The sequence below is a fragment of the Gammaproteobacteria bacterium genome, from assembly GCA_019911805.1.
Taxonomy (GTDB): Bacteria; Pseudomonadota; Gammaproteobacteria; order Thiohalobacterales; family Thiohalobacteraceae; genus JAHJQQ01.
In genome coordinates this window covers 115,344-173,014 of record JAIOJV010000052.1, presented here as the reverse complement: position 1 = coordinate 173,014, position 57,671 = coordinate 115,344, and the positions used below count along the sequence as shown (strand labels likewise).

Genomic DNA, 57,671 nt, shown 5'->3' with positions numbered 1-57,671 from the left:
AAACGCCTTTGGCAACAGGGGGCCGACATACGTCTTGCCTGCCGAGACCAGGAACCGAAGCTCCACTCCACCATAAAATGCCAGCATGAACATGGCCATTTCCAGGAGCCCGAGAATGACGAAGCCCGTGGGGATGTGGTGCTGGGCAAACTGGACCGTGCGGCCGAGGCGGTGCGATGAATACACCGTCGTTGGCTCTTCGCCGCTCATATGTGCGATATTATTGATTTTACTCATGATTATATTCCAGATCGTTCTTGTCTGCCTGACAACCGGTGCAGGTAGTATTTCGACTTACTGTAGTACCTTTTAGCGTGAAATTGATATGGCTTGGATCAGCAATGCACTGTAAGCATCGGCTTACATTTAAGTATATCAAAAACAATATGTTAGGGAATCAGCCGGAGCGCTTGCCGGTTAATCTCCTGAATATGGGTCACCGCCGCGCTGAACTGTTCTTTCTCACCGACTGCAAGGTCGAATTCAACGATTTCCGCCAGGCCTCTCCGGCCAAGGACAACCGGAACCCCCGCAATGACGTCCTTCACGCCGTACTCTCCCTGAAGATAGACTGAGCAAGGCATAGCGGCCTGTTCATTGTCGCCAATCGCCTTCGCCATTCTGCAGATGGCCGCGCCGGGTGCGAAATAGGCACTGCCTTCCTGTAAATGGGTCAGTATTTCTGTCCCGGCATTCCGTGTCCGTGTGCATACCCGATCGAGTTGCGGCATCGATATCCGTTCCGCCAGAGGCACTCCCCCTACCCGCGTCTGGCTTACCACAGGCACGAGATAATCGCCGTGATCACCAATCACCCAGGATGTCACGTCCCTCACCGGGATGGCGAGCTCGCTGGCGATGAAATAGGCGAAACGCGCATTGTCCAGCATCCCTGCCATCCCGATGATACGCTCTCGTGGCAGGCCACTTGCCTTGTACGCAAGGTATGTCATCGTATTGATCGGATTAGTTACGATGATGACAATGGCATCCGGCGACCACCGCAACGCCTCTGGGACGACGGCCATCACGACCTTCCCATTCGCCGCAAGCAGATCATGGCGGGTCATGCCGGGCCGGCGCGCCAGACCCGCTGTAACCACGATCACATCCGAGTTCGCGCTTTGCGCCAGGTCCTCGGTCCCCAGAATCGTGGCATCCCCAGCGGTGATTGCGAGAGATTGCCCGATGTCCAGCGCCTTTCCTCGGGCGAGTCCTGGTTTAGTATCTGCCAGCACAACATCGCCGAGGCCCGCGGCCGCCGCCAGGAAAGCAGCCTGGCCACCGACTTGGCCGGCACCTATTATCGAGATTTTCATACCTCCCCGCCCCTACGGTCGACATTCGCTTACTTTAGCGCTATTGCCATACTGATAGCGTTCGCGACCGTCATTAAATGACACCTGCGACAATTTCCCACCATACACATCATTATCCGAAATGGTGTCGCTCTCGACATATCGTTTTAAGCGATATGCCACTTCCCCCAACCCTCCATCCGGCATTCAGAGCCCCCTGAGGCGACAGTCATTCTGGGATTGCGGGGTTTGTCGAAGTGGTGTATGTTCCGCCGTGACAGGGAAGGTTGGTTGCGCAAGACAGGAAGTCCGCGTGTTTTCTGCAAACCATCTGACAAGATGTCTTTGGGGTTTGCAGAATGTTTTGACCGCATCCCGTAAGACCTCGTACGCAGGATCGCGTGCGAGGTCTTGTCACCCTTCTGCTCCTGCGTTTTGACTACCTTCCAGGCTTGTACCTCGTCATGCTGATCGTGACGCACCGTGGCTTTTCATGAATCACAGATAAGATCCGTTTCCCGATCTTAGCCGCCATGGATCACGGAGGGACGGGTTATGCCTAATTCCAGAGTTGCTGTTGTCGTCGTCAGTCGTATGGCCCAAGGATGTGTCGAAAGGCCAAGAGCACTGATCAGATAGAGCGAAAATTCTTAAACGCCAGCGCCCCGACCTGCCCGTACGGTCACCTGCAACTCATGGTACCGCAGATCAATGAAAGTCTGGGTCATGCCAATCTTTCGCGTGTTTGCTCTGCAGATTGTCCACCATGCCGCGCAATGACGTATGCGGCAACCAAAACCGTTTCCGGACCAAATCCAGCAATCGACCAATGAAGGAATTCATGCGGGAAGTATGATTCTGCAAGGCGACGGCAAGTGCGATCCGCTCCGGTTCGGGTATTGCGCGAACTGCCGGATGCGACTGAGTCAACAAATAGGCCACGAAATCATCTTGCTGGTAGATCGAAAGCAAGATGCAGAGTCTGATCAGATCGGCACTGGATAAAATGCGCCTGCGATCATTGAGCAATTTTTCATTATAGTAGATGGCATCGCCATGCATAATCTGACCCCCGAAGGGCGTCTTGAGGCTCTCTTGACTGACCTTTCTGCGCCAATAGGTGCGCCTCAGCCCCAGTAGTGCGAAACCACGACTGCGCATATACAGATCGATATCGGAAAATAACGGCTGACCTTGGTACTGCTCATTGAATTCCACTTCCAGTTCGACGAGCTTCACGTCCTCCAGTGACGCACCCGCCCCTTTCAGGATATTCAGTTCATACCCTTGGGTGTCTATTTTTATAACATCGGGGCGGAGTTTATATTGCTCACAAACATCTTGCAGGCGGTTGATGGAGACTTGGAGGGTACTTTCAACCTCCATGCTCTCCCCGAAATGGAATTGGCGGACCAACTCCATATTCGGCTGATATAGGCTGGAGCAGCCGGGGTCCTTACAAACATATAGCGGTACAGCGTTCTGAGTGTCATCACCCAAGGCGTAAGGTAGACATTCCAGCTGATAGGGCAGAGATTGCGCACTTGCATTGATGCGCGCGCATTCCTTTGGATCGGGTTCGAAGGCATACACCCTCAGAATTGATGCGATACCACCCCATCTTGGGTGAATCCCGTAACGTGCACCAATATCAAACAGGGTGATTTTTTCACCATCAAGATATGACGTTATTTTTTCGAGGCTATTATTGTTCACACAAACCTTAAGTATATGGTTGAGGAAAAGGGTGGACAAGGAAATCCAGGCCCTCGGTATTCTCGCGAATTGGCTGGGCAAATACTATTCTTTTCTCTTATCTCCACTAGCTCGCCGCGTCTGGCGGTACTACTACGGAGGGGCCAGGCGTTATCAATCAAAAGTGCATTGAGCGCTAGTATGACGAAGCAGGCTTTTGCAATTCCCACGCCGAACCAAACGTCGTCGCCAGGCCGAGGTGCGTTCGCTGCCGACGCAGGCCCCGACTGTACTAGGACAACGCAGCTCAATGGACTTCGTGCATAATGTTCCGCCCGACGGTCACCACATCCACCTGCTCACGACAGTAGACGACTACAACCACGAGAGCCTGACGATCGAGATAGCGACGTCGTCGAGGCCGGCCGGCAGGGTTACAGCACGTGCGACCGCAACGGTCGCTGGGACAACGCACCCTCGCCGAAGTACTCGAACAGCATGACAACTACCCCCGACTCTGATTGGGAGTACGCTAGTTGGCGGGAGAAAGGTCTGGGGTAAGGTCTGGCTGAATTGGCTGGCACACAACGGCCGTGCCCGAGACAATCAGCTACGCTTGGTTGAAGTGACAGGGTGCCGGACACCGTTTGGTGATCGCAATCATGAGAGGCTGAGTAGCGAGGTTGGCTCTTCCCCCCTTCTGCTGAAAGTTGATCAGAGCACTGCAGAAGGGTATGGAATGGTGCGATCAGCTTTATAAGTTCTGCGCCGCAACAGTGGTGTGGTCCTCCGGGGCACCACGTGTATCAGGAGGTATGGCGCCTGCTACGTCCCACCCCCCAAAGAGCCACTAGGCCAGAACCCAGCAGCCATGCGGCAGCTGGAACGGGAACGGCCGCGACATCGCCGTCAAGGACCGCCCAGACGAATTTATACCCATTCGTAGCCCCCGTACCCATCTGCCCGAAAGTGGCGTCAAGATCGAATGCGCGCTGCTGGTCAGGACGGGTATCGTGCACACTGGTCCAGTAGCGGCCCGCGATCAGGTTATCGAAGGGGCCGGTGTTCTGCAGGCCCCAAGTATCACCGACACTCTGATTGCAGGAATCACTGTCAGAACCGACAGGGTTATCGGTCGAACATAGCCCGAGATTGCCCAAACCCACGTAGTACAGGTGCGACAGTTCATTGCTGGTCGAGGTATTGTTGAAGCCCTTGTCCGTACTGCCGTCGTAGGAAACATCGTATTGAAAATATGAACCGTTAACCGGCGTCACCGTCGGCATGCGCCAGTTATTGAAGCCCTTGTAACCTGCATGATTCATAGCCTCAATCCACTTGAAGGCCGTATCCCAGGTCATCGCGCCCGGATTGCCTGCATCATCCACTCGGATACCTGGAGTGCCGAAAGTGGCGGAGGCAGCCAACCGGGCGTCCTGGAGCCAGGTGATGTCCAGCACATCGTCGTAGATAAGTCCGTTACCGCGATCGATCAGAGATGCCTCAGCCACCGTGACCCCACACGCGAGCACCACGGCCGTCGCGCAGCCAATCAACTTATCCATGCATCACCTCCCAAACCTGAACCATCTGTGCTGCCGACGACCGGCAATGCGTGCCAGGCAAATATCGACATACCCTATGAGCTATATTAGCAATTACCGTGCCACCATAATTATGTAAGGGGCATTTACTGTGAAAAATCAAAATGTAAGATGTGGATTCCCCACCATAAAATTAGCCTAATTGAGGATGGAAGTGTAAATTTATCCAACACATCCTGTGTTGGAGGCTACGGAGAACCGGTAATTTATACTTATCAATCAACATGATAATCTAGCCAATTAGCTTGTAAGGCATTCTTACACGTGTTCAATTTGTCGACAAACAGGACTTATCTCGTCTATTCCTACCGGTATTTACTAGAGATGGAGCGCTTGTGTGCGGTTCATCATAGCATCTGGATGGGCTCTGCTTAATCATTGTGCAAATCAATTCAACCAGGATTCGACCAAGCAGTTCGGGGCCCGGTAAATTATGCGTAATAACGGGATCATGAGAGCCCGTCCACACTTCGAGCGAAAACAATTCGTATTTGGGCAATCGATCACAGCCTATTGCTCAGCCTGAGGCAACACTGCACGCTAACCCGATGGGCATGCCACGATAACGGACCGGAGCAGCTATATCGGGTCGAATTCATTAGTTTTATAGCAAATGGGAAGTGAGCGGGGTCTATGATGCGTAACTATTCAGTACTGTTTGCCGTGGCAATCGGAATTCTTGCCTTCAACGTCCAAGCCAAGGAATTGTATGTGAACGGCGCAACAGGTAATGATAGCGTTAGCTATTCCAACAATAGCGCAGCGTCGCCCTGGAGAACACTGGGTCGTGCGATGTGGGGGAGTACTTCTATTGCCTCCCAAAACGCATCAGAAGCTGCCCGTGCCGGTGATAACGTGAATGTTGCTGCAGGTACTTATGGTACTAGCGCGGCGACGAATTCCCGCTTGAATCCAATCTATAACCCCACGAACAACGGCACAGCAAATGCACCAATCACGATCCGCGCAAACGGCGACGTGTATCTGACCGCCTCGACCGGTGCTCAGCCGATCATCGGCGCGCTCAGCCGCTCATATATTGTCTGGGATGGGTTCATTCTGAACGAGACAAGCATCTCCACCACCGCGGATACGGGGCCCGTGACCGTGTGGGATTCACATCATATCACCATTAAGAATGCCCGCATCATCGGCCGCGTCATTAACTGGAATGACAATCACGTTGGTATCCGCGTCGAACGGGCGAGCAACATCATACTGGCGAACAACGTCATATCCGGCTTCACCGATACCGGTATGAATGCTGCTTGCATCATGACCTATGACGTCGCGAACTCAATATTCGAGCACAATGAGTGTTTCAATGCGATAACCGGTATTTTCATCAAGGGTGACCACCCGGGTGACAATCTCCCTCAGCATGGGATCACTTTGCGCAACAACTATATCCATAATGTCTCTAACGCGATCCAGTTCGGTGGCATCGGCAGCGCTGCTAACCTGTCGATGTCGTATGTCTACCGAAACCTGATCGTCGATGCAACATTCGGCGGCGTGATCTTCATCGGCTATGATAGCGTTTCACCCGCCAAGGTGACCGTTGCCAACAATACATTCCATCGGGTCGGCCTCTCGGGGGGTAATGAAGGTGCCGCCATTCTTTTGCGGCCAGGATACAATGGCTATCGCGACTTGACCTTCCGGAACAATCTTGTGACCAATAGTTCTGCCGGCGTCGCAGCTTGGGATACCGCTTTCAATGCCAACATCAGCGCGACGACATTTTCACACAACAACTACTATTCAAATACTGCAGGTGCTTATATCGCATACCGCACGTATTCACTCAGCGGATGGCAAAGCACTTTCAATAAAGACACGGTGGCTACATCTGCTCTGAACCCTCAGTACGTCAGTTCCACAGATTTTCGCCTGTCCAGTGGCTCGCCACTCCGCAGCATGGGTATCGACATCCTGGATTTGAATGGTAATGGTTCCACTTCGGATGCCATCCCCATCGGGGCTTACGTCACAGGCAACGAAGTTATTGGCCCAACGTCGACGGTTACCAATGCCTTCGCCGCACCGAGTCCACCGACCGATATCGAGATTGTGCGTTGACAGACGTAGGATATTTGGTCAGAAACGGGTCGCATCCCATTGGGGTTCGGCCCGATTCATTAACTGGTTATGGGCTGTCTGACCGAAGCAGGCGTCCCGTATCTATCCCCTGCCCTCAAGCATCTCGAGATAAAGCTCCTGAGTCTTTCTCGCCATTGTCTCTTTTGAGAACAAATCGATAACTCGCTTACGTGCCGCATCGCCATGGCGTTCGATCAACTCGGGTGCCAACAGGTATTTCTCCATCTGGGCTGACAGATCGTCCGGATCGGATATTTTCGTGTGATATCCGGTTTCCCCTTCGTCGATGATCTCTAGCGGGCCGGCAACCCTGCAGCCGATCGCGGGGCGATGACAACTCATGGCTTCCACATAAACATAGCCGAAGGTCTCATATCGGCTGGCGAGTACAAAACAATCGATGGCCGAATAGAAACTCGGCATGTCACTAAGTGTACCGAGCATCCTGACTCGGTCACTGTATCGGCTTGAATTGATCTCGTTGACCACCTCATGATAGTAGGCGTCGTTATGGTTTGGTCCGCAGTAGAGAAGGTAGATGTTCGGATATTTATCCGCCAGCCTGCAAAATGCACTGAAGACGGTCAGATGCTCCTTCCATTCTATGAACTGTGCGGCACATCCGAACACGATGGCGTCATCTGGAATTTGATACCGGGCACGCATGTCGGAACGTGCTTGGTCAGAATGTTTGAAATGGCCCGTATCGATGCCTAAGTAGATTTTGGCCTTCTTGTCACCGAACCCTTTTTCATCGAGGAGTTTATCGGTTGCTGCAGAAATGCTCACAATGCGGTCCGATAGCCGGCATTTCCATTTCCAGTTTTCCGGGTGGTTCCCCCATTCCAGATTTGACTTGGTATAGACATACTTGGTTCTGGTCAGGAGCTTGAAAAAGAATGGCTCGGTAAAAGGCGCCTGATAGAGCAGTGAATGCACCAGGTGGTACTGCTTGAAAGCAATGATGAACGGGCTTTTCGCGAAATCGATCAAGTTCGAGAAATTAAATTTTCGTGTCGGCAGGAGCCTCAGACGGTAGATTTTCACACCAAGCTTGGCTACTTCATCATGAGCCTCGTCACCCGTCGCTAACGCACCGATCTCGATATCGAATCTGTTCTTATCGAGCATTGAAACCAAGTCACACAAGTTTCTAACCTGGGAGCTGTACATAAGCTCGCTGATCGTGATGAGGATCTTGTACTTTTTCACGTCGCCAGACATCCTATTGGTGGATATGCAGCAAGCATATGCGCCCTAGTGCCTCAATAAGGCCAAATACTCACGCTCGATTGCTGCTACATTTTTTTGTATGGTGTAGCGCTCATAATAACGGACACGCGCTCTTTCACCCATGCGCTTTGCTCCCACCGGATCGGCAAGGAGATCAGATACGGCGCGCGCGAGTGCCTCATGGTCTCCCGGGTTGACCAGCAACCCAGTTTCTCCATGCACAACGATTTCTCTCGGTCCTCCGATATTGGTGGCAATCAATGGTTTTCCGCAGCCCATCGCTTCCAGGAGGACAATACCGAAGGGCTCCGGTTCTACTGAGGCATGGATAACGATATCCATGACCCGCATCAGATCCGCCGGGTGTGGTACATAACCAGTAAAAATCAACGAAGAACTCGGGATACCTGCCGATTTGGCGCGAGAAAGCAATTCCTGATGATAGTCTGTATCAGCGACACTGCCGATGACCAGGCAACGCAACCGCGGATACTCTCGGATCAGGATACCAACAGCATCGACAACGATGTGCTGTCCTTTCCAGCTTTTGATGTTACCGACGATACCGATTGTTGGCGTATCAGCATCAATGCCATATCGAGCACGTATAACCGTTTCAGATTCGTGCTGGGTAAAGCGGCTTGCATCAATACCATCGTCAATCCTTACAATCCGTTCTGGATGGATTCCCTGGCTTATAAGATTATCGGCAACCGCATCCGAGATCGCCACTATACGGTCTACCCGATTTGCAAAATACCGTGTGCGATAACCGATATACGGCTGTATTCCGCGCTCGTGTACCAGACATGGCTTTCGGGTCAATCGAGCCGCCAACATCAGGTCATGGTCATAGCCACAGGCATTGTTTATATGGACGATATCTATCTTCAGACGCCGCAGCAACAGACTCCATGCCGCCGTCCGGACCAATAGAACGCGAGCAAGGTTGACAGAAAAACTGAGTACCCGAGCCACAAAATTCGGTATGAATTTCGGAGGAACCCAGTTAGCTGCTAGTTTCAGTATATGTACTTCAGCACCCGTCGCACGAAAATCATCGATAAGCGGGTTGGATTCGAAAAAGACCACGACTGCCTGAAATTTATTCGGATCAAGATTGTGACAAATTTCCAGAAGACAAAGATGTGACCCTCCGATGGTGCCATCGGTGCTGTGCTCGAGAAATAATATGCGCCGCTTCACCGTGCCTGCCTTACTGGAAGATATCGCTGCAGGCGTGCGCGGACCATGCCGCGTTCTTCGCCATTGAGGCAAAGCCTGTATCCGGTAATCACATATAGGAAACACAATACGGCAACAATTGAGAAGAAAGATACCAGGTTTGTCGGTACTACCTCCTCATGCACAAACCATGCGGCCAGCATGAATGGTATCGCGTTCAGTAGTGGCCCCACCAAGCTGCTTGTTATGTATTTCCACCAGGAAATACCCAGCAAGGAACAGGCATGTATCGGTAGGATCACACCGAAAATCACAGTATGAGGAATCGCTGTCCCTAGTGCGACACCCATCAATCCCATGGACTGGACCAAGATCATGCTCAATACTAAGTTGATGATGCCCTCGCCCATTCGTAGAAAAGCCAGCGTCCGGTGACGGCCTATCCCGTACAGAATGCTGGCGATTGAGTAATGAGGGAATGAAAGTATCTGTGTTAGGCCGAGAATCAGCAATACCATACTGGCCTGTTCGACGAATTGGTCCCCCATCCATAGACCAATAAAAATATCTCCCAGCATGACATAAGTGCAGGCGATAGGCAGGCCTATCATCAGGTTAAGTCGAGTGGATCTGAGCATGAGCATGCGTAGTCCCTCCTTATCCTTGCGCGCGGCATACTGGCTCGCAACTGGAGTGAAAACTGTGGCAGTCGCGGAGACCAGGGCATGTAAATAGCTGATCAGGTTGCCGGCGATCGCATAAAACGTTACTGCCGCAATTGGCATGAACAGGGAGATGACCAGGGCATCGGTGGCGAAAGCGAGCTTCTGGCCGATATTGTTGATAAAGACGTACACACTGTAGCCAGACACGAGGCGTAGCAGTGCGCGGAGCTTCCGTCCGGTCACACGAGCCGGTCGCAGGCTCAGCCCGGCTTGCTTCATGAAGATGTTAGCAGCGAAATAACAGGCAATCCCGGCCAGTACGGTAAAACCGAACTGTATCCAGGCCATCTCGACCACGCCTCCTCCAGCCTTCAGCACGATGACGATCGTTGTCGCCCTGAGCAAACCGATCACCACATAGATGCTATTGGTGACGTCGAAGCGTTGAAGACCCTGCAGCAGGCCAGTATAGATATTGAACAGAAATGTAGAGGCGATGCTGGCACCCACCAGGAACACGGTGATGCGTGCGGCATTGACGAGTTCACCCTCGATATTGGCCCATTTCGACAATCCGTAAGCGATGCCGGCCGCCGCCAACAAGGCAGCTAGAAAGACAGGCAGGTAAATCAATATTGCAACCGAGAGTATACGTCTCAACGCCAGCGCATTACCGGAGGCACGGTATTTTGCTGTGTAGCGGATCAATGAGTCCCTGACACCAAAATCCATCAGGTAGATGTACCCGGTGAACTGCATCGCGACAGCCCAGATACCGTACATCTCGGCACCGAGGTGGTTGACGACGAATGGCGCCAGAAAAAAAGAAATGACAATATTGATTAACAGCGCGAGCCAATTGGCGCTGATGTTCTTGAACACTCGCGAAGTGGTTGTCGACATGCGAAGCCTGATTACCTGTTATTGCATGTATATCCAACTTTCTTGCGTTCACAACCCTTTGTCACGGGCCTGGAGTCGCAATACAGGTGAGCCGGTACATCCTCTAAGACATGGGTCCGACTACCCGCCACGCGCCTTACGAATGACCATTGCCGCCAGACTGCCATCATACTTTTCGGATGCAAAAGCCGAATACAGGTCCAATGGCTTGTTGGCTGGCTTAAGGAGTTTGAGTACCAACTTGAGTGTGGCCGATATCACCCGCACGATGGGGAATGGTAACCATATGAGCCGTAATTCCGGCCTCGCGGCGCGCAATCTCCTGACAAGATCGCCACGCGTGGGCTGGGGCGATTCGACCAGATTGAGCATCGCCGGCGCCTGCTCGAAATTGGAGAGGTAATAGCGAATCACCTCGGCGGCGGTATGCACATCACAGACGCTCAACGGATTACCCGGCAGTCCCATGGCGACGAACAGGGGTCCTACTTCACGCCCCAGACGTCCTGGCGGCGTGAAATCCTTGAAGTCGACTAATGGCCCCAGGCGGATTTGGCGTTGTTCGATGTCATTGGCTGCAGAGAATTCTGTTACCAGACGCTCGGCCTCGGCCTTACCCCACACATACGGGCCGCGTGCGAGATTGCCGATGTCGACTGGGGAGTTTTCCGACAGGGGTCCACCAACCTCATGGCTCGACTTCAGTACGGCGATGCTGCTGGTATGCAGGAATTTTCTGATGCCGTGTCGGGCAGCGGCCTCGAGCAGCAGACGCGTCGCGCCGATGGTGTTCCGCTCATGTGCCTCCTTGCCACCGGCAGTTTCTGCCGCCAGATGGGCGATCGCATCCACACTCTCAAAGACGGAATCCGGCAGTTCCCCCCCTATGTCACCGTGGACATACTCGACACCGGGTATCCGATCGGCACTCGATGGTATGCGCCGGGCAACGACCCGGACCGCCCAGCCCTGACCCCGCAACAGCTGGACCAGGACACGGCCTAGGAAGCCCGTGCCTCCGGTTACAAGTACCCGGCCTTTTGTGTTGTCGACAGGTGACAAGCCCGCTTCCTCCGTGACCAGCCTGGTGGCTGCCTCCCGCTCGGCATGCTCGGCCTCGGCCTGCAGCTTGCTCCCGATGAGTTCACACAGGCGCACAGTTTCTCGAATGGCATACGGGGAAACCGGTGACGATATGCCGTCCGCGACACTGTGATGAAAGGCATCGATCAGTTCCGCCAGCCCTGCATAACTCTTGTGTTTGCGGGTGAGCATCCGATAGATATTCGCGATGGTACCGAACGATATCTGTTTGGCGCGGATGAACGGGTTGAGCACTGCGGAAAATACAGAAAAGCCCGGACCAAGTAATCTGGTGATGCCACTGATCACGAAATCGACCCATAGAGATCCATTGGTGCCGACAATACGCAAATAGGATTCGATCGGTCGGCCACGCAAGGTGACTGTGAGAATTGCCGGAACATCACCTTGTTTGATGAATGCACGCACTTCGCCACTGGCATGGACATCGACGGCGATTACCTCACACGGAGTATCTATCTGATCAGTCGATGCGGCTTCGAAGGCATCGAGCATCAGATAAACCGGATGGGGCAGGATATCGACCACTTGTTCGACCGGCCCCATCAGTCCTCCGTCGACACGACGCACCGTCTTGAAAGAAAAGTAGCTTTCGATGTGCACTGCCGTGCGCACGATCGGCATGTAACGCCGGTAGTTCTGCCCAGAGTGCTGGAAGAGCACCTGATGGCCAGCGCAGACCTTCAGATTACGTTCCTTGGCGAAATCGAGAATCGTTTGGGTATCGTCGACGGACAGTGCGAACGGCTTCTCAACATAGATATGCGCGCCATGCTCCAGTGCGAGCCGCGCCATCGCTACATGGGTATCTGGTGGGGTAACGATATGCACGATATCGGGCTTCATGGTTTCGAGCATCTGCACCGGATCTGCGAAGAAACGCACCGCCTCGGGTAAGGTCGAACGGACTTTAGATTCCTCGACATGCGTATCGGCAACCGCCACCAGTTGTGAAAAACCCAATACTTCGATTGCCTTCATATGATGCAGTCCCATCCGACCACATCCGATAACCGCGACTTTGATCTTGTTGTTCATATTTTTTACGACTCACTTCATCAGCTGTTGATTGACGTGCCCTAGGAATGAAACCGGGCATGGAGAACACTGCTCTTTACGTTGCGCTCAGCTGCCGCGCGTCCCTTCTGCCAAATTCGCGTGCAATGTTCCGGCTACGGATTTCAGCAACCGCTCTTCACCACCCAGTTGCCATGCATACTCATACCCGGCCTGCTCAAATCCCTGGCGGAAGTCCTCGTCATAGTACGCTTCGATCAACGCCTTTCGTAACGCGAGTGGATCTTTCGGGGGTACGATGACAGCCGTACTTGGCGGCAAAGTGTCGCTGGTTCCGGGAATGTCCGTTATCACAACACATTTGTTCAGTGCCATCGACACGATATAGACCCCGATCCCCGCACCACAGATTTCCGGGATGATAGGCATTACCACGAGCCGCGAGCCCGCCAAATGGGCAATGAACTCCTCCGCGCTGCCGTCCAGGATGACAACCTCCACATTGGGCGGAATGGATGTCATGTCCAGGTAAGACCCATGCTGCCGGATATCACTGTTATCCGTTGTGACGATCCTGACCGGGAGATCTGTGCCCCGAACGGCCTCGAACAAGGTGGCAAAATCACGGCGTGTCTTGCCACCACAGAAGATATAGCCGCCGTCACTCGGTATGGTTTTTTGGATCAGTTCAATCTGATTGATCTTGAATGGAACAAAACGGAATTTTTTGGCTGGGATGCCATATACCTTCTGCAGCCCACGAGTATCCTTGTAATACAAAAGCAACAGGTCGATCCTCTTCAACAGGACCTTGATAATGGAAGCCTTAACTCGGTCACGTGGCGTCGTAGGTGACGACAGCAGTATATCGAGTACCACGAGTCTGACCGGGTTAAATGGGATCAGCCATTTAAGCAGTGCCAGCTTGAAAATCAGGCTGCCAGACCCGTTGATCAGCACATAGTCATAGTGGAATGCCTTGAAGAACAAGCTGAGAACGGCGCCGAGGCTGTCATAGCCCTTAGAGCAGTCATGCATTTCGATCTCATAATCATTCGAGTCGACCGTAGCCAACCGGCTGAGGTTGGAGATTATTTTTATTTTCACGCCTTTAATTCATCCATGGCCGGTCGGAATCAGATCCCCAGCTCCACCTTGGAGATCACCCATTTGAATTTTCCGGCCTTAGTCCGTTCCAGCTCATCGGACTTTTCGACAATGATGTCGACTGTCTCGCCCAAGCGCTCCTTCATACCCCGTATCAATTCCTGCTCATCACCCTCCGTGTAGGCTGGCCCGGCGACCAGTCTGATCCGGATCGTATCGAGATCCTCCTGAACGATCTGGGATGCGGAGATCGAGGTCAGCGGCTTAAAGGGATGGGTAAGAACCGATGGTGATATCAGCCTCCCATCGCGCAGAGTAATCAGATCCTCGGCCTTGGTCGTGACATCATCCATCAATGACAGCCCTCTGCCGCATGAGCAATGGTGAGCCTTGAGAGCAGTCATGTCATCGGTCACGTAACGCAACATCGGCATTGCGTAGTTGTGCAGCGAAGTACCGACGAGTACACCGGTATTCCCAGCCTCCATACGGCGCCCGCTATCATCCAGTATCTCCGTGATACCGTACTCATCGGCAAGATGATGCCCTTCATGACGATCACACTCGCTGGAGAAGGCCACACGTTCAGCCGCCGCGAAATAATCAAACACCCGGCAATCGAAACTCTGTTCGATTACTTCACGCTGGAAATCGTACAGTGTCTCGGAAGAACTGATCACGGCATACAGTTTCAGTTTTTGCCCTGTGTTCTGCAGATGTTTGGCAATCACATATAACGTCGAAGGGTAACCATCGAGTACTTGCGGACGAAATCGGTGCAGCTCCGCCAAGTAGTGTGGCAGATTCTGTGGCGACATATGGAAGGAAGAGAATAAAGCCTGATTATGCAAGTGGTTGTAACGCCAGAAAGGGGGCCTCTTCTGCTGCAACGGTACGATCGGGTTGCCGCGCAGCACAGCGACACGGTCTCCGCGGACACACATGTGTACGCCTGCCCAAGTATAGTGCCGGTCCAACAGCGCATATGTGAGATGGATCAGGCCAGCGCTGTAGCAGACCTCCAGCGGTGAACCGGTGGTGCCGCTCGTATGTCCTTTCTTGACCTTGGCAAGGGTGTATTCATCCGAGAGCAGTTCTGTGAAGTTATCCTTTATATTCTGGCGTGTAAGCAGTGGCAGCTTGACCAGATCTCCCGTCGAGACGACATCCTGCGGCTTCAGCCCCCGCTCATCCATGACCCTGCGATAATACGGCACATGCCGATAGCTGTAGCCCACCAGTTTTGCCAACTGCTCGTCTTGGTAGGCCAGCAATTGTGCGGACGAATACCACTGACTTTCCTCGAGCAACCGCTGCCAGCGGTGGAAATCCCCACCATAGCGTTCACGATCCAATAATGCGCTGAATCCAGTGAGTATGGTGTTCTGGGCAAAGATGGGCAATCTGTCGTAAACATTCTTGAAGCTGGATTGCATAAAAATCTGTACTCAATGCTTTATTGGTATGCTACGCGGTTATAACGTGTCCATGGTGTGTGGCTAAAGTTTTATCGGACTGTGGACCAGTTGAGCCATGACACTCTGCCCCATCGCCGCCCCAATCCCCCGCGCGAACCGCTGCAGGAAATCCGGCCGCGACGTGAAATCGACGATCTCTTCGGCGCCGATCAGTTCCCGTGCGACATAACCAGCACTGCCGATCCCATCCACTAAGCCGAGTTCGACGCCCTGCTCACCCGTCCAGACCAGCCCGGAAAAAAGCTTGTCATTGGGCTTCAGACGTTCACCGCGGCCGGTCTTCACCGTGCGGATGAACTGTTCGTGGATATCGTTGAGCAATGTCTGTACATGGGTCACGTCGTCCGGGTTCTCGGGCAGGAAGGGGTCGAGGAAACCCTTGTGGTCGCCGGCGGTGAGCAGCCGGCGTTCGATGCCGAGTTTCTGCATCGCATCGACGAAGCCGAAGCTGTCCATGCGCACACCGATCGAGCCGACAATGCTGGCCTTGTCAGCGTAGATCTGATCGGCACCGACGGCGATGTAGTAGCCGCCCGAGGCGCAGACGTCGGTCACCACGGCATACAGCGGAATGTCCGGATGGGCCGCGCGCAGGCGGCGCATCTCGTCGTTGATGTAGCCGGCCTGTACCGGGCTGCCACCCGGACTGTTGATGCGCATGATCACGCCGGCCGTCTTCTTGTCCTCGAAGGCCTTGCGCAGGCTGACGATGATCTGGTCGGCGCTGGCATCGGCATCGGCCGCGATGATGCCGCTGACCTCCACCAGTGCGGTGTATTTCGCGCCCGCGACGTGGGGTGTGTCCCAGCCCGAGGGGCGGTAGAGGAACAGCAGGCCGAAGAGGTACACGAAGGTGAGTGTCTTGAACAGGATGCCCCAGCGGCGGGCACGGCGCTGCTCCTTGAGCGAGGCAAAGGCGAGTCGATTGAGCAGATCGCGCTCCCAGTTGGCATCTTTGCCGCTCGCCGCACTCCCAGCCGCCGGCACCTTCGCATCGCCGTAGCCTGCCTTGTCCGAGGTCCAGTCGTCACTCATCGTGGGTTGTCTCCGTCTTGGGTTTCGATCGGGCCGCACAATACCACTGCAGCGCCCGGGCTGAGCCGGCCGATCATCTTATGCCTGTCTGCCGGACGCAATATGGGACGATGCGGCCTCCCGCGCCTCCGCCAGCCAGTCGCCCAGTTCCGTGATGCGGTCCAGGCAGGTCACCGGCGCGTGCCGCTGCAGACGCTCCACCGCGTGCACCCCGTAGGATACCGCCACGGGGTGCGCACCGGCGTTGCGGGCCATTGCCATATCGTATTCCGTGTCGCCGATCATCAACGTCTGTGCAGGGTATACACCGGTGTGGTGCATGATCTGATTCAGCATCAGGGGGTGCGGCTTGGAGCGCGTCTCATCCGAACAGCGGGTTACGTCGAAAAGCCTGCCCAGGCCCGTTTCGCCGAGCACCTTGTCCAGCCCGCGGCGGCCCTTCCCGGTCGCTACGGCGAGCTGAAATCCCTCTTCCTTGAGCAGATGCAGGGTTTCTTCCACACCCGGAAACAGCCGCGAGCGTTGCGCCTCGCCGAACCAGTGAGCACGATAGCGCTCGGCAAGCGCTGCAACCAGTTCCGGTTCGGACCCGGGATACAGGGCCGCGACGGCCTCCTGCAAGCCCAAACCGATAATATTCTTTACCGCCTCCGTCCCGCGCGGCTCCAGACCGAGATCCGCGATGGCAGCCTGCATACCGGCAACGATCTGCACCTCAGAGTCCATCAGAGTCCCGTCCCAATCGAATACCAGCAATCTGATGTCGTGCATCATCGTTCCCTACTCTTCTGTTGCGAAAAGACACTATCAAACCAAAGTGTGGCGGCACGCTCGACCACCCCTACGGTTACCCTACACGGCACCCGCCTCCGCCAGGCGGTCCAGAACGGCACGCAGGTCACTGGGCAGCGGCGTGCTGACGTGAATCTCGCGCCCGCTCTCCGGGTCGGAGAAGCCGAGGCTGTGGGCGTGCAGGAACAGCCGCCGCAGGCCCAACCCGCGCATATATCGGTTGAAGTCAACGTCACCATATTTTTCGTCGCCGGCCAGCGGGTGGCCGCTGTGGGCGCCGTGCACGCGGATCTGATGGGTACGACCGGTGCCGAGTTCGACCTCCATGAGGCTCGCCTCCGGGTAGGTCTCCAGGGGCCGGAAGCGCGAATCCGCCGCCTTGCCCACCGCATCCACGGTGACGACACGCTCACCGCTGCGCAATTGGTTCTTGCGCAGTGGGGCCTCGATCAGCTGCTCCCCCTGCGTCCAGCGCCCGCGCACCAGGGCAAGATAGTGCTTGTCCATACCGTCATCGCGCAGCAGGGCGTGCAGCATGCGCAACTCGCTGCGGCGCTTGGCGATCAGCAGACAGCCGGAGGTCTCGCGATCGAGCCGGTGGACCAGCTCCAGAAATCTGGCCTCGGGCCGGGCCGCGCGCAGCGCCTCGATCACACCGAAGCTCAGCCCGCTGCCGCCATGGACTGCCATGCCGGCCGGTTTATCCACCACCAGCAGCCGGTCATCCTCGTAGATAATACGGTCCTCGAGCCGGCCCCCCGCCCCGCCGCTGCCGGGTCCCGGTGCCGGCTGGCCGGTCCGCACCGGTGGAATACGCACCTGGTCGCCCGCCCGCACCCGATATTCCGGTTTGATGCGGCCCTTGTTCACGCGCACCTCACCGCGGCGCAGGATCCGGTAGATCAGGCTGCGCGGCACGCCTTTGAGGTGGCGGAGCAGAAAATTGTCGATACGCTGACCGGCATCCTCCGTATCCACGGCGAGGATGCGGACCCTGGGGCTGGAAAAGCTGGGGGACAAAGGACTCTGGGCCGGTGCGGTCATGCGCGCATGATAGCAATAATCCAGGCGGGTTCCGGCCCTATGTCGCCCGTCGGCCATAAAAAAATCGCCTAAGCCATTGTTGACAAGAGGCATCGTTGATATATTGGCGCGAGCGTGAACGTCCCCGTAATCTGGACAGTTGGGGGGCCCGGCCGGATCGCGGTCGGAACACGCACGGGTTTCCACGTATTTCGTACGCCCGGGTCGGGGATTTTCCGCAGGTTTGGGATCCCACGATGACACCGGTGCACAGGTTGACAGACCCGCCCCAGGGTGACGATCACCCCGGGACGGACACGCCAGCAGGTCCGCCGGCGGACGAATGCGAATGGTTGTTTGGCGACAGGTTAATCCTGACATGAATTCAAGCGCTCCCATGTTGATGTCCGACGCCCGCTACGGCGAACAGGTGACTATCCTGTTGGCCTGCGTCGGCCTGGGCCCGTTGTTGAGCGTGCTGCTGTCCACGGCACGCTACGGGGTCCCGGCCGTTTGGCATGCGGCCATCGGCAGGTCCGAGCGCCTGCGAGAACCGACTTATGAAAAGAATGTTGATCAACGCAACTCAGCCCGAAGAGTTGCGCGTGGCCCTGGTAGATGGCCAAAAACTCTACGACCTCGATATCGAAGTACCCGCCCGGGAACAGAAAAAATCCAATATCTACAAGGGTAAGATCACCCGCGTAGAGCCCAGCCTGGAAGCCGCATTCATCGACTACGGCGCCGAGCGCCACGGCTTTCTGCCCCTCAAGGAAGTCGCCCGCAGCTACTTCAGCGATGAGGCACGCGAATCCGGTGGCCGCGCGAGCATCAAGGAGGCCTTGCGCGAAGGCCAGGAGATCGTCGTGCAGGTCGAGAAGGAGGAGCGCGGCACCAAGGGTGCAGCACTCACCACCTTCATCAGCCTGGCGGGCCGCTATCTGGTGCTGATGCCGAACAACCCCCGTGCCGGCGGCGTATCGCGGCGTATCGAGGGTGAGGATCGCAGCTCGATCCGTGACGCCATGGCGGCGCTGAACATCCCCGAGGACATGGGGCTGATCGTGCGCACCGCCGGCGTCGGCCGGGCCATCGAGGAACTGCAGTGGGACCTGGACTACCTGCTGCAGCTCTGGTCGTCCATCGAGGCCGCCTCCACGGAACGCCCGGCACCCTTCCTGATCTACCAGGAAAGCAACGTCATCATCCGGGCCCTGCGCGACTATCTGCGCTCCGACATCGGCGAGATCCTCATCGACGACGCGGACATCTGCGACAAGGCCCGCGACTTCATGCAACTGGTGATGCCGCACAACCTGAACAAGCTCAAGTTGTATCAGGATACCGTGCCGCTGTTCTCGCGCTTCCAGATCGAGAGCCAGATCGAGTCGGCCTTCCAGCGCGAGGTCACCCTGCCCTCCGGTGGTGCCATCGTCATCGACCACACCGAGGCGATGATCTCCATCGACATCAACTCGGCCCGCGCCACCAAGGGCGGCGACATCGAGGAGACGGCGCTCAACACCAACCTGGAGGCGGCCGACGAGATCGCCCGCCAGTTGCGCATCCGTGACCTGGGCGGCCTGATCGTCATCGATTTCATCGACATGCAGCCCACCAAGCACCAGCGCGAGGTGGAGAATCGCCTGCGCGAGGCACTCAAGATGGATCGTGCGCGGGTGCAGATCGGCCGCATCTCGCGCTTTGGCCTGTTGGAGATGTCGCGCCAGCGCCTGCGGCCGTCGCTCGGCGAATCCAGCCAGATCGTCTGTCCCCGCTGCAAGGGCCAGGGCACGGTGCGCGGGGTGGAATCGTTGGGGCTGTCGGTGCTGCGCATCATTGAAGAGAGCGCCATGAAGGACAAGACCGGCCGCATCGTCGCGCACCTGCCGGTCGAGGTCGCCACCTTCCTGCTGAACGAGAAGCGCCACATCCTGCACGCCACCGAACAGCGCCAGCACGTGGACATCCTGCTGATCCCCGTGCCGCACATGCACACGCCGGACTACGAGATCGAGCGTATCCGCAGCGATGAATTGCCCGAGGAGCCGACGGCGAGCTACACCCTGACGCCCGACGAGGCCGAAGCGGAGACGACGGCGGAATTCGGCAAGGCGGTCATCCGCAACGGCGACGAACCGGCGGTCAAGTTCCTCACACCGCCGACGCCGGTGCCCGCGGCCACGCCGGCCGCACCACCAGTCCAGGCAGCGGCACTACCGGCGGTTGCGGCGGCGGCTGGGCAGGCTGGCTTTATCAAACGCCTGTGGAGCAACCTGTTCGGCCACCGCGAGGAAGAACCCGCCACCGCACCCGTTACGACACCCCCAGCCGCACCCAAGGCCAGCGCGGCCCGTCCGCAACGGCCACGTCGCGACCGTGCGGAACGTGGCGAGCAACGTGAGCGCACATCAGGCGAGGATCGTAGCCGCCGCGGCAACGGCAGCCGCCGCCGCAGCCCCCAGGAGAATCGTTCCCAGGAGAATCGTTCCCAGGAGAGTCGTTCCCAGGAGAGTCGTTCCCAGAACGGTCGTGCCCAGCCGGGGGGGCGCTCCGATGATTCACGCCCTGGAGGCGACCCCCGTCGTGAGGCGGGACAGCGCGAAGATCAGGCCAGGCGCACGGCCGAGGAAGGCGTGTCGCAACGCCCCAAGGGGCCGTCCGAGGCACGTGAGAAGGGACGTCCGGTAACGGAGGCTTCACCACCGACCACACCAGGTACCGAGACCCCGGCGGCAGAAGACGGCGAACAGCCACGCACCAGCCGCAGCCGTCGTGGCCGTCGCGGCGGCCGGCGGCGTGGCGGTGCCGCGCGTCGGGAAGCCGGCGAGAACGCAGCCAGCGACAACGGCGGCGACGGCAGCGCGCAGACAGATGGCGGCGATCAGTCGACCCAGGCGCGCACCGCAGCCGTGGAGTCCCCGCGGCCACCGCGTACCGAGACGGCTGACCCGGTGGAGGTGCACCGCGAGGGTGGCGGGCCGCAACCACCGCAGAGCGAATCCGCTGCGACGGTTCAGGCCCCGCGACCGGCACCCACAGCCGTCGTCACCCCGGTGGCACCCCTGAGTTCCCCGGCACCGCAGGACAACGCGACCAAATCCACGGCGGCCTCACCCGCTGTTCCGCCGAGTGCACCGAATCCGCCGGTCGTGGCCAAGCCGGAGGTCTCGCACAGTGAGGGCAGCGGTGGCGATACTCAGACCCCGAAGCCGCCGGCAGTGACATCCGGCGAGTAGGGTCGATCCCCGGCTCATAGGGGGCGGATACGGAAAGGTCCGGGTGGCTACCAACCCGGGCCTTTTTCATTGGGTCGCCACCCGGCCAAGACATGTGACAGGTGGGGGATAGTCTCTGACAGCCGGTCAGCCGCCGTCAGAGGCCGTGACGCGTGCGGATATCTGCCAGCAGTCCCTCGGCGGCCTGCTCGATCAGATCCAGCACCCGCTCGAAACCCTGCAGGCCACCGTAATACGGGTCGGGCACCTCGCGCACCCCACTATGGGGCGCGAAGTCCAGGAACAACCGCAACCTGTCTTCATGATCTGGAGGACATAGTTCACGTAAGTTATCGTAATTGCTCTCGTCCATTGCCAGGATGTAGTCGAATTCCAGGAAGTCCTGCGGCCGGGCATGGCGGGCGCGCTGGCCGCTCAAATCGATGCCGCGGCGCTGTGCCGCCTCCTGAGCGCGCGTATCCGGCGGCTTGCCGACGTGGTAGTCATGGGTGCCCGCGGAATCGATCTCGATATGTCGCTCCAGGCCCTCCCGGCGCACCAGCGCCTCGAACACGCCCTGGGCAGTCGGCGACCGGCAGATATTCCCCAGACAAACAAACAGTACCTTCACCATCATTCTCCTACCTCGAACAGGTCCTCACCCGGGCCCCATCGGCCCGCGCCCATGGTAGCCGCTTGCGGCATCCGCTGAAATACATCATCCTCAGAGTCCGTATGCCAACACCCGTTGCGACGCCATGCCCCTATCCCCGCCAACCCTCGAACAACTCCGTGCCTGCATCGGCCGCGAACTGGATTTCGAAGGGTACGCATGCCGCGTGATCGAGGTCCTGGAGGACGGTCCGGCGCTGGTGCTGTCCTGCGAGACGGGCGCCTCCATCATCCAGCCAAACCAGCACGGCGACGCCACCCGCCGCGTGCCGCGGACCTGTACGGTACCGGTGATGGATAGCGAGGGCACCGCACTGAATCCGGATTTCGTCGCGCTGAACCTGCGCTGCTGCCGCCCCGACTGAGCCGCGCGGCTCAGCCCGCTCCATCCTCCAACGCCTGCAGCAAGGCCTCGACCCGCTGCGCATCCGCCTCCACATCGACCCCCGGGCCGGGCTGCGCCACGGCATCGGCGACATGGATGCGGTAGCCGTGCCACAGCGCGCGCAGTTGCTCCAGTCTCTCGCCGCCCTCGAACGGCGCCGGCTCCAGGTCGCGGTAGGCGCGTAGAAAGGCGGCGCGATAGGCGTACAGCCCGAGGTGGCGGCGGTACGGGATGCCCGGCGGCAGACGCTGCCGGTCGTGGGTGAAGCCGTCGCGGTCCCAGGGGATAGGGGCGCGGCTGAAGTACAGTGCCAGCCCCTGCCGGTCGGCCACCAGTTTCACCACGTTGGGATCGAACAATTCACCAGCATCATCGATAGGTGTGCCCAGCGTGGCGATGGCGGCCTCCGGATGCGCCGCGAGATTGTCCGCGACCTGGCGGATGAGCGCCGGAGGCATGAGCGGCTCGTCGCCCTGGACATTCACCACGATGCTGTCGTCCATCCAGCCCAGGCGGTCGATGACCTCGGCGATCCGATCGGTGCCGGACGGATGATCGGCCGAGGTCAGTACGACCTCGGCACCGAAGCCCCGCGCGACCGTCTCGATGCGCACATCGTCGGTGGCGATAATGACCTGCGCAGCACCGCTCTCGCAGGCGCGCCGGTACACGTGCTCGACCATCGGCCGGCCCGCCAGCGGGCGCAACGGCTTGCCGGGCAGCCGGGTCGCACCGTAGCGCACGGGAATGACTACCTTGAATCCGCTCATGGGTGCGGCTCAGGTGATCTCTTCGTCCGGGGCCAGTTCCCGCGCCTCCTCCTCGAGCATCACCGGGATGTCGTCGCGGATGGGATAGGCGAGCCGGTCGACCTTGCAGACCAGTTCCTTCTCGGCCTTGCGGTAGACCAATGGCCCCTTGCAGACCGGACAGGCCAGGATATCGAGCAGTTTCTTGTCCATGACGAACCTCGCGTGAATAGCAGACCATGGTAATAAAGACAGGGCCCCGGGGCCAGGGAACGCCCAGAGGTCGGTCACGGACCGTCAGGCCCTGATTCCGTCCCACGCAGCAACTCCAGCACGCGTGCGCCGAACGCGGGATCCAGTTCGATCCGCGTACCAACCACCCAGAACGACGGTTGTGCGAAGGCCTGGCATTTCACGGCGTCCTTCTCCGTCATCAGTACGCTGCCCGGGAAGGCGAGTTCCTCGGCGCGAAAGCGGTGATGATCGGGAAAGGCGTGTGCCTGGATATCCAGCCCCTGTTCCCGTAACGCCCCGAAGAAGCGTTCCGGCCGACCGATGCCGGCGACGGCATGCAGGTCGGTCCCACGGAACGCCACCAGTGGACGCTGCTCGCCACTCACCAGGTTGCGCGCCCCTGTAACCTGGACGAGCATCGCGAATTCGCCCGCTTGAGCGGGTCCGTTGCTGACCACGAGACCCACCTCGGCCAGGCGCCGCGCCGGTTCGCGCAAGGGTCCGGCGGGCAGGCAATGGCCGTTGCCAAAGCGCCGCACGCCGTCGATCACGACGATCTCGACGTCACGATCGAGCGCATGATGCTGCAGGCCGTCATCGCTGATGATCACATCGCAGTCGCTGTGCGCGAGCAGCGCACGCGCCGCGGCCACCCGATCGGGTGCCACCGCCATCGGGCAGCCGGTCGCCCGGGCGAGCAACACCGGCTCATCGCCGACAGTCGCGGGATCGCTGTCGGGCCGCACCTGCTGCGGCCAGTGCCGCGCCCGACCGCCGTAGCCGCGCGCGACCAGGCCGGGACGATAGCCGTGCGCGCGCAGGAACTGCGCCAGCCAGGTCACCAGCGGCGTCTTGCCGGTGCCACCCACGGTCAGGTTGCCGACGACGATCACCGGCACGGCCAGTCGCTGCGCCTTCCTGATCCCCACGCGGTAGGTAAGGCGGCGCGCCCCGACCACGGCGCGGTAGAGCCCGCTGAGCGGCAGCAGCGCCCAGGCCCAGGCACTGCGTCCGTACCAGATGTGATCGAGGATGCGATGGGGCTTGGGCATGGTAGGAGGATCCGTCAACTACAAAGGACACGCAGGCTCAATGAGCCACCGATCCGTTCATCAGGATCATCAGTATTTCTTCGTGTACTTCGTGTCCTTTGTGGTTAACGCTCCTGCTCAACATCAGCTAATGGCCGCATCCCGGAACTGCAGCCGATAGAGTGCGGCGTAACGGCCCTCGTTGGCGAGCAGTTCCGCATGCCGCCCCGCCTCGACGATACGGCCTGCCTCCATCACCAGGATCTGGTCGGCCTTCTCCACGGTCGACAGACGGTGCGCGATCACCAGGCTCGTGCGGCCCTGCATGAGCGTCTCCAGGGCATCCTGGATGGCACGTTCGGACTCGGTATCCAACGCCGAGGTGGCCTCGTCGAGGATCAGGATGGGCGCGTCCTTGAGTACGGCGCGGGCGATGGCCAGTCGCTGCCGCTGGCCGCCCGACAGCAGTACGCCCTTCTCGCCCACGACCGTATCGTAGCCCTGTGGCAGCGCGCGGATGAAGCCGTCGGCATGGGCGATGTGCGCGGCGCGCTCGATGTCGGCGCGCGCGGTGCCGGGGCGGCCGTACGCGATGTTGTGCGCTACGGTGTCGTTGAACAACACGACCTCCTGACTGACCAGCGCGATCTGCGCACGCAGATCGGCCAGGCGATAGGCGCGGATGTCCACACCGTCGAGCAGGATCGTGCCCTGCTCCGGGTCGCGAAAACGTGGCAGCAACCCGGCGAGCGTCGACTTACCGCTGCCGGAGCGCCCGACCAGCGCCACCATCTCACCTGGCGCCATGCGGAACGACAAGCCGTTCAGCACGGGGCCCTGCCCCGGTCCATAGCGAAAGGTAATGTCCTGGAACTCCACTTCGCCGCGCGCGCGTTCCAGGGCACGCTCGCCGGAGTCGGGTTCGGTGGGCATATCGATCAACGCGAAGATACCCTCGGCCGCGGCAATGCCGCGCTGCAGCGAGGAGTTCACGGTACTGAGGCGCTTGAGACAGGGCATCAGCAGCATCATGGCGGCGATGAAAGACACGAACCCGCCGGGGCTGATGTGCCCCAGCAAGGGATCGAGCGTCGCCAGATAGATCACGCCGGCCAGCACGCTGGCGGCCAGGAACTGGGTGAAGGGCACGCTGGCCGCGCTGGTGGCGATGTGCTTCATCTGCAGGCTGGCGTTCTTGCGATTGACCTTGTCGAACTGTGCCTGTTCGTACTCCTGTGCACCGAAGGCCTTGACCACCGTGTGCCCCTCGATCGCCTCGCTGGCGACTTCGGTGACATCGGCCATGGAGTCCTGGATGCGCCGACTGATCCGCCGGAAGCGGCGGCTCACATACCGCGTCAGTACCGCAAGTACCGGGCCGACCAGCAGGAACAGCAGTGCCAGCCAGCCGCTGATGTAGAACATCCAGGCCAGCAGAAACACCACCGTGAGACTGTCACGGATGAGGATCGTGATGGCGTTGGTACTCGCCTGCGAGACCTGCTCGACGTTGTAGATGAGCTTGGCGACCAGCTGCCCGGTGGTGTGGCTGGCGTAGTAGTCGGCCGGCAGGCGCAGCAGCCGGGCGAACATCTCGCCCCGCAGTACCTGGATCACCTGGCGACCCACCCAGCTCATACCATAGCTCGAGATGAAGCCGGTGACGCCGCGCACCAGGAACAGCCCGATCAGCAGCAGCGGGATGTTGCGGATGGCCTGTGGATCGCGGGCGACGAAACTGTCGTCCAGCATGGGTTTCATCAGCGCCGCGAAGCCGGTGTCGGTGGCCGCGTAGGCCGCCATGGCCAGCGCGCTGAAGACAAACAGCTTCCAATGCGGCCGCGCATAGCCGATCAGGCGGCGATAGGTCGCCCAACTACCGGGCGTGCCCGGGGTACCGGCCGGCTGCGCCGCCGTGGACATCTACTGGGTGGCTTCGCCGGGCTGACTGGTCGCCAGCGACAGCTGTGTCATACCCAGCTTGCCGGTGACATCCATCACCGTGACCACCGCCTGGAACGGCGTGCGCGCGTCGGACCGCACGATGACGGGCAGGTCACGGCGGTCGCCGATCGCCTGGATGATGGCGCGCCGCAAGGTCTCCGGCTCGGTGTTGATCACCTGCTGCTCATTGATGAAATATTCGCCCGCGGCATTGACCGTGATCTCCAGGACATCCTTCGCCACCTCGGTGGGCTCGCTCGATGCCTCCGGCAGGTCCACCTGCAGCTGCGATTCACGATTGAAGGTCGTCGAGACCATGAAAAAGATGAGCAGCAGAAAGACGACATCGATCAACGGGGTGAGATTGACCTCGACATCGTCCCGGCGGCGCGGGCGGAGATTCATGCGCTGTCCTCGGTACTACTATCCTGCTCACGCTCACCATGCATCACCTCGATCATCTTGGTCGCCTCCTGCTCCATGCGCACCACCAGCATATCGACCTTGCCGCGGAAGTAGCGGTAGACGATCAGGCTGGGAATGGCCACCGCGAGGCCGGCGGCCGTGGTGATCAGCGCCTTGGAGATACCGTCGGCCAGTGCCCCGGGGTTGCCGACGCCCTGGGTGATGATGGCGTTGAAGACGTCGATCATGCCGACCACGGTGCCGAGCAGGCCCAGCAGTGGCGTGATCGCGGCGATGGTGCCGAGGGTGTTGAGATAACGCTCGAGTTCCAGTACCACATGCCGGCCGGCGTCTTCGATCGCCTCCTTCATGACCGTGCGGTCGTGCTGCAGATTGACCAGGCCGGCGGCCAGGATGCGCCCCAGCGGTGAGCCCATACGCAGGGCGGCCAGTTTGGTGCCGTCGAGCTGGTGATTGCGTACCCAGTTCCACACCTGGGGCACCAGATGGCGCGGCAGCACACGCCGCAGCCGCAGCATCCACAGGCGTTCCACAGTGATCGCCATCGCGATGACGGAACTGGCGATGATCGGCAGCATCAACCAGCCACCCGCTTTGATCAGTTCGAACACAGTAGTTTCCTATTGAATATGATGAATCCGGGCCGCGCCATTCGGGCCCGGGCAGGTCCGGCACGGGCTCGCGTGAGCGCGCCTATCATACGGTTTTCATTGGCCTGGCGGAACCTCAGGCGGCGACTGCCAGTAGCGCCTGGCCAGGCGTCGGTGCAGCGTCGGGTGCAGATGCGCCCCGCCCTCGCCCAAACGCAGCTCCAGGGCGCCGCCCCCGGCCGTGGTCAGCAGTCCGCTGCCATGAACACGGTAACGGGCCACCACCTCGGCGCGCGGAAAGCCATAGCGGTTGCGATAGCCCACCGGGAACAGCACCCAGCGCGGATCGACCGTGGCGATGAACTCCGGCGTGGAGGAACTGCGGCTACCATGGTGCGGCGCGACCAGCACCGTGCTTGCCAGTGTGGCGCCATGGCGCCGCACCAGCGCGCGTTCCGTCGCGGCCTCGATATCACCGGGCAGCAACACGCTGTCCCCGTGGGCGGTCCGTACCTGCAATACACAGGACGCATCGTTGCCGTGGGCATATTCCCTGGCCTGCGGGTGCAGGACCTCGAACACGACGCCATCCCATTCCCAGCGTTGACCGGCATGGCAGCGGCGGCTGTAGCGCCACCCGATACGCTCGGGGACGCTGGTCAGCAGCCGGAAGGCCGGTAGGCGCCCATCCAGTGAACGGGCGCCGCCGCGGTGGTCATTGTCGCCGTGGCTGACGATCAGTACATCCACCCGCCGCAGCCCCTGGGCCTCCAGAAACGGTGCAACCACGGCGCGACCCGTGTCGAAGTCGGGACCAAACCGCGGGCCGGCGTCGTAGACCAGGGTGTGATGCCGGGTGCGCACCACGGCGGCCAGTCCCTGGCCGACATCCAGCAGCGTCAGCCAGGCGCTGCCCGGGGCCGGTTGCGGCGGCCGCCAGCTCAGCAACGGCAGGAGCACCAGCAGCCCCAGCAGTCGCCGCGGCACTCCCCTGGGAAGCAGTACGCAGACGATGCCGAATCCGGCCAGCAGCGATACCGCGAGCGGCGCCGTCGGCATCCCCAGCAGGCTGCCGGGCAGGCCCGCCAGCAGGGCCAGCCAGTGCTGCAGCAAGCCGGTTGCCCACCCGGCCAGAGCGAAGACCCAGCCGGCGAGCAGCGGTGCGGGAAACAGCAGTAACAAGCCAACGAACACCAGCGGCACGATGATCAGGCTGGTCCATGGTACGGCCAGGAGGTTCGCAACGGGCGCCGTCCAGCCGAACTGACCGAAGAAGGCCAGCGTGAACGGCAGCAGTCCCAGACTCAGCAGCAGCTGCAACTGCACCAGGCTGCGGATCTGCCCGCGCAGCCGGCTGATGCGGCTGTCGCCCGGTGGACCACCGGCCATCCGGGCGAGGCCGGCAAAGATGATGGTGACCGCCGTGAAGGACAGCCAGAAGCCGGGGCTGTTCACCGCCAGTGGATCGGCCAGCACCACCAGCAACAGCGCCAGCGCCAGCCCCTGCCAGGGGTCGCCGCGGCGGCACAGGGCCAGACCGAGCAGCAACACCCCGGCCATGATCCAGGCACGCCGTGCGGGGATGCCGAAGCCGGCGAGCAGCGCGTACAGCGTTGCCGCGACGAAGCCCGCCAGCGCCGCAGCGCGTGGCGCGGCCAGGTACAGCGTCAGGGTTGCACTGCGCGACCACAGCCAGCGGACGGTGGCGAAGGCCATGCCCGCGACCAGCCCGATGTGCAGGCCGGAGATCGCCACCAGGTGTCCGGTGCCTGTGGCGCGCAACACCTCCCAGTCGGTGGTGGCGATGCCGTCGCGCGCGCCGAGCGCCAGGGCGCGCAGCAGGCCGGCCTGATCGTTGCCGCTGAGGACGGCCGTCAGCCGGGTATCAAAGGCCGCGCGCAGCCGCAACGCCACCGGCAGCCTGGATTCCGGCAGCGGTGTCGCGGGTGGCCGGGCGCGCACGTAGCCGGTCGCGTCGATGCCATGCTGAAACAACCAGCCTTCGTAATCGAAGCCGCCGGGGTTGTGAAAGCCGTGGCGACGCTTCAGGCGAACCGTGAGCTGCCAGGCTGTGCCGGCCGCGATCGCGGGAGCGTCGCCAGCGCGTGCGTACCAGCTCAAGCGCAGACGGTGCTCGAACGCTATCCACTCAGTGCCGTCAGCGCGACTGTGGCTGTGAAAGAGGAACCGCGTGCTACGCCCATCGGCCTCTGGCAGCGAGACAACGGTGCCACGCAGGATCAGGTCGCGCCCCTCCAGCGCCGCAGACAGACTCCGGTCGAGCTGCAGCCCGGCCTGCCACCAGGCCCATAGGAACGCCCCGATGGCCCAGGCCAGCGGCCGGGTCGATCGCCGGCACAGGCACAGGGTGGCGCACAGGGCCAGGGGTATGGCGACCCAGGACAGCGGCAGATCGGACAGCAGTTGCAGGCCGACGGTGCCGGCGAGGACCGCGAGGGCAATCGGGATCATGTTCTTCCTTGAACACTTTGGCGATAATGGCGCAGCCAGCGATCCGGCCGGCTGCTCGACACCCGCAACGCGCTCGGAAATGCCCCTGATACGCTCCGGGAGCACTCCAGAAGCCCATCCATGCCAAGACACATTATAAGACGTTATCTACCCGATCACCGCAAACTGCGTGAGCACCCGCATCTGCGGCGTTTCGGGGCGCGCCTGCACGACGGCAATCTATGGCATCTCAATCGGCGCTCGGTGTCCGGCGGCGTCGCGATCGGCCTGTTCTGGGCCTTCGTGCCCATGCCCTTCCAGATGCTCCCGGCCGCGCTCTGTGCCATCGGGCTGCGCGTGAACCTGCCGATCGCGGCGGCGCTGGTGTGGATCACCAATCCCATCACCCTGCCGCCCGCGTGGTACGCCAGCTATCGCCTCGGTACCTGGATGCTGCGCCTGCCAGCGCGTGAACTGCATTTCGAGCTGTCGTTCCACACCCTGATCGCCGGCATGGGTGGACTGTGGAAGCCCGTGTTACTGGGCGGCGTGACCCTCGGCGCGGTGCTGGCGCTGATGGGGTTCGTGACGGTACGGCTGGCCTGGCGGCTGTATGTCGTACAGCAGCGCCGCCGCCGGCGCATTCTGCGCCACCTGCCCTAGCAGCCAGCCCCCTGTCTACGCTCAGCGCGGCTGCAGCCGGCCATCGCGCAATTCCAGCACACGGTCCATGCGCCCGGCGAGTTCCAGATCGTGGGTGACGATGACAAAACTCGTACCGAACACCTGGTTCAACTCCAGCATCAGCTCGTACACCGCCTGGGCCGTGTGCCGGTCGAGGTTGCCGGTGGGTTCATCCGCCAGCACGCACTGCGGCTCGGTGACCAGGGCGCGCGCCACTGCCGCCCGCTGACGCTCGCCACCCGACAGTTCCCCGGGTTTGTGGCGCAGGCGCTCACCCAGGCCGACGCGTTCGAGCATAGTGCAGGCGCGGTGACGGGCGGCCGCGACCCGGTCGCCGCGAATCAGCAACGGCATGGCGACATTTTCCAGCGCACTGAATTCCGGCAACAGGTGATGGAACTGATAGACGAAGCCGAGTGCCCGGTTGCGCAACCGTCCGCGGGCGGCGTCAGACAGCTGCGCCATGTGCTGGCCGCTGACCTGGATATTGCCGCTGGTGGGCCGATCCAACCCACCCAGTAAATGCAGGAAGGTACTCTTGCCACTGCCGGAGGCACCGACGATGGCGACGCGCTCACGCGCGGCGACCGCGAAATCCAACCCTCGGAGCACGTCCACGTTCAGCCGGCCTTCGGTGAAGGTCTTGCTCAGGCCCTGGCAGGCCAGCACCGGCACAGGGCTATTCATAACGCAGGGCCTCGGCCGGCTGGGTGCGGGAGGCGCGCCAGGCGGGATAGAGCGTCGCCAGCATACTGAGGAAGAACGACACGCCACCGATGCGCCACACATCCAACCACTCGAGCTGCGACGGCAGTTTGCTGATGTAGTACACATCCGGCGACAGGAACCTCACACCGAAGAGCTGCTCGATGAACGGCACGATGGTCTCGACGTTGAGTGCCAGGCCGATACCACCGAGCACCCCGAGCAGCGTGCCGAAGGCGCCGATGATGGTGCCCTGTACGATGAAGATCGTCATCACCGAAGCCGGGGTGGTGCCGAGCGTGCGCAGGATGGCGATATCCGCCTGTTTGTCGGTCACCACCATCACCAGGGTGGAGACGATGTTGAAGGCGGCGACCGCGACGATCAGCGTGAGGATGACGAACATCACGCGCTTCTCGGTCTGTACGGCGCGAAAGAAGTTCGCGTACTGGCGGGTCCAGTCGGTGAGACGCAAGTCCGCCGGCAGGCGCACGGCCAGCTCGTCGTTCACGCGTGCGACCTCGAACATATCACGCAGCTTGAGACGCACACCGCTCACCCTGTCGCCGAGCTCCAGCAGCTTGGCGGCATCGTCGAGATGCACCAGGGCGACGCCGCGGTCGTATTCGAACATGCCGACCTCGAAGATGCCGCTGACGGTGAAGCGTCGCAGCCGCGGTATGGCGCCCACGGGTGTGACACTGACCTGGGGGCTGACGACGATGATCTTGTCGCCGACCTGTGCACCCAGCAGCAGTGCCAGCTCGCTGCCGAGGATGATGTTGTATTTCCCTGCCTGCAGATCGGTCAGCTCACCGATCTTCATATGCTCGCCGACATCGGACACCGCTGGCTCCTCCTCCGGCAGGATGCCGCGCACGATTGCCCCGCTCACCTGATTGCCGTGCGTCAGCATGGTCTCGGCCTGGACATAGGGTGCCGTGCCGATCACCTCCGGATTCTCCGCGGCGATATGGGCGATCGCCTGCCAGTCGGCCAGGCCCTCACCGTAACCCATGATCTGGACATGCGCGGCCATGCCGAGGATACGGGTGCGCAGCTCCTGTTCGAAGCCGTTCATCACCGACAGTACGGTGATGAGCGCAGTCACGCCCAGGGCGATACCCAGCATGGAAATCAGTGAGATGAAGGAAATAAAATGGTTGCGCCGCTTGGCGCGGGTGTAGCGCAGACCGATGTAGAGTTCGTAGGGACGAAACATGGGGCGGCATTAAACCATGAAAGCCCGGCTTCCGGTAACGGTTTCCGGGGCGGACATCGGTGGATGGGTCGAAGCACTATACCCTGAAGCCCGGCGCGTAGGGTGCGTCGGCGCAGCGACGCACCATGACCGCCGCGGTGTGAAGCCCCCGGTGCGTCAGGCACGCCTCGACACAGTTGCAAGCGGTCGTCCCACCCGGCAGAGTTGGCACTGTATCGCAACCGGTCATCCGTGCTGGACCTATCAGGCCCCTGCAACCGCGCGAGCCCGCACCCATGAGCCACAAATACGAACGCCTGCTCGAATCCATCCTCAAGGAGCCCGTCAGCGGCAACATTCACTGGCGCGAGATCGAATCGCTGCTGCATCACCTCGGCAGCGCCGTCACCCCCGTCCATGGGGCGCGTATCCACGTCGTCCTGAATGGTATCGAGGGTACCCTGCACCGGCCGCACCACAGCGGTGTCTGCACCAAACAGGAGGTCCGGCATGTGCGCGAGTATCTCCTCGCGGCCGGTGTCACGCTCGTGGAGGATGGGCAGGGTCACGGCACCCGCTGAGGAGCCCACCCACTGTCCGGTCGCACCTCACCAGATCTGCGGCATCAGTGGAAAGGCAAGGCTGTTTCACGCGTTTCATCCCGGTGCTATAGTGCCCGCAACAGGGGAAGAGGATCTGAATATGCATCTCAAACGCGTTCTGGTGGCGGTGGTGTTGGGGGCCGCGCTGCAATCCATGGCCAGCGCGGATACCCTGGTGCTCGACGCCGTCCAGGCCAACGCCGATGCCGAACGGCCGGGCAAGGGCGAGACCATGGCCGCGGTCGAGGCCCGCTTCGGCAAACCGCAGTCGGTCATCGAGGCGGTCGGACAGCCACCCATCACCCGCTGGATCTACGACGGGTTTACGGTCTATTTCGAGGGCGACCGGACCCTGCACTCGGTCGTACACCGCTAGGCGGGGCCACACGTGCCTCTCTCCGTGCCCGCACTGCGCGGGCACGTCTACATTGCGACCCGCCATTCATGACAGCGACGCATTTTCCACCCGAGTGGGCCCCCCAGGACGCCGTCCAACTCACCTGGCCGAATGACCGCGGTGACTGGGCACCCCACCTCGAGCGGGTGGAGCCGGTGTTCCTCGCCATCGCCCGGGAGGTGGCGCGCCGCCAGCGGCTGCTGATCAGCTGTTACGATAGCGGGCATCTGCGGGCCGTTACGGACCGCCTGCGCACCGCCGGCGTGGACCTGGACCGGGTGCGCCTGTTCGTAGTCCCGTCCAACGACACCTGGGCCCGCGACCACGGCCCCATCACGGTCTACGGTGACGCCGGACCACGATTGCTGGATTTCGTCTTCAACGGCTGGGGCGGCAAGTATGACGCCACGCTCGACAACCAGATCACCGCGCGCCTGAGTGCGGCCGGCGCCTTCGGGGACTGCCCCCGGGTCGAGGTGGAGCTGGTGCTGGAGGGCGGCGGCATCGAGACCGACGGCGAGGGTACCCTGCTGACCACGGCCAGCTGCCTGCTCGCACCCACCCGCAACCCGCAACTGAACCAGGCCCAGCTCGAGGCGCGGTTACATGAACTGCTGGGGGTGGACCGCTTCCTGTGGCTGCACCACGGTGCGCTGGAAGGCGACGATACCGACGGCCATGTCGACACCGTCGCCCGCTTCTGCACGCCCGACACCATCGCCTATCAGGGCTGCAGCGACCCGCAGGATCCGCACTACCCCAGCTTGCAGGCGATGGCCGGGGAGCTGCACGGGTTTCGCCGGCGCGACGGCCGGCCCTATCGTCTCATCGAGCTGCCCTGGCCCGCGGCTAAGCGCAACGCCGCCGGCCAGCGCCTGCCGGCGACCTATGCGAATTTCCTCATCATCAACGGCGCCGTGCTGCTGCCGGTCTACGACGACCCCGCCGACGCGGCCGCGATCGCCGCATTGGCGCCCGTCTTCCCCGATCGCGAGATCGTGCCGATCGACTGCAGTGCGCTGATCCTGCAATACGGCAGCCTGCACTGTGTCACCATGCAGCTGCCGCAAGGCGTACTCGGCGCCACGTGAAACGACCGGCGCCGTCGGGTAGCATGATGGCCCTTGCGTGGGCCCATTCGAGAGCATGGCAGTCATGAGCAAAACCCTTAGAGTCGGTCTGGTGCAGGAGGCCTGCGGTGATGACCGCGACGCCAACCTCACCGTCATGATCGCCGGCATCCGTGCCGCCGCCGCGCGCGGCGCGCAGCTGGTGCTGCTGCAGGAGCTGCACAACAGCCACTACTTCTGCCAGTTGGAGGATCCCGCGCTGTTCGATCTCGCCGAGCCGATCCCGGGACCGACCACCGCGGCACTCGGTCCGCTCGCCAAGGAACTGGAGATCGTCATCGTCGCCTCGCTGTTCGAGCGGCGCGCGCCCGGCCTCTACCACAACACCGCCGTGGTGCTGGAGCGCGACGGCAGCATCGCCGGTATCTACCGCAAGATGCACATCCCCGACGATCCGGGCTACTACGAAAAGTTCTACTTCACGCCGGGCGATCTCGGTTTCGAACCGATTCAGACCTCGGTCGGCCGGCTCGGCGTGCTGGTGTGCTGGGATCAATGGTTCCCGGAAGGTGCGCGTCTGATGGCACTGGCCGGGGCCGAACTGCTGTTGTATCCGACCGCCATCGGCTGGGACCCGCAGGATGAGCAGGACGAACAGGCGCGCCAGCGCGACGCCTGGATCACCATCCAGCGCGCCCATGCGGTGGCCAACGGCCTGCCGGTACTGGCCTGCAACCGCACCGGCTTCGAACCTGACCCGAGCGGCCACGGTGCCGGCAGCCACTTCTGGGGCTCGAGCTTCGTGGCCGGTCCTCAGGGCGAGATCCTCGCCAGCGCCGGGACCGACACCGCCGAGGTCCTGGTGGTCGATATCGACCTGGCCCGCAGCGAACAGGTACGGCGCATCTGGCCTTATCTGCGCGACCGCCGCATCGACGCCTACGGCGACCTTACCCGGCGCTATCGCGACCGTTGATCAGCGCTGCCCGGCGGCCGCTACCACCTCGACCATCGCCTGTGTGAGCGCGGCGAGTTCGTCGGCGGAGATGACGTAGGGTGGCATCGCATAGACGAGGTTGCGAAACGGACGCAGCCACACGCCGCGGTCCACGAACTGCGCCGGCATCCAGCGCATGTCCACCGGCTGCCGTAGCTCGATCACTCCGATCGCGCCGCACACGCGCACCTCCCGCACATGGGGGAGATCCCGACAGGGGGCGAGCCCCGCCTCCAGTCCCCGTCCGATCGCCGCCACACGTGCCTGCCACGGACTCTCCAGCAGCAGCTCGATACTGGCATTGGCCACGGCACAGGCCAGCGGGTTGGCCATGAAGGTTGGGCCGTGCAGGAACACGCCGGGGTTCGCACTGCAGATCCCAGCCGCCACGCGTCCGGTCGTGAGCGTCGCCGCGAGCGTCATGTAGCCCCCGGTGAGGGCCTTGCCCACGCACAGGATGTCAGGCGCAATGTCCGCATGCTCGCAGGCGAACATCTGGCCGGTGCGCCCGAAGCCGGTGGCGATCTCGTCGGCGATCAACAGGATATCGTGCTCGTCGCACAGCATGCGCACCTGGCGCAGGTATTCCGGGCAGTAGAAACGCATACCGCCTGCGCCCTGCACGATCGGCTCGAGGATGACGGCAGCGATCTGGTGGGCGCCGCTGCGCAGCTGCTGGCGCATCTCGGCGAGTTCCGCCTCCTGCCAGTCGCTGTCGTCGCGGCACTGCGGTGCATGCACGAAACTGTGCTTCGGCAGCACGCCGGTAAATAGCGCGTGCATGCCGCCGACGGGATCGCAGACGCTCATCGCTCCGAAGGTATCGCCGTGATAGCCGCTGCGGATGGTCAGCAGCCGGTTGCGTTCCGGGTACCCCTGCGCATACCAGTACTGGATCGCCATCTTGATCGCGATCTCCACCGCGACCGAACCCGAGTCCGCGAAGAACACGTGTTGCAGCGGCGGTGGCGTGAGATCGATGAGATGCGCCGCCAGGCGCGCGGCCGGACGGTGCGTCAACCCCCCGAACATCACGTGCGCCATCTTCCCGAGTTGTTCCTGCAGCGCACGATTCAGCCGTGGGTGGTTGTAGCCGTGGATTGCCGCCCACCAGCTCGCCATGCCGTCGATGAGCTCGCGCCCGTCTTCCAGGCGCAGGTGTACACCGCGCGCCGATTGCACCGGGAACATGGGTAGCGGCGCGGTCATGGAGCTGTACGGATGCCAGATGTGGGCACGGTCGAAGGCGCGCCAGTCCTGTTCGACGGCCTGCAAGGCGGAATTCATAGCGGTGTTGTCCTGAGGAACGATGGTTGTCACTCGGTGGCGGTTGAGGCATTGTAACCTGGGAGTTTGTCAGACTTGGGCGATCGTAGCGCGCCGGGTGGGAGAGTGAGATCATTTTCCCAATCCTGCGAGGGAAATAACTGTTGCTATTTGCCGAGCAGGGGCAGAAAAACAGGCGGCTATCCCGCCGGTGCAGCAGCAAAGTCCCAAACCCGACCGACTCCTGGGCAGTGCCACCATAGCTGTTGCGTGCAGATCATTATCGGAAGGAAACAAGGCCGTATGATACTGATTCTCGAGCCGGACACCGACCAGCAGGGCGCACCCTACCGACAGTTGCTGGACCACCTCTCCCGCCTGCCCAACATCCAGGTGCGCGTGCGCCAGGAGGTCGGTGCCCAGCAGGTGCTCACCGAGATCTATCTGGTCGGCGATACCGCAGCGCTGTCCATCGACGACATGCGCAGCCTGCCGACGGTGGAGCGTGTGGTGCGGGTCTCCCAGGAATACCGCATTCTCGGGCGGCACCGTGACGAGACGCGACCGACCTCCTTCGACTACAACGGCGTGAACTTCAGTCAGGATACACTGCATGTGTTCGCCGGCTTGTGTGCCGTGGACACTCCCGATCATGTCGAGCAGATGCTGCGCGCCCTGCAGGAACATGGTCTGGTGTGCACGCGTATGGGTGCCTACAAGCCGCGTAGCAGTCCCTACGCCTTCCAGGGCCACGGCAAGGCATGTCTGCCCTACGTGTTCGAGCTCGCCGGTAAATACGGTATCAAGGTCGTCGCCATGGAGGTCACGCATGAGAACCATGTGGGCGAGATCCGCGCGGCCCTGGAGGCGACCGGCCATCCCACCGGCGTACTACTGCAGATCGGTACGCGCAACACCCAGAATTTCGAACTGCTCAAGGCCGTGGGCAGGCAGCAGGAGATGCCGGTGCTGCTCAAACGCGGCTTTGGCATCACCCTGGAAGAATCACTCAACGCCGCGGAATACCTCGCCAGCGAGGGCAACCGCAAGGTGATCTTCGGCCTGCGGGGCATGAAGACCAACATGGGTGACCCACACCGTAACTTCGTGGACTTCGCGCATGTACCCGTGGTCAAGCGCCTCACACGCATGCCGGTGTGCATCGACCCGTCGCATTCGGTCGGCACACGCGAGTGCGCCCCCGACGGTATTCTTGATATTTGGCATGCTACAGCGCAAGGCGTGATCGCCGGCGCGAACATGATCCTGGTAGATTTCCATCCAGCTCCCGAGATAGCCTTGGTCGACGGACCGCAGGCGCTGCGCCTCGAAGAGTTGGCACCGTTTCTGCAAGATGTCGCTATAGCGCGCGAGGCCTACGAGCGGCGGCGGGCACTGGCCCGCCAGACTCCGCCCGATCTGACCTGACGGCACGACGACAGCGCGTTGATATGTTGCTAAAGATGAGGAGAGATGTTATGCACTACGGGCCCTTATTGGCAGGTTGTTTGCTCTTGGCGTCACAGACCGTGATGGCCGCCGAAGGGGAAACGGCAGCACCTACGACCGAAGCCGACACTACGACGTCGACATCAGATGACGGGCAGAGCACACCCGCACCTGCACCCACTAGCGGTGGGGATTACGTCACACCGGATCCTGGCTGCGACTGACAGGCAAGCGCCGGACACCCGGCGAACACTCAAAACTACAACCCTGTGTTCTACCACCCGGAGGAAATAACGATGACACCCAGACCACTGATCGCCGCAATCGCACTGACCTTCGCAATCGCCACCCCGCTGCACGCGGCCAAGGATGTGAAGGTCAAGATCACGCCCGAGATCGCCTCGGTCGAGGTCATGCACGATGGCAAGAAGACCACCATCATGCGTAATCAGGACGAGAAGAACACCGTCAATCCGGCATTCGCCAAGACATCACGCGACTGCCCGCCCTTCTGCATCCAGCCAGGCACGCTCGCGCCCGGCGTCGAGACCATCGGCGAAGTCGAGGTGCTGGACTATCTCAAGCGCATGGCTGACGGCGACAGCAGCATTCTGGTGATTGATTCGCGCACCCCCGACTGGGTGGAGCGTGGCACGATCCCCGGTTCAGTGAACATCCCGTGGACCCAGCTCAACGCCTCGCAATCTGACCCGTTCACCATCGCCGACATCATGGAGAAGCGCTTTGGTGCGCGCCAGCAGGAAGGGCTGTGGGACTACAGTGGGGTCAAGACGCTGGTGATGTTCTGTAACGGCATGTGGTGCGGCCAGTCGCCGAATAACATCAAGACGTTGCTGAAGTTCGGCTACCCCGCAGACAAGATCAAATGGTACCGCGGTGGCATGCAGGACTGGGAGATCCTCGGCCTCAGCACCGTACCCGGCAAGAAGCCCTGACGGCTGTCCCCGTTCAATTTTGTACTTCGAGGCGGCTGCGGCCGCCTCTTTTTTGTGTCGCGAACGCTCAGTCGCCCGGACGCAGGCGGCGCAGATAACGGTACAGCGTACGCTCACTGACACCCAGCAGGTCGGCGGCGCGGCCACGATGGCCATGACCGGCCTGCAGGGCCTCCATCACGGCCTCGTCCGTGAGGCGCCCATTGCGGCGGTCCAGCAGCCGCGGGGCATACGGGTGCGTCTGGGCCGCGGTCGCCACGGGCTGGTGCGGCTCGTCGAAGACGACATGGCCGGGGCGCAGGGCGTCGTCGCAGGCCAGGATCGCGGCACGCTCGATGATGTTGCGCAGCTCGCGCACGTTGCCCGGGTAGTCGTACGTGAGCAGCACCTCGATCACCTCGGCACTCAGCGGCAGATGCCGATCGGCATCTTCCAGGCGTGCCAGGAAATACTCCGCCAGACGCGGGATGTCGTCCTTGCGTTCACGCAACGGTGGGATGGCGACCGGGAACGCCGACAGGCGGTAATAGAGGTCCTGGCGGAACCGGCCATTGGCGACCATCTCCTGCATGTTACGGTTGGTCGCGGCGACGATGCGCACATCGATCTTGACGTAGTCGGTCCCACCGATGCGGCGGATGGTGCCGGTCTCCAGCACGCGCAGCAGCTTGGTCTGCAACGGCAGCGGCAGTTCGCCGATCTCGTCGATGAACAGCGTGCCACCGTCGGCGGCCTCGAACAGGCCCTTTTTACGCTGGCTCGCGCCGGTGAACGAGCCCTTCTCGTGGCCGAACAGTTCGGATTCGATCAGGCTTTCACCGAGTGCGCCGCAGTCCACCACCACGAAGGGACGGTGCGCTCGGTTGGAATAATGGTGCAGGTATTTCGCTACCTGCTCCTTGCCGACACCGCTCTCGCCGAGCAACAGTACCGTCGTCTGCGTGGGTGCGACCCGCTGTAACAAGCTGGTCATGCGCAGCAGCGGCCGCGCACGACCGATCAACAGCGCCTCGCCCTCGCCCTCCGGAGGTGCTACGCGGAAGATGCTTTCACCGATGTAGCGCACCTCGCCCGCATCGTCCAACAAGGGGCTCGCGTGCAGTTGCACGTACTCTTCACGCCCGTCACGGTCGAAATGCACGTGCATCACCTGCGTGGCGCGTTGGTGCAGGAATACCTCTTCCAGCGGGCAGTGCTCGCCGTTGTGGCTGCAGGGCACCGGGGAGTGGTGCGAGACCTCGTGGCAGAGCCGGCCGACCACACCGTCGTCGGAGACGCCGTAGCGCTCGCGGTAGGCGCGGTTGGCGGCGACGATGTGGTAGTCACGGTCGATCACCACGAAGGGATCGGGGATGATGTCGATGATCTGTTCGCAACTCGGCTTGGAATGGACTGACACGGGCGCCTCCTCGGACAGGGTCGGACATGACATATGCTGACAGTCTATGCCTTCATGTCATGACATGTCACGTCCGTCCGCCGGGTTTCTCCTCTCCTGTCAGTCACCCTGCGGCTTGGGCGCGGCCTGCAGGCGGGTGATGCCCAGTGCCTTGAGGATATATTTCTCGTAGATCGGGTCGGAGGAGCCTTTCTTCATCTTGCGCATGAAATATTTCTCGAAGGCGACCTTGCCCAGGTGCACCCATTTGCCCTTCTTCATCCAGGCGACGTTACGTGGCGGGATCTGCGGGATGGCCACGAAGGCCACGCCGGTATCGCCCATGTCGGCCAGACAGATGGCGTTCCAGGTACCCTTCTCGGTCACCGGTTTGCCGGCAAGATCGTCGCGGATGTTGTGGGCTACCGCCGTTGCCATGGATTCGATCATATAGCCCGTCTTGGGCATGCCGGTCGGGACCGGGGTAGCCTCCAACGGGGGGATGGCGATGCATACACCGAGGGAATAGATGTTGTGCCAGGCCGGATTGCGCTGGAACTCGTCGACCTTGACGAAACCGCGTGGATTGACCAGTTTCTCACCGGCCTTGGCAACCGCGTCCACACCCTTGAAGCCGGGGATCAGCATGGAATATTTGAAGGGCAGTTCATGCTCCTTGATGACCTCACCCTGTTCATTGTGTTCGGCGACGAACATCTTGTCCGGCTCGACCCGCATGACCTTGGCGTTGCAGATCCACTTGATGTGATGCTGGCGCAGTTCCGACTCCAGCATGGACTTGGAATCACCGACACCGCCCAGGCCGAGGTGGCCGATGTAGGGCTCCGCGGTGACGTAGGTCATGGGCACCTTGCTGCGGATACGCCGCTTGCGCAGGTCGGCATCCATGATGAAGGCGAATTCGTAGGCCGGCCCGAAGCAGGATGCCCCCTGCGCCGCACCGACGACAATGGGACCGGGATCCCGCACGAACGCCTTCCAGCCCTCGTAGGCCTGCTCCGCATGGTCGATGGTGCAGACCGACTGCGTATGGCCCTGTGGTCCGAAACCCTCGATCTCGTCGAATGCCAATGCCGGGCCGGTGGCGATGACCAGGTAGTCGTAGTCGATCTCACGGCCGTCGCCCAGCACCACCTTGTTGTTGTCCGGCTGGATCTCGGTGACCGCCATGGGAATGAAATCGATATTGCGCTTCTTCAGATAGGGTGCGATCGGGAAGGTGGTATCCCGACGCGAACGCCAGCCCACCGCGACCCAGGGATTCGATGGCACGAAGCTGAAGGTGTCCGAGGCATTGATCACGGTGACGCGGTGCTCCGGGCCGAGGATATTGCGGATCTCGTAGGCCGCGGGCATGCCGCCCGTGCTCGCGCCGATGATGACGATGTGTGCCATAGATACTGCTCCTGTTGTGGATTGGCAAGGTTGAACCTGCTTGCCAGTGGATCAGCATATTCTATGCCATGGGTGCGCCGGCAGCGTGCCGCATCATCGCGATACCGTTCGCAGGCTTTCAAGGTAATCGATCAGGCCGGCGCCACAGACCTGCAACTGGTCGAGGCTCTGCGCATTCTTGGCGACACCGATACAGCCCGCCAGCGCGGCGAGCACGAAGCTTGCCGTGTTCGCACAGTCGACGTCGGCACGGATGTGACCCGTCTGCTGCGCACGCTGCAGCGCATCCCGAATCCCCTGGTGCCATTCCTGGTAGATGCGGTCCAGGCGCGTACGGAAGCCCTCGTCCAAGGGTGACATTTCCTGGGCGAGGTTGTTCAGGGGGCAACCGAAGGTCACGATGTCACTGCCAAATACCGTGTCGATGTCGCGGATGGAGCGCAGGATCTGCTCCAACGGTTCGTCGGCCTCGGCCAGCGGACGCAACCAGACGGCCTGAATGACCGCGCGGATCACCTCGTCGACGACCGCGTAGCCCAGTGCCTGCTTGTTGGGAAAATGATGATACAAGGCACCCTTGGTCAGGCCGATGGTGTCCAGAATGTCGTCCAGGCGCGTGCCCTGGTAGCCGCAGCGATAGATCTGCCGGAACGCCGCATCCAGAATCGCGCGTCGGGTTCGGTCGGCGGTGCGCTTGAGGGCAGCGGTGGCGTCCGGGTTGTTCATGTCTCGGGCAGTTCCTCGGGAATCCAGGCGGTGAGCGTGTGCTGGCGAGAGGACGCGGAAATACAGGGCAAAACGGGCCACACCACCCCGATTCCCACCGCCCTCTTGGGGTTTGGCGTACCCTGACCGCCGCTCCGTCATTGCCGGGCCGCCGGCAGTCGCGGCGCGACCGATCCCGCCCACGCTCGGTTGACAAGGCCCCGGGTACGCGACTATGGTACATACCAACTGGTCTGTTTGCCAGCCCGATGAATCGTCTGACAGCGCTGTCGATGCCCGACCGTTCAGCATCTTCAGTAGCGCCTCAGCGGCGCCTGGCGATGTAACCGATCGAGGAGTGACCCTCATGAACACACCTGTCGAAACCCCCAATGCCAACCTCGATGCCTGGCTCAACCAGAAGCTGGATGAACTGCTGCCCGGCAAACTCGCCACTATCGAGGCGAGCAAGACACCTTCCATGGCCATCATCGCCACCAAGGGCACCCTGGACTGGGCCTATCCGCCCTTCATCCTCGCCTCGACCGCGGCAGCCCTGGGCTGGGAGGTCAGCATCTTCTTCACCTTCTACGGTCTGCTGCTGTTGAAGAAGGATCTGCCCTGCGAGATCAGTCCACTGGGCAACCCGGCGATGCCGATGAAGATGCCCTTCGGTCCGCAGTGGTTCCAGAACATCACCTGGCCGATGCCCAACCTGATCATGGCCGGCATCCCCGGCTTCGAGAAGGTCGCCACCGGCCTGATGAAGAAGACCTTCAAGAACAAGGGCGTCGCCACCGTCGAGGAACTGCGCTCCTTGTGCCTCGAGGCCGACGTGAAGATGGTGGCCTGTCAGATGACGGTCGACGTGTTCGGCTTCTCGCGGGATGAATTCATCCCCGAGGTGACCGACTACGTCGGCGCGACTTACTTCCTGCCGGTCGCCAAGGACGCGGACGTCGCCCTGTACATCTGAGCCGGGCAACGCGCAGACGACGGGGATGCGGGCAACCGCATCCCCGCGTGCGCGCTGGCGGCCAGGATTTTATTAGCCACGGAAACACACGGAAAAACACAGAAGGTGGGGATGCGACGGGTTTTGCATTCCGTGTACTTCCGTGTGTTTCCGTGGCTAAAATAAGTTTTCCGGGCGCATACGACCCCGGCGATGACAAATCCACGCGACGAGGGTGCAGGACCGTCGCCCCTGTGGGACAATACGCCGCTCCGCCAGACCCCATGCCCCGTCGACCACTGATTCTCAACCGATGTCCGAAGCCTCATCTGCCGCGCCACGCCGTTCGGCCCCGCCCTCGACTACGCTCGATCTGCCGCTGACGCCGGCCATGACGCTGGCAGTGCCCCTGCCGGTCGCGCCGCAAACGGCGCACTGGGGCGCCCTGTACGGCGACAGCCGCGCGCTGGCGCTGGCGGCGGCGAGCGCCGGGACGCGGCCCCTGGTGATCGTCACCCCCGACAACCAGTCGGCCGAGCAGCTGCAGGAGGCCCTCGCCTGGTTCGCCCCTAACGCCGGCGACGGTACCGAACTGCAGCTGAGCTTCCCCGACTGGGAGACCCTGCCCTACGATGTCTTTTCGCCGCACCAGGACATCGTCTCCGAGCGCATCGCCTGCCTGTACCGGCTGCCGGAGCTGCGCCGGGGCACGCTGATCCTGCCGGTCGCCACCTTGCTGCAGCGGGTGGCGCCGCCTGGCTATCTGACGCTCAGCGGCCTGCTGCTGGACGTCGGCCAGCGCCTCGACCTGGACGCATTGCGCGGGCGGCTCGACCAGGCCGGCTACCGCTATGTCTCGCAGGTGATGGAACGGGGGGAATTCACGGTGCGCGGCTCGCTGCTGGATCTCTATCCGATGGGTGCCGAGCTGCCCTACCGCCTCGACCTCCTGGACGACGAGATCGAGAGTATCCGCAGCTTCGATCCCGAGACGCAGCGCTCCATCGCCAAGGTCGACAACATCCGGCTGCTGCCGGCGCGCGAGTTTCCGCTGCACGAAGCCGCCATCACACGCTTCCGCCAGGCCTGGCGGGCACGCTTCGAGGGTGATCCGCAACGCAGCGTGATCTACCGCGACGTCAGTCAGGGCCTGGCGCCGAGTGGCGTCGAATACTACCTGCCGCTGTTCTTCGAGACGACCGCGACCCTGTTCGACTATCTGCCCGCCGACGCGCTGCTGGTGTCACTGCCGGATGCGGACCTCGCCGCGGAGGCCTTCTGGGAGCAGGTGAACGACCGCTATGAGCAGCGCCGCCACGACCTCGAGCGCCCGCTGCTGCGCCCCGACGAACTGTACCTCTCCCCAGACGAACTGCGCGCACGCGGCACGGGTTTCGCCCAGGTGCAGATCGATCGCTTCGAGCGGGAGCACCCCGCAGCCACCGACCGTAATTTTGTCACCACCGCACTGCCGGACCTGAGCTTCAAGCCGCGCAGCCCGGAACCGGCGGCCCAGCTGCAACGCTTCCTGGAGGGCTTTCACGGCCGCGTCCTGATCACCGGTGAATCCGCCGGTCGCCGCGAGAGTCTGCGCGATCTGTTGCGTGATCAGGGCATTCACCCCACGGTCTTCGAAGGCTGGCGCGACTTCCTCGCCGGCGAAGCGACCCTCGGTATCGGTGTCGCGCCGCTGGAGCAGGGCCTGCTGCTGCCCGAGCAAGGCCTGGCGCTGATCACCGAGACCCAGCTGCTCGGTCAGCGCACCCGGCAGCGCACGCGGCGCAAGGCGGTGCGGGATCCCGAGACGTTGATCCGTGATCTCACCGACCTCGCCCCCGGCGCACCGGTGGTGCACGAGGACCACGGCGTCGGCCGCTACCTGGGCCTGCAGCGCCTGCACGTCGGCGACATCGAGACGGAATTTCTCGCCCTCGAATATGCCGGTGGCGACAAACTCTACGTGCCGGTCGCCTCGCTGCACCTGATCAGCCGCTACACCGGCACTGCGCCCGAGCAGGCGCCGCTGCACCGGCTCGGTTCGGAGCAATGGCAGAAGGCCCGCCGCAAGGCCGCCGAGCGGGTACGTGACGTCGCCGCAGAGCTGCTCGAGATCCAGGCGCGGCGTCTGCTGCGGCCCGGCCATGCCTTCGAAATCCACACCGAGGACTACCGCCAGTTCGCCGCGGCCTTTCCCTTCGAGGAGACGCCCGACCAGCAGACGGCGATCGATGCGGTGCTGGAGGATCTGGCCGCGCCGCGCGCCATGGATCGCGTGGTCTGCGGCGACGTCGGCTTCGGCAAGACCGAGGTGGCGATGCGGGCCGCCTTCGTCGCCGCCCAGGGCGGCCATCAGGTCGCCGTGCTGGTGCCGACGACGCTGCTGGCCCAACAACATGCGCAGAACTTCCGCGACCGTATGGCCGACTGGCCGCTGCGTATCGAGGTGCTGTCGCGCTTTCGCTCGGCCAAACAGCAGAAGGAGATCCTCAGCGCGCTGGCCGACGGCCGGGTCGACATCCTCATCGGTACGCACAAGCTCCTGCAGTCCGACGTGCAGTTCAAGAACCTCGGCCTGGTCATCATCGACGAGGAGCACCGCTTCGGTGTGCGCCACAAGGAGCGGCTCAAATCGCTGCGGGCCGAGGTGGATCTGCTGACACTCACGGCCACGCCGATCCCGCGTACCTTGAACATGTCGCTGGCGGGCCTGCGTGACCTGTCCATCATCGCCACCCCGCCGCTGCAGCGCATGACCATCAAGACCTTCATCTGCGAGTGGGACAAGCAGACCCTGCGCGAGGCCTGCCTGCGCGAGATCAAGCGTGGTGGCCAGGTGTACTTCCTGCACAACGAGGTCGAGAGCATCGAGCGTATCGCCCGTGAGGTCGCCGCGATGGTGCCCGAGGCGCACATTCGCATCGGCCACGGTCAGATGCGCGAGCGCGACCTCGAGCAGGTGATGCTGGATTTCTACCACCGGCGCTGCAACATCCTGGTATGCACCACCATCATCGAGAGCGGCATCGACGTACCGACCGCCAACACCATCATCATCAACCGCGCCGACAAGCTCGGCCTGGCGCAGCTGCATCAGCTGCGTGGCCGCGTCGGCCGCTCGCACCACCGTGCCTACGCCTATCTGGTCACGCCGCCGCGCCGCGCCATGACGCCGGATGCGGTGAAGCGCCTGGAGGCCATCGAGTCGCTCGAGGACCTGGGTGCCGGCTTCACCCTGGCGACGCACGACCTGGAGATCCGCGGCGCCGGCGAGCTGCTTGGCGATGAACAGAGTGGTCAGATCCAGGAGATCGGCTTCACGCTCTATTCCGAGCTGCTCGAGCGCACGGTGCGTGCCCTCAAGCAGGGCCGGGACCCACAGCTCGACCGGCCACTGGACCACGGTGCCGAGATCGATCTGCACATCCCAGCGCTCATCCCGGACGACTACCTGCCCGACGTGCACACGCGCCTGATCCTCTACAAGCGCATCGCCAGCGCGCCCGACGAGGCGGCATTGCGTGAGTTGCAGGTGGAGATGATCGACCGCTTCGGCCTGCTGCCGCAGCCGACCAAGGACTTGTTCGCGATCACCGAACTCAAGCTGCTGGCCTTGCCGCTCGGTATCAAGAAGATCGATGCCGGCGCCAGCGCCGGCCGTATCCTGTTCGGACACACGCCGGACGTGGACCCGGCGTGCATCATCCGCTTGATCCAGACACAGCCGACGCGGTACAAACTCGAAGGCGCGGACAAGCTGCGTTTCTTTGCCGACATGACCGACAGCGGCGTACGTATCGCCACCGTTGCGCAGTTATTGCGCGTGCTGAGAGGAAAGGATGAAACATGACCTGGCGTGACAAGACCTGGCTGGCCACCCTGCTGCTGGGGTTCGGGCTGGGTGTGCAGGCGGAAGAGCTGCCGCAATACGACGTCGAGGTGCTGGTATTCGCCTCCCTGCGCGCGGACGACGGCCGGGAGGCATGGCCACCGCTCGAACACGCGCCGGCCACCGATCGCGCCCTGCCCTTCATCGCCGGCGGTGGCATCCGCCCGCTGGAGGGCCCGCTCAACCTGCAGGCCATCGCCGCTGCCATGCGCCGCTCCAGCGGCTACCGCCCGCTGCTGCACTGGCGCTGGCGCCAGCCGGGCTGGGAGCGCGGCCAGACCCTGCCCATCCACATTCTGGCCGCCGCGGCCGACGGCCAGCCGCTCCTCGACGGCACGATCTCTCTGGCGCTCTCGCGCTATCTGCACCTGAATGCGGATCTGATCTATGCCGACCCCAGCGTCGGCACCCCCGTCGCACTGCGGGAGGTGCGCCGCATGCGCAGCGGCGAGCTGCATTATCTCGACCATCCGCGCTTTGGCGTGCTGGTACAGGTTGATCCGGTGGCGCGCGACTAGAACCCAGGTGCGCCGGAGCAGGTCAATTCAGCACAGCAGAATGTGATCCGCGGAGATGTACCTCACTCGATCATCGGAATGACCTGCTCCAACAGGGTGCAGGCCTTAATTCTGTCGAACAACGCGCTATCGGAGAACACGTCATTATGACCGAACTGGCAATCATCGGTGGCACCGGTCTGACCACACTCAAGAATCTCGCCATCGAACGGCGTGAGGTCGTGCACACACCCTACGGACAGCCATCCGGCCCGCTCGTGCACGGCCGGCTGTGCGGCAAGGCAGTGGTATTCCTGCCACGCCACGGCAGCGGCCACACCATCGCACCGCACGACGTCAATTACCGCGCCAACCTGTGGGCACTGGATCACATCGGTGTCACCAAGGTGATTGCCATCGCCGCAGTCGGTGGTATCACGCCGGCGACGGTGCCCACCGCGTTGGTGATCCCGGACCAGATCATCGATTACACCTCGGCACGCCAGCACACCTTTTTTCAGGGCAGCCTGGAGCAGGTCACACACATCGATTTCACCTTCCCCTACTGCGAGGAACTGCGCGTCGATCTGATCGCCGCCGGTCGCGCCGCCGGCCTGTCGCTGGTCGAGAGTGGCACCTACGGCGCCACGCAGGGGCCGCGTCTGGAGACGGCTGCGGAGATCAACCGCATGGCGCGCGACGGCTGCGATGTCGTCGGCATGACGGGCATGCCCGAGGCCGCGCTGGCGCGCGAATTGGGGCTGTGCTACGCGGCCTGCGCAGTCTGCGCCAACTGGGCGGCCGGCCGCGGTGAAGGTGAGATCAGCATGGCGGAGATCAACCAGACCCTGACGACCGGCATGGAGAAGGTCCGCACCCTGTTGGAGCAGGTCATTCCGATGATCGAGTGAGGTACATCTCCGCGGATCACATTCTGCTGCGCTGAATTGACATGCTCCAACAGTCCCGTTCGTCGCTCCGCCTCCGGCTGTCGCAAGTCGGCTGCGCGATGAACGGGACCGCCGGAGCGCTGGGCCCCACGCTGGAGGTGCAATTGCCCAGGGGAAAACCCAAGGCATAGGGAAGTGCTGATTTATATTTCCAACGCAGAGATGCAGCGATTTGTATTAACCTGAATGGCACTTATGTAAGCCACTGGCTTGGAAAAACAGCCACGGAATCCACGCAACAACACGGAAAGAATTCACTGTGTAAACCCTGGATCTTCCCCCTGCGCCCCAGTTTCCGAGGTTTGTACAAGTAAGCCTTTTCCGTGTCATTCCGTGTGCTTCCGTGGCCAGGAGTAAGGTTCAGGGACAGTGGGCTCAGGCATCCCGCACCGCGTAGATCGCGGGCAGGTTGCGGTGATAACCGTGATAGTCCATACCGCAGCCGAAAACGTAACGGTCCTCAACCTGCAGACCAATGAAATCCGCGTCGATGCCGGGTGCACGGCGCGCATGCAGCTTCTCCGCGAGTACCGCGCTGTAGACCGCCTCGGCGCCCTGATCGCGCAGATAGCCGACGATGGCCGCCAGCGTATGACCTTCATCGAGGATGTCATCGACCACCAGCAGGGTACGCCCGGCCAGCGGCAGCGATGGCCGCATGAGCCAGTGCAGTTCGCCACCGCGGGTTGCGCCACGGTAGCGCGTGGCGTGCAGATAATCGATGTGCAGTGGGAAGCTCAGCCGGGTCAGCAGATGCCCGGCCGGGATGATGCCGCCGGTCATGACGCACAGTACGATCGGATCACTCCCACCGAGTTCGGCAGTGATGGCGTCGGCCATGCGGTCCAGGGCGGTATTCACTACCTCAGGGGAATGCAGCCGGTCGGCTTCTGCAAGGACCGTCTGGGCCTGCTGAGCGGTGATGGACATGGTCTCCTCGAGAGGCCGCGATGTCCGCGCGCGCCCCGGTGTGTCCGGAATGGCCGGGGTGGCGCAGCGGACCGCGGCCGGGATCGGTTTCAATAGGTGAACGTGACGGTGTCGTCGTTCATCGCCTCACTGATGATATAGGCACCACCGACGGTTTCCGAGATTTCGGGAATGAGATCCTCGCCCCATAGCTCCAGTGTCGGTGTGCACACCTTGAATACGACACCGGCCTCGTGGGCGTCTTTGATGTAATCGTAGACACTCTTCGAGCTGCCTTCCTGGACGTACAAATGCTCAGCGATGCCCTTCTTGGCGAGTTCACCGGAACGACCGGTGAGCACGATCTCGACCTCGTATTCCATAGCCGCGGCCACGGTGGCCTGGAAGAACGGCGCACCAAGCTCGGTGCCATTTCTGGGATCGGTATTGACCATGATGATGAGAAGTTTATCCGCCATGTGCCCCCCTTTTTTCTGCCGCCACGGGTCCGTGACCGGACTCATCTGAGTTCTTGTTCGAATGTCTCCGCGGCAGCCTGGGCGCAGCGATAACCCGCGTCGATGGCCTCCCCGGCACGATGGAACTCCAGCAGGTGGATCTGGCTCAGCCGCGGCGCGATCACTACATCGGGTGGATCGCCGGCCATGCGCGCGCGGGTGATTCTGACCTGCATAATGTAAACGCTTTGCGCGATAACGTCGACCAGCGACGGCAGCGCCTCGCTGCTGCCCAGCAGCTCGTTGGTCCACTCGGTGGCGCGCGTCTTGAGGCCTTCTCCCAGCGACATCAGCCAGGGCAGCTTGTCGATCACTGGCTGGCGCCGTCCCGGGCCATCCGCGCCCCCCCCGGGTGTCGTCCCGGGGGGCTCGGGGGTCTCGACGCCGGCGCTCATCGTCCGGCGGCTGAGCAGATCGGCGTTCAGATCGACGGCGATCACCCGCTCGGCGCCCAGCGCCCGGCACAGCGATACGGGCACCGGGTTCACCAGTCCGCCGTCGACCAGCCAGCGATCCTCGTGACGGGCGGGCGTGAACAGGCCGGGTAGTGCCGCCGAGGCGCGCACGGCCTTATGCAGTGAGCCCTCCCGGAACCAGACCTCCTGACCGCTGGCCAGTTCGGTGGCCACCGCACCGTAGGGCCGCCGCAGCACACTGATGTCGCGGTCCGGGAAACGTGTTTCCAGATAATGGAACAGCTTGCGCCCATGGATGAAGCCACCGCCGAAACTGACGTCGAGATAGGACACGACGTCCTGCCAGGTCAGGCCGCGAACCCAGTCCTCCAGCCGATCGAGCTCATCCTCCGCGGCCGCTGCGCCGACGAGCGCGCCGATCGACGTGCCGCAGACGATGTCGGGGTTGAAATCATGCTCCTGCAGCCAGCGCAGCACACCGATGTGCGACCAGCCGCGCGCCGCGCCACCGCCCAGGGCGATCCCGATGCGCGGCCGCCTCATGTGCGGCCGCCCCGGCGCAACACTGTGATCGCACGCTGCGCGTTCACGCTGAAATGCCCGTTGGGCACGGAAGCACACGGAAATACACAGGCAATGTCATACTGTCAGCGGGCGCCACGACCGCGTCCGGGGTACGGCAGACGCTTCCCGCCCAGGCCTGCGCCAGTCGCTGACCTCCGTGTATTTCCGTGTGCTTCCGTGGCCCCATTGGCTTTTCCCCGGCTGGGTGATTCACATGTCCATGTCCAGCAGCGGATCCGCGTCGTAGCCGGCAATGGCCGTCACGGCACGCCGCCAGGCGGCGGATGCGTGCAATGCGTCCCAGGTGTCACCCCCACGACCGTGCAGCCGGGCCAGACGTGCCTGCGCCGCCGGGTCGGCGTATGCGTGCAGGCTGTCCAGCACCCGGTCGGCGGCCTCCGGCTGGTTGCATACCAGAACCATGTCACAGCCGGCGGCCAGCGCCGCGTGCGCGCGCTGTGGGTGATCGCCGGCGACATCCGCCGCTACCATGCTCAGGTCGTCGCTGAAGATCACGCCCTGGAACCCCAACTCACCGCGCAGCTGCCCTTCCAGCCAGAAACGCGAGAAGCCGGCCGGCCGGTGGTCCACGTCACTGTACACCACATGCGCCGCCATGATGCCGGCCAGTCCGTGATCGATCATGCGCCGGAACGGCAGCATGTCTTCCATCTGGATGTCCGCCAGGCGGCGCGCATCGGTCGGCAGCTCCAGATGCGAGTCCTCGCGCACCCCGCCATGTCCGGGAAAGTGCTTGCCGACGGCCTGCATGCCGGCGCGCTGCATACCCTTCTGGTAGGCGTGCGCCAGCGCGACGACGGCCTCCGGCCGGCTATGCAGGGCGCGGTCGCCGATGACGGGACATACGCCACGGTCGAGATCCAGCACCGGCGCGAAACTGAGATCCACCCCGACGGCGCGCAGTTCAGCGGCCATCAGCCAGCCGCTGATGTCAGCGAGTTCCAGTGCCCGCTGGGGCTCGCGGTCGAAGACGCGACCGAGCGCAGCGGCCGGCGGCAGGCGGGTGAACCCGTCGCGGAAGCGCTGCACGCGCCCGCCCTCCTGATCCACCGCCACCAACAGGCGGGGATCGCGCAGGGCATGGATCTCTGCGATCAACCCGGCGACCTGCCCGGGCGAGGCAAAATTGCGCGCGAACAGGATCACCCCGCCGACCTGCGGGTGACACAGACGGCGGCGGTCGGTTTCGCTCAGCGCCGCAGCGCCGACATCGAGCATGACGGGGCCAAGGGACATGGTGTCGGGATTCGGGATTCGGGATTCGGGATTCGGGATTCGGGATTCGGGATTCGGGATTCGGGGCAATGGTAACCGCATTCCGCGACCAGCCCTAGTCACTCCCCGCCCCCCCTGTCCTGACGTCCAGACGGTCGCGCAGGCGGTCGCCGAGCAGATTCACCGCCAGTACCACCAGCACCATGGCGAGACCGGGGACCAGCACCATGTGGGGTGCCACCAGCAGGTAGCGTGTGCCGTCACGGATCATGCTCCCCCACGAGGCCTCGGGTGGCTGCACGCCGAGGCCGAGGAATGACAGTCCCGCCTCCGCGACCACCACCGAGGCGACGCCGAAGGTCGCCTCGACGATCAGTGGTGCGCTGATCAGTGGCAGCAGGTGGTAGCGTACGATGCGCGCGCGCGGCACACCCAGCGCGACCGCTGCCATGACGTGCTCGCGGCTCCTGAGCGACAGCACCTGCGCCCGCGCCAGACGCGCATAACCCACCCAGCCGACCACGGTCAGCGCCAGTACCACGTTCTCGATGCCCGGGCCCAGGATGCCGGCCAGGGCAATTGCCAGCAGGATACCGGGAAAGGCCAGGAACAGATTGATCACCTGCACCAGCAGACGGTCCCAGAACCCGCCGATGTAGCCCGCAAAACTGCCGATGAGCGTGCCGACCGAAGCCGACAGCCCCACCACCCAGAAGGCCACCAGAAACGAGGTCGTACTGCCGGCGATCAGCCGGTCGAGCATGTTCCGCCCGAGGTCGTCGTAGCCCATGCCGCCGGTGGACAGCGGTGAGGCCAGGATGCGCTCCAGATCGATCGCGTTGGGTTCCAGCGGCAACCAGGGCGCCGCCAGGCCGGTGAACACCCAGAGCAGCAGGACTGTGACCGGCAGCCAGATACGCATGGCCGCCTCAGCCCCCTACCCGGATGCGCGGATCGATGACCGCGTACAGCAGATCGGTGAGGCTGTTGACGATCACATAGGTCAGGGCGATGAGCAGCACACAGGCCTGCACCACGGGGTAATCACGCGACTGGATCGCCTCGATGGTCAACAGACCGATACCGGGCCAGGAGAACACCGTCTCGGTAATGACCGCACCGGCGAGCAGCGTGCCCAGTTGCAGGCCGAGCACGGTGATCACCGGCAGCAGCGCGTTCGGTAGCGCATGCCGGAGCAACACCCGCCGCCGCGACAGACCCTTGGCATACGCCGTGCGGATGTAGTCCTCGCCCAGCACTTCCAGCACACTGCTGCGGATCATGCGTGCCAGGATGGCCGCCAGCGAGGTGCCGAGCGTCAGTGCCGGCAGGACGACGGCGCCGGCGCCTTCCCGCCCGCTCACCGGGAACCAGCCGAGCCACAATGCGAACACCAGGATCAGCAGCGGTCCCATCCAGAAGTTCGGGATGGACACGCCCAGCAGCGAGAACGTCATGGCACCCTGATCCCACAGGGTATCGCGGTGGGCCGCCGCCACCAGCCCCAGCGGGACGGCCAGCAGCAGGGTGAAGCCCAACGCCACCACCGCCAGCTCCAGGGTTGCCGGGATGCGTTCGGCCAGCAGTGCCGTGATCGGCTGTTGTGAATGCAGCGATTGACCGAGGTCGAGGGTGACAACGCCCTGCAGGTAGGCCGCCAGCTGCGTCAGGATCGGCTGATCCAACCCCAGCGCCTGGCGCAGTGCCTCGCGGTCGGCGGGTTGGGCCGACTCGCCCAGCATCACATCGACCGGGTCACCCGGAATCAGGTGGATCAGCAGAAACACGAGGATGGCGACGCCCAGCACCACCCCGGCGGTGCTGGCGATGCGGCGCAGTAGAAGCAGAAAGATCGCCATGTTCCCTCGTCAGTGAGCCCCGTTACGGATGCCCGCGCAGCATTATACCTGCGCGCGCCGACGGTCGTCGTGTCGCCCTGTGCGTCAGGGATGGCGCGGTGCCGCGGCATCGAACGGTCCGGCGCCGATCCACACCCGCATGCCCGGTACGACCCGCTCGAACAGCTCGATGACATCCGCGTTGCGCATGCGCACGCAGCCGTGCGAACGCGGTACACCCATCGGTTCGCTGTCCGGACAGCCGTGTACATAGATGAAGCGGCGCATACTGTCGACCTCGCCGGAGCGATTGCGGCCGGGTTCGAGGCCGCGCAGCCAGAGGATGCGGGTGAGGATCCAGTCGCGCTCCGGAAAACGCTGGGCCAGCTCATCGCTGTAGATCTCGCCGGTCGGCCGGCGGCCGACGAACACCGTGTCCGGTGGGCAGTCGGCACCGATCATGGCGCGGACCTCGTGCCAGCCACAGGGCGTGCCGCCGCTGCTCGTCCGTTCGCCCGGGCCGTTCAGGGCCGTGGACACGGGAAAGCGCCGCAGTACCTCCCCGCCACCCAGCAGTTCCAACTGCTGCGCGGCGAGGCTGACGCGGATCAGTTGGTCATGCGTGTGTGCGGACATCGCGCGGCTCACTGTGAGTCACTGTGGGTCACTGACAGCCACCGGGGCCACCGTCAACAGCCCGTCGTAGTTGCCATCCGGTGTCAGGGCATAGCCGTCGAGCCCGGCACGCATGGCGAACACCTGATCCTCGTACCACAGGGGCACGTAGGGCAGCGTCTGCACCAAACGCTCCTGCAGCGCGCGGTAGAGGATCGCCTGCTGCTCCAGATCAGGGACCTGTTCGGCTGCCTCGATGAGGGCGTCAACGGTAGCATCCTGGAACCGGCCACGGTTGGCGCCTTCCGGTGGAACCGAGCGGCTGTGGAAGGCATAGCGAAAGATGTCCGGGGTCCTGATACCGACCCAGGAGAGGCTGTAGAGCTGGAATCGCCCCGCCTTGATATCGCCGTAAAAGGTGCCCCAGTCGTAGGTCTTGAGCACCACGTGAATACCAACCTTGGCCAGCTGGTCCTGGATGACGGTCGCAAGGCGGATACGCAGTGCATCGCTGGAGGTCTTGTAGGTCAGGCGCAACGGTCGTCCCGGCCCGTAACCGGCCGTCGCCAGCAGCGTACGCGCACGTTCCGGATCGTAGCCGCGCGGCTTCAGCTCAGGATGCCCGGCCCAGTGATCGGGGACCAGGATGGTCGCCGCCGGACGCGCGCCCCCATCCAGCACATATTTGATGATCGCCTCGCGATCGAGTGCATAGGCGATTGCCTGGCGCACCTCCAGCTTTGCGGTATCCGGATCCTCGAAGTTGAAACCGAGATAGGCGAAATTGGTCCCGACCGTGCGCCGTACCTGGATGCCGGGCTGGCGGCTGAGATAGGTGACCAGTTCCGCCGGCAGGTCGTTCTGCAGGATATCCACCTCGCCGCGCAGCAGCTTGAGAACCCGCACGGTCGCATCCGGTACCCGCAGGATCTCGACCATGCGGTCGTCGGACAGCCGCCGCAGCCGCAGCCGACCGGGTTGCGGCCGGTCGATATAGGCCATGGGACCGCTGCCCAGCGGGGTAAAGGCCGTATCCCCCGACAGCTGCGCCAGACGCTCAGGCAGGATGCCGATCACCAGGTAGCCGGGAAACAGCGGATCGGGTCGCCGCAGAAGGAAATCCACCCGCTCGCTGTCGATGATCTCGATGTGGTCGATCAACCCGAGGGCGGCGCGGTGGGGCGAGGCGTTGGCCGGGTCGAGGATGAAGTCGTAGGTGGCCTTGATATCGCGGGTCGTGAGCCAGCCGCCGTCGTGAAAGCGCCGTCCCTGCCGCCCGAGACGGAAGCGGTAATGCGTCGGCGACAACTGTTCCCAGCCCGCCAGGGCCGATTGTGGGCGGGCCCGCGTGTCGAAATCCACCAGGCGTGCGTAGAGCAGCCGATTGACCCGCACCGACGTGGCATCGGTGGCGAAACGCGGGTCCAGGTTGGCGGCGTCTCCGGCGATGGCCAGACGGATGGAATCGTGCGGTGGCTGACTGCAGCCAGCGAGCAGCAGCCAACACAGCAGGATCAGATACAGCGGATGACGGCGCATGCGTTACCAGCAGGTGCAGGGGTGGTCGGCGCGGCAGACATTTTCGATGGCCATGGCGCGGTATGGTACGGCACGCGGCACGGTTCGGATAGCGCCAGGGGCCTGTCGGATGTGGGCGATTGCAGCGAATCGGGTGAGAGCGCAGTCCCACGTCCGCCAGGCTCCTAGGGATCCGCATCGACTGCAGCATCAATCAGCGCGTGCCGCAGCCGCACGCGCAGCCGCCGGAAAGCGGCGGCATCCAGCATGTCCGGGAATACGGGGACAGCCCGGACGCGGCCGCCCGGGACGTGACACAAGGCAATGACGACCAGCTGCGGGTGCACGAAGGGTCGGCGCGCGAGTCGCAGTGTGTCGCGCTCCCCTTCCGCCGCCAGCTCCCAGCGACCATCGCTGCGCCACAGCAGTTGCGGTGGTGACTGCAGGCAGTGGCGCCACGCCAGAACGGCACTGGCAGTGCCGCCGAGCAGCACCGTGCAGCCGAGCCACGGCGGCAGCCAGGGAATGGCGAGTAGCACAGCGGTATGCACCGCGATCAGCCAGTACCGCAGGCGGCGCGAAGGCCGCAGCTCAAGGCGCAGGGCTGCTTCGAATACGCTGTACAAGGCTGGCGACCTCCGTGTCGCTGGGTATCTGCCGGCCGAGCAGCCATTCGAGCAGCACGGCATCGGGGTATTCGAGCAGCCGCAATACCGCCGCGGTGGTGGGCGCGTCCAGTTGTCCGGCCTGTACGTCGAGAAACTGCTGCAGCAGCAGATCCAGTTCACGCAGACCACGCCGGCACTGCCAGCGCAGCCGCCGGAGATCACTGGCCGCGGCTACCGGCATCACATCGACCGCGTCAGCATCAACGTCTTGATGCGGCCGATGGCACGCGCCGGGTTGAGTCCCTTGGGACAGTACTCGACACAGTTCATGATGGTATGACAGCGGAACAACTTGAACGGGCCCTCGAGTTCGTCGAGACGCAGGTCGGTGGC

General features: G+C 62.3%; 52 protein-coding genes (2 of these 52 cut by a window edge). 14 read left to right on the top strand and 38 right to left on the bottom strand.

Annotated elements, in window-relative coordinates; all coding sequences use genetic code 11:
- From K8I04_06105 to K8I04_06090, 4 genes are all read right to left on the bottom strand, one after another.
- Positions 1 to 135: the beginning of a TIGR03013 family PEP-CTERM/XrtA system glycosyltransferase gene (locus tag K8I04_06105; protein ID MBZ0071282.1), read on the bottom strand. 1,230 nt of this gene lie to the left of the window's left edge; 135 of the gene's 1,365 nt are visible here — the first part of the coding sequence; the start codon lies at positions 133 to 135; its stop codon lies beyond the left edge, outside the window.
- Between the two features lie 254 nt (positions 136 to 389).
- Positions 390 to 1,319: a malate dehydrogenase gene (locus K8I04_06100; protein MBZ0071281.1), complete on the bottom strand. Its 930-nt coding sequence runs from the start codon at positions 1,317 to 1,319 to the stop codon at positions 390 to 392.
- 687 nt (positions 1,320 to 2,006) lie between these two features.
- Complete coding sequence (locus K8I04_06095; GenBank protein MBZ0071280.1) at positions 2,007 to 3,053, bottom strand: FkbM family methyltransferase; 1,047 nt, start codon at positions 3,051 to 3,053, stop codon at positions 2,007 to 2,009.
- A 746-nt stretch (positions 3,054 to 3,799) separates the two neighbouring features.
- Positions 3,800 to 4,558, bottom strand: coding sequence for a DUF1566 domain-containing protein (locus K8I04_06090; protein MBZ0071279.1), 759 nt, complete (start codon positions 4,556 to 4,558; stop codon positions 3,800 to 3,802).
- A 672-nt stretch (positions 4,559 to 5,230) separates the two neighbouring features.
- Between K8I04_06090 and K8I04_06085 the strand changes: the two genes are divergently transcribed.
- The gene (locus tag K8I04_06085; protein MBZ0071278.1) at positions 5,231 to 6,679 is read left to right on the top strand and encodes a hypothetical protein; all 1,449 of its coding nucleotides are present in this window, start codon (positions 5,231 to 5,233) and stop codon (positions 6,677 to 6,679) included.
- 102 nt (positions 6,680 to 6,781) lie between these two features.
- On the opposite strand, the gene K8I04_06080 is transcribed toward K8I04_06085, so the two are convergent.
- The 9 genes from K8I04_06080 to rluC form a co-directional block, all read right to left on the bottom strand.
- A complete protein-coding gene (locus K8I04_06080; GenBank protein ID MBZ0071277.1) occupies positions 6,782 to 7,912 on the bottom strand; it encodes a glycosyltransferase family 4 protein in 1,131 nt (376 codons plus the stop codon).
- 45 nt (positions 7,913 to 7,957) lie between these two features.
- Positions 7,958 to 9,139 carry a glycosyltransferase family 4 protein gene (locus tag K8I04_06075; GenBank protein MBZ0071276.1) on the bottom strand — a complete coding sequence of 394 codons (1,182 nt, stop codon included), beginning with the start codon at positions 9,137 to 9,139 and terminating at the stop codon, positions 7,958 to 7,960.
- On the bottom strand, positions 9,136 to 10,686 hold the full coding sequence (locus K8I04_06070) for an oligosaccharide flippase family protein (GenBank protein ID MBZ0071275.1): 1,551 nt from the start codon (positions 10,684 to 10,686) through the stop codon (positions 9,136 to 9,138). The genes K8I04_06075 and K8I04_06070 overlap by 4 nt, the downstream gene beginning before the upstream one ends.
- Positions 10,687 to 10,806: 120 nt before the next feature.
- Positions 10,807 to 12,828 (bottom strand): Gfo/Idh/MocA family oxidoreductase, encoded by a 2,022-nt coding sequence (locus K8I04_06065; GenBank protein ID MBZ0071274.1) that lies wholly within the window; start codon positions 12,826 to 12,828, stop codon positions 10,807 to 10,809.
- Positions 12,829 to 12,915: 87 nt separating this feature from the next.
- The gene (locus K8I04_06060; protein ID MBZ0071273.1) at positions 12,916 to 13,914 is read right to left on the bottom strand and encodes a glycosyltransferase; all 999 of its coding nucleotides are present in this window, start codon (positions 13,912 to 13,914) and stop codon (positions 12,916 to 12,918) included.
- Positions 13,915 to 13,943: 29 nt separating this feature from the next.
- Positions 13,944 to 15,350, bottom strand: coding sequence for a hypothetical protein (locus K8I04_06055; GenBank protein ID MBZ0071272.1), 1,407 nt, complete (start codon positions 15,348 to 15,350; stop codon positions 13,944 to 13,946).
- Between the two features lie 63 nt (positions 15,351 to 15,413).
- Complete coding sequence (locus K8I04_06050) at positions 15,414 to 16,427, bottom strand: S49 family peptidase (GenBank protein ID MBZ0071271.1); 1,014 nt, start codon at positions 16,425 to 16,427, stop codon at positions 15,414 to 15,416.
- Between the two features lie 78 nt (positions 16,428 to 16,505).
- Positions 16,506 to 17,198 carry an HAD-IA family hydrolase gene (locus tag K8I04_06045; protein MBZ0071270.1) on the bottom strand — a complete coding sequence of 231 codons (693 nt, stop codon included), beginning with the start codon at positions 17,196 to 17,198 and terminating at the stop codon, positions 16,506 to 16,508.
- Between the two features lie 81 nt (positions 17,199 to 17,279).
- Complete coding sequence (rluC, locus tag K8I04_06040) at positions 17,280 to 18,263, bottom strand: 23S rRNA pseudouridine(955/2504/2580) synthase RluC (protein ID MBZ0071269.1); 984 nt, start codon at positions 18,261 to 18,263, stop codon at positions 17,280 to 17,282.
- Positions 18,264 to 18,802: 539 nt separating this feature from the next.
- On the opposite strand from rluC, the gene rne reads away from it, so the two are divergent.
- On the top strand, positions 18,803 to 21,481 hold the full coding sequence (gene rne, locus K8I04_06035; protein ID MBZ0071268.1) for a ribonuclease E: 2,679 nt from the start codon (positions 18,803 to 18,805) through the stop codon (positions 21,479 to 21,481).
- A 136-nt stretch (positions 21,482 to 21,617) separates the two neighbouring features.
- On the opposite strand, the gene K8I04_06030 is transcribed toward rne, so the two are convergent.
- Complete coding sequence (locus K8I04_06030; GenBank protein ID MBZ0071267.1) at positions 21,618 to 22,094, bottom strand: low molecular weight phosphotyrosine protein phosphatase; 477 nt, start codon at positions 22,092 to 22,094, stop codon at positions 21,618 to 21,620.
- 124 nt (positions 22,095 to 22,218) lie between these two features.
- Here K8I04_06030 and K8I04_06025 point away from each other — a divergent pair, with 124 nt between their 5' ends.
- A complete protein-coding gene (locus K8I04_06025) occupies positions 22,219 to 22,497 on the top strand; it encodes a hypothetical protein (GenBank protein ID MBZ0071266.1) in 279 nt (92 codons plus the stop codon).
- A gap of 10 nt (positions 22,498 to 22,507) precedes the next feature.
- Here the strand turns inward: K8I04_06025 and kdsB are convergent, their stop codons facing one another.
- From kdsB to K8I04_05990, 7 genes are all read right to left on the bottom strand, one after another.
- Positions 22,508 to 23,287: a 3-deoxy-manno-octulosonate cytidylyltransferase gene (gene kdsB / locus K8I04_06020; protein ID MBZ0071265.1), complete on the bottom strand. Its 780-nt coding sequence runs from the start codon at positions 23,285 to 23,287 to the stop codon at positions 22,508 to 22,510.
- 9 nt (positions 23,288 to 23,296) lie between these two features.
- Positions 23,297 to 23,479 carry a Trm112 family protein gene (locus K8I04_06015; GenBank protein MBZ0071264.1) on the bottom strand — a complete coding sequence of 61 codons (183 nt, stop codon included), beginning with the start codon at positions 23,477 to 23,479 and terminating at the stop codon, positions 23,297 to 23,299.
- Positions 23,480 to 23,553: 74 nt separating this feature from the next.
- Positions 23,554 to 24,552 (bottom strand): tetraacyldisaccharide 4'-kinase, encoded by a 999-nt coding sequence (gene lpxK, locus K8I04_06010; protein ID MBZ0071263.1) that lies wholly within the window; start codon positions 24,550 to 24,552, stop codon positions 23,554 to 23,556.
- A gap of 123 nt (positions 24,553 to 24,675) precedes the next feature.
- The gene (msbA, locus tag K8I04_06005; protein ID MBZ0071262.1) at positions 24,676 to 26,454 is read right to left on the bottom strand and encodes a lipid A export permease/ATP-binding protein MsbA; all 1,779 of its coding nucleotides are present in this window, start codon (positions 26,452 to 26,454) and stop codon (positions 24,676 to 24,678) included.
- On the bottom strand, positions 26,455 to 26,880 hold the full coding sequence (locus K8I04_06000) for a biopolymer transporter ExbD (protein ID MBZ0071261.1): 426 nt from the start codon (positions 26,878 to 26,880) through the stop codon (positions 26,455 to 26,457). It abuts the gene before it with no gap.
- Positions 26,877 to 27,512 carry a MotA/TolQ/ExbB proton channel family protein gene (locus tag K8I04_05995; protein ID MBZ0071260.1) on the bottom strand — a complete coding sequence of 212 codons (636 nt, stop codon included), beginning with the start codon at positions 27,510 to 27,512 and terminating at the stop codon, positions 26,877 to 26,879. Before K8I04_05995 ends, K8I04_06000 begins: the two co-directional genes overlap by 4 nt.
- Positions 27,513 to 27,608: 96 nt before the next feature.
- Complete coding sequence (locus K8I04_05990) at positions 27,609 to 29,963, bottom strand: DNA internalization-related competence protein ComEC/Rec2 (protein ID MBZ0071259.1); 2,355 nt, start codon at positions 29,961 to 29,963, stop codon at positions 27,609 to 27,611.
- A 120-nt stretch (positions 29,964 to 30,083) separates the two neighbouring features.
- On the opposite strand from K8I04_05990, the gene K8I04_05985 reads away from it, so the two are divergent.
- Positions 30,084 to 30,605 (top strand): DUF2062 domain-containing protein, encoded by a 522-nt coding sequence (locus K8I04_05985; GenBank protein MBZ0071258.1) that lies wholly within the window; start codon positions 30,084 to 30,086, stop codon positions 30,603 to 30,605.
- Between the two features lie 21 nt (positions 30,606 to 30,626).
- Here K8I04_05985 and lolD read toward each other — a convergent pair whose 3' ends face one another.
- Both lolD and K8I04_05975 read right to left on the bottom strand, forming a co-directional pair.
- Positions 30,627 to 31,313 carry a lipoprotein-releasing ABC transporter ATP-binding protein LolD gene (gene lolD / locus K8I04_05980; GenBank protein MBZ0071257.1) on the bottom strand — a complete coding sequence of 229 codons (687 nt, stop codon included), beginning with the start codon at positions 31,311 to 31,313 and terminating at the stop codon, positions 30,627 to 30,629.
- Entirely contained in the window at positions 31,306 to 32,553 is a 1,248-nt protein-coding gene (locus tag K8I04_05975) for a lipoprotein-releasing ABC transporter permease subunit (protein MBZ0071256.1), read from the bottom strand. Before K8I04_05975 ends, lolD begins: the two co-directional genes overlap by 8 nt.
- A gap of 275 nt (positions 32,554 to 32,828) precedes the next feature.
- On the opposite strand from K8I04_05975, the gene K8I04_05970 reads away from it, so the two are divergent.
- From K8I04_05970 to K8I04_05955, 4 genes are all read left to right on the top strand, one after another.
- Positions 32,829 to 33,113 carry a type II toxin-antitoxin system HicA family toxin gene (locus K8I04_05970; protein ID MBZ0071255.1) on the top strand — a complete coding sequence of 95 codons (285 nt, stop codon included), beginning with the start codon at positions 32,829 to 32,831 and terminating at the stop codon, positions 33,111 to 33,113.
- A 121-nt stretch (positions 33,114 to 33,234) separates the two neighbouring features.
- Positions 33,235 to 33,510: a hypothetical protein gene (locus K8I04_05965; protein MBZ0071254.1), complete on the top strand. Its 276-nt coding sequence runs from the start codon at positions 33,235 to 33,237 to the stop codon at positions 33,508 to 33,510.
- Positions 33,511 to 33,578: 68 nt separating this feature from the next.
- Positions 33,579 to 34,622: an agmatine deiminase family protein gene (locus tag K8I04_05960; GenBank protein ID MBZ0071253.1), complete on the top strand. Its 1,044-nt coding sequence runs from the start codon at positions 33,579 to 33,581 to the stop codon at positions 34,620 to 34,622.
- Positions 34,623 to 34,677: 55 nt separating this feature from the next.
- Positions 34,678 to 35,577: a carbon-nitrogen hydrolase gene (locus K8I04_05955; protein MBZ0071252.1), complete on the top strand. Its 900-nt coding sequence runs from the start codon at positions 34,678 to 34,680 to the stop codon at positions 35,575 to 35,577.
- On the opposite strand, the gene bioA is transcribed toward K8I04_05955, so the two are convergent.
- A complete protein-coding gene (gene bioA, locus K8I04_05950) occupies positions 35,578 to 36,885 on the bottom strand; it encodes an adenosylmethionine--8-amino-7-oxononanoate transaminase (protein MBZ0071251.1) in 1,308 nt (435 codons plus the stop codon).
- Between the two features lie 282 nt (positions 36,886 to 37,167).
- Here bioA and K8I04_05945 point away from each other — a divergent pair, with 282 nt between their 5' ends.
- Positions 37,168 to 38,292 (top strand): 3-deoxy-7-phosphoheptulonate synthase, encoded by a 1,125-nt coding sequence (locus K8I04_05945; protein MBZ0071250.1) that lies wholly within the window; start codon positions 37,168 to 37,170, stop codon positions 38,290 to 38,292.
- A gap of 317 nt (positions 38,293 to 38,609) precedes the next feature.
- Complete coding sequence (locus K8I04_05940) at positions 38,610 to 39,269, top strand: rhodanese-like domain-containing protein (GenBank protein MBZ0071249.1); 660 nt, start codon at positions 38,610 to 38,612, stop codon at positions 39,267 to 39,269.
- A gap of 67 nt (positions 39,270 to 39,336) precedes the next feature.
- On the opposite strand, the gene K8I04_05935 is transcribed toward K8I04_05940, so the two are convergent.
- From K8I04_05935 to K8I04_05925, 3 genes are all read right to left on the bottom strand, one after another.
- A complete protein-coding gene (locus K8I04_05935) occupies positions 39,337 to 40,668 on the bottom strand; it encodes a sigma 54-interacting transcriptional regulator (protein MBZ0071248.1) in 1,332 nt (443 codons plus the stop codon).
- Between the two features lie 99 nt (positions 40,669 to 40,767).
- Entirely contained in the window at positions 40,768 to 42,063 is a 1,296-nt protein-coding gene (locus K8I04_05930) for an NAD(P)/FAD-dependent oxidoreductase (GenBank protein ID MBZ0071247.1), read from the bottom strand.
- A gap of 93 nt (positions 42,064 to 42,156) precedes the next feature.
- On the bottom strand, positions 42,157 to 42,789 hold the full coding sequence (locus tag K8I04_05925) for a TetR/AcrR family transcriptional regulator (protein MBZ0071246.1): 633 nt from the start codon (positions 42,787 to 42,789) through the stop codon (positions 42,157 to 42,159).
- Positions 42,790 to 43,135: 346 nt separating this feature from the next.
- Here K8I04_05925 and K8I04_05920 point away from each other — a divergent pair, with 346 nt between their 5' ends.
- The 4 genes from K8I04_05920 (at position 43,136) to K8I04_05905 (ending at position 49,017) form a co-directional block, all read left to right on the top strand.
- A complete protein-coding gene (locus K8I04_05920) occupies positions 43,136 to 43,744 on the top strand; it encodes a DsrE/DsrF/DrsH-like family protein (GenBank protein MBZ0071245.1) in 609 nt (202 codons plus the stop codon).
- Positions 43,745 to 44,114: 370 nt separating this feature from the next.
- On the top strand, positions 44,115 to 47,570 hold the full coding sequence (gene mfd / locus K8I04_05915) for a transcription-repair coupling factor (protein ID MBZ0071244.1): 3,456 nt from the start codon (positions 44,115 to 44,117) through the stop codon (positions 47,568 to 47,570).
- Positions 47,567 to 48,127: a peptidoglycan binding protein CsiV gene (locus K8I04_05910; GenBank protein MBZ0071243.1), complete on the top strand. Its 561-nt coding sequence runs from the start codon at positions 47,567 to 47,569 to the stop codon at positions 48,125 to 48,127. Before mfd ends, K8I04_05910 begins: the two co-directional genes overlap by 4 nt.
- Before the next feature lie 146 nt (positions 48,128 to 48,273).
- Positions 48,274 to 49,017: an S-methyl-5'-thioinosine phosphorylase gene (locus tag K8I04_05905; protein MBZ0071242.1), complete on the top strand. Its 744-nt coding sequence runs from the start codon at positions 48,274 to 48,276 to the stop codon at positions 49,015 to 49,017.
- A gap of 414 nt (positions 49,018 to 49,431) precedes the next feature.
- Here K8I04_05905 and K8I04_05900 read toward each other — a convergent pair whose 3' ends face one another.
- The 11 genes from K8I04_05900 to K8I04_05850 all read right to left on the bottom strand — a co-directional run.
- Positions 49,432 to 49,986: a hypoxanthine-guanine phosphoribosyltransferase gene (locus tag K8I04_05900; protein MBZ0071241.1), complete on the bottom strand. Its 555-nt coding sequence runs from the start codon at positions 49,984 to 49,986 to the stop codon at positions 49,432 to 49,434.
- Between the two features lie 89 nt (positions 49,987 to 50,075).
- Positions 50,076 to 50,444, bottom strand: a complete 369-nt coding sequence (locus K8I04_05895; protein ID MBZ0071240.1) for a DsrE family protein — start codon at positions 50,442 to 50,444, stop codon at positions 50,076 to 50,078.
- A 41-nt stretch (positions 50,445 to 50,485) separates the two neighbouring features.
- Positions 50,486 to 51,442 carry a patatin-like phospholipase family protein gene (locus tag K8I04_05890; GenBank protein MBZ0071239.1) on the bottom strand — a complete coding sequence of 319 codons (957 nt, stop codon included), beginning with the start codon at positions 51,440 to 51,442 and terminating at the stop codon, positions 50,486 to 50,488.
- 231 nt (positions 51,443 to 51,673) lie between these two features.
- Complete coding sequence (gene nagZ, locus K8I04_05885; GenBank protein ID MBZ0071238.1) at positions 51,674 to 52,720, bottom strand: beta-N-acetylhexosaminidase; 1,047 nt, start codon at positions 52,718 to 52,720, stop codon at positions 51,674 to 51,676.
- A 94-nt stretch (positions 52,721 to 52,814) separates the two neighbouring features.
- Positions 52,815 to 53,621, bottom strand: coding sequence for an ABC transporter permease (locus K8I04_05880; protein MBZ0071237.1), 807 nt, complete (start codon positions 53,619 to 53,621; stop codon positions 52,815 to 52,817).
- A 7-nt stretch (positions 53,622 to 53,628) separates the two neighbouring features.
- Positions 53,629 to 54,558: an ABC transporter permease gene (locus K8I04_05875; protein MBZ0071236.1), complete on the bottom strand. Its 930-nt coding sequence runs from the start codon at positions 54,556 to 54,558 to the stop codon at positions 53,629 to 53,631.
- Positions 54,559 to 54,642: 84 nt separating this feature from the next.
- Positions 54,643 to 55,173, bottom strand: a complete 531-nt coding sequence (locus tag K8I04_05870; GenBank protein MBZ0071235.1) for a L,D-transpeptidase — start codon at positions 55,171 to 55,173, stop codon at positions 54,643 to 54,645.
- Between the two features lie 18 nt (positions 55,174 to 55,191).
- A complete protein-coding gene (locus K8I04_05865) occupies positions 55,192 to 56,691 on the bottom strand; it encodes an ABC transporter substrate-binding protein (GenBank protein MBZ0071234.1) in 1,500 nt (499 codons plus the stop codon).
- Between the two features lie 164 nt (positions 56,692 to 56,855).
- On the bottom strand, positions 56,856 to 57,296 hold the full coding sequence (locus K8I04_05860; protein MBZ0071233.1) for a hypothetical protein: 441 nt from the start codon (positions 57,294 to 57,296) through the stop codon (positions 56,856 to 56,858).
- Positions 57,262 to 57,519: a succinate dehydrogenase assembly factor 2 gene (locus K8I04_05855; protein ID MBZ0071232.1), complete on the bottom strand. Its 258-nt coding sequence runs from the start codon at positions 57,517 to 57,519 to the stop codon at positions 57,262 to 57,264. The genes K8I04_05860 and K8I04_05855 overlap by 35 nt, the downstream gene beginning before the upstream one ends.
- On the bottom strand, positions 57,519 to 57,671 hold the 3' portion of the coding sequence (locus K8I04_05850; GenBank protein MBZ0071231.1) for a succinate dehydrogenase iron-sulfur subunit. Its footprint extends 549 nt past the window's final position; only the last 153 of its 702 coding nucleotides appear in the window; its start codon lies off the right edge, out of view — the gene reads right to left on this strand; its stop codon occupies positions 57,519 to 57,521. The genes K8I04_05855 and K8I04_05850 overlap by 1 nt, the downstream gene beginning before the upstream one ends.

Coding starts and splice junctions, on each gene's coding strand:
- K8I04_06100 (MBZ0071281.1), bottom strand. CDS start 1,319: ATGAAAATCTCGATAATAGGTGCCGGCCAAGTCGGTGGCCAGGCTGCT.
- K8I04_06090 (MBZ0071279.1), bottom strand. CDS start 4,558: ATGGATAAGTTGATTGGCTGCGCGACGGCCGTGGTGCTCGCGTGTGGG.
- K8I04_06085 (MBZ0071278.1), top strand. CDS start 5,231: ATGATGCGTAACTATTCAGTACTGTTTGCCGTGGCAATCGGAATTCTT.
- K8I04_06070 (MBZ0071275.1), bottom strand. CDS start 10,686: ATGTCGACAACCACTTCGCGAGTGTTCAAGAACATCAGCGCCAATTGG.
- K8I04_06065 (MBZ0071274.1), bottom strand. CDS start 12,828: ATGAACAACAAGATCAAAGTCGCGGTTATCGGATGTGGTCGGATGGGA.
- K8I04_06055 (MBZ0071272.1), bottom strand. CDS start 15,350: ATGCAATCCAGCTTCAAGAATGTTTACGACAGATTGCCCATCTTTGCC.
- K8I04_06050 (MBZ0071271.1), bottom strand. CDS start 16,427: ATGAGTGACGACTGGACCTCGGACAAGGCAGGCTACGGCGATGCGAAG.
- K8I04_06045 (MBZ0071270.1), bottom strand. CDS start 17,198: ATGCACGACATCAGATTGCTGGTATTCGATTGGGACGGGACTCTGATG.
- rluC (MBZ0071269.1), bottom strand. CDS start 18,263: ATGACCGCACCGGCCCAGAGTCCTTTGTCCCCCAGCTTTTCCAGCCCC.
- rne (MBZ0071268.1), top strand. CDS start 18,803: ATGAAAAGAATGTTGATCAACGCAACTCAGCCCGAAGAGTTGCGCGTG.
- K8I04_06030 (MBZ0071267.1), bottom strand. CDS start 22,094: ATGGTGAAGGTACTGTTTGTTTGTCTGGGGAATATCTGCCGGTCGCCG.
- K8I04_06025 (MBZ0071266.1), top strand. CDS start 22,219: ATGCCCCTATCCCCGCCAACCCTCGAACAACTCCGTGCCTGCATCGGC.
- kdsB (MBZ0071265.1), bottom strand. CDS start 23,287: ATGAGCGGATTCAAGGTAGTCATTCCCGTGCGCTACGGTGCGACCCGG.
- K8I04_06015 (MBZ0071264.1), bottom strand. CDS start 23,479: ATGGACAAGAAACTGCTCGATATCCTGGCCTGTCCGGTCTGCAAGGGG.
- lpxK (MBZ0071263.1), bottom strand. CDS start 24,552: ATGCCCAAGCCCCATCGCATCCTCGATCACATCTGGTACGGACGCAGT.
- msbA (MBZ0071262.1), bottom strand. CDS start 26,454: ATGTCCACGGCGGCGCAGCCGGCCGGTACCCCGGGCACGCCCGGTAGT.
- K8I04_06000 (MBZ0071261.1), bottom strand. CDS start 26,880: ATGAATCTCCGCCCGCGCCGCCGGGACGATGTCGAGGTCAATCTCACC.
- K8I04_05990 (MBZ0071259.1), bottom strand. CDS start 29,963: ATGATCCCGATTGCCCTCGCGGTCCTCGCCGGCACCGTCGGCCTGCAA.
- K8I04_05985 (MBZ0071258.1), top strand. CDS start 30,084: ATGCCAAGACACATTATAAGACGTTATCTACCCGATCACCGCAAACTG.
- lolD (MBZ0071257.1), bottom strand. CDS start 31,313: ATGAATAGCCCTGTGCCGGTGCTGGCCTGCCAGGGCCTGAGCAAGACC.
- K8I04_05975 (MBZ0071256.1), bottom strand. CDS start 32,553: ATGTTTCGTCCCTACGAACTCTACATCGGTCTGCGCTACACCCGCGCC.
- K8I04_05970 (MBZ0071255.1), top strand. CDS start 32,829: ATGAGCCACAAATACGAACGCCTGCTCGAATCCATCCTCAAGGAGCCC.
- K8I04_05965 (MBZ0071254.1), top strand. CDS start 33,235: ATGCATCTCAAACGCGTTCTGGTGGCGGTGGTGTTGGGGGCCGCGCTG.
- K8I04_05960 (MBZ0071253.1), top strand. CDS start 33,579: ATGACAGCGACGCATTTTCCACCCGAGTGGGCCCCCCAGGACGCCGTC.
- K8I04_05955 (MBZ0071252.1), top strand. CDS start 34,678: ATGGCAGTCATGAGCAAAACCCTTAGAGTCGGTCTGGTGCAGGAGGCC.
- bioA (MBZ0071251.1), bottom strand. CDS start 36,885: ATGAATTCCGCCTTGCAGGCCGTCGAACAGGACTGGCGCGCCTTCGAC.
- K8I04_05945 (MBZ0071250.1), top strand. CDS start 37,168: ATGATACTGATTCTCGAGCCGGACACCGACCAGCAGGGCGCACCCTAC.
- K8I04_05940 (MBZ0071249.1), top strand. CDS start 38,610: ATGACACCCAGACCACTGATCGCCGCAATCGCACTGACCTTCGCAATC.
- K8I04_05930 (MBZ0071247.1), bottom strand. CDS start 42,063: ATGGCACACATCGTCATCATCGGCGCGAGCACGGGCGGCATGCCCGCG.
- K8I04_05925 (MBZ0071246.1), bottom strand. CDS start 42,789: ATGAACAACCCGGACGCCACCGCTGCCCTCAAGCGCACCGCCGACCGA.
- K8I04_05920 (MBZ0071245.1), top strand. CDS start 43,136: ATGAACACACCTGTCGAAACCCCCAATGCCAACCTCGATGCCTGGCTC.
- mfd (MBZ0071244.1), top strand. CDS start 44,115: ATGACGCTGGCAGTGCCCCTGCCGGTCGCGCCGCAAACGGCGCACTGG.
- K8I04_05910 (MBZ0071243.1), top strand. CDS start 47,567: ATGACCTGGCGTGACAAGACCTGGCTGGCCACCCTGCTGCTGGGGTTC.
- K8I04_05905 (MBZ0071242.1), top strand. CDS start 48,274: ATGACCGAACTGGCAATCATCGGTGGCACCGGTCTGACCACACTCAAG.
- K8I04_05900 (MBZ0071241.1), bottom strand. CDS start 49,986: ATGTCCATCACCGCTCAGCAGGCCCAGACGGTCCTTGCAGAAGCCGAC.
- K8I04_05895 (MBZ0071240.1), bottom strand. CDS start 50,444: ATGGCGGATAAACTTCTCATCATCATGGTCAATACCGATCCCAGAAAT.
- K8I04_05890 (MBZ0071239.1), bottom strand. CDS start 51,442: ATGAGGCGGCCGCGCATCGGGATCGCCCTGGGCGGTGGCGCGGCGCGC.
- nagZ (MBZ0071238.1), bottom strand. CDS start 52,720: ATGTCCCTTGGCCCCGTCATGCTCGATGTCGGCGCTGCGGCGCTGAGC.
- K8I04_05880 (MBZ0071237.1), bottom strand. CDS start 53,621: ATGCGTATCTGGCTGCCGGTCACAGTCCTGCTGCTCTGGGTGTTCACC.
- K8I04_05875 (MBZ0071236.1), bottom strand. CDS start 54,558: ATGGCGATCTTTCTGCTTCTACTGCGCCGCATCGCCAGCACCGCCGGG.
- K8I04_05870 (MBZ0071235.1), bottom strand. CDS start 55,173: ATGTCCGCACACACGCATGACCAACTGATCCGCGTCAGCCTCGCCGCG.
- K8I04_05865 (MBZ0071234.1), bottom strand. CDS start 56,691: ATGCGCCGTCATCCGCTGTATCTGATCCTGCTGTGTTGGCTGCTGCTC.
- K8I04_05855 (MBZ0071232.1), bottom strand. CDS start 57,519: ATGCCGGTAGCCGCGGCCAGTGATCTCCGGCGGCTGCGCTGGCAGTGC.